Source organism: Nitrococcus mobilis Nb-231, assembly GCF_000153205.1.
GTDB lineage: Bacteria > Pseudomonadota > Gammaproteobacteria > Nitrococcales > Nitrococcaceae > Nitrococcus > Nitrococcus mobilis.
On sequence record NZ_CH672427.1, the window covers coordinates 871671 to 929341 of the forward strand.

The 57671-nt window shown below is 61.3% G+C and carries 53 protein-coding genes (1 of these 53 only partly in view); 30 read left to right on the forward strand and 23 right to left on the reverse strand.

What is annotated here, in order from left to right:
* The 6 genes from NB231_RS03960 to asnB form a co-directional block, all read left to right on the forward strand.
* The coding region (locus NB231_RS03960) for a DoxX family protein (RefSeq protein WP_004999961.1) at positions 1 to 360 on the forward strand (360 nt) is incomplete at its 5' end.
* Positions 361 to 517: 157 nt separating this feature from the next.
* A complete protein-coding gene (locus NB231_RS03965) occupies positions 518 to 1075 on the forward strand; it encodes an NUDIX hydrolase (RefSeq protein ID WP_004999970.1) in 558 nt (185 codons plus the stop codon).
* Positions 1076 to 1360: 285 nt separating this feature from the next.
* Positions 1361 to 2239, forward strand: coding sequence for an MBL fold metallo-hydrolase (locus tag NB231_RS03970; RefSeq protein ID WP_004999973.1), 879 nt, complete (start codon positions 1361 to 1363; stop codon positions 2237 to 2239).
* 140 nt (positions 2240 to 2379) lie between these two features.
* Entirely contained in the window at positions 2380 to 3162 is a 783-nt protein-coding gene (locus NB231_RS03975; protein ID WP_004999975.1) for a hypothetical protein, read from the forward strand.
* A 33-nt stretch (positions 3163 to 3195) separates the two neighbouring features.
* Positions 3196 to 3654, forward strand: a complete 459-nt coding sequence (locus NB231_RS03980; RefSeq protein WP_050756045.1) for a DUF302 domain-containing protein — start codon at positions 3196 to 3198, stop codon at positions 3652 to 3654.
* Between the two features lie 157 nt (positions 3655 to 3811).
* A complete protein-coding gene (gene asnB, locus NB231_RS03985) occupies positions 3812 to 5794 on the forward strand; it encodes an asparagine synthase (glutamine-hydrolyzing) (protein ID WP_156776889.1) in 1983 nt (660 codons plus the stop codon).
* Between the two features lie 417 nt (positions 5795 to 6211).
* Here the strand turns inward: asnB and NB231_RS03990 are convergent, their stop codons facing one another.
* From NB231_RS03990 to NB231_RS04010, 5 genes are all read right to left on the reverse strand, one after another.
* Entirely contained in the window at positions 6212 to 6985 is a 774-nt protein-coding gene (locus tag NB231_RS03990; RefSeq protein WP_004999984.1) for a methyltransferase domain-containing protein, read from the reverse strand.
* A gap of 303 nt (positions 6986 to 7288) precedes the next feature.
* Positions 7289 to 8299 (reverse strand): sulfotransferase family protein, encoded by a 1011-nt coding sequence (locus NB231_RS03995; RefSeq protein ID WP_156776890.1) that lies wholly within the window; start codon positions 8297 to 8299, stop codon positions 7289 to 7291.
* Positions 8289 to 9011: a 2OG-Fe(II) oxygenase gene (locus tag NB231_RS04000; protein WP_004999987.1), complete on the reverse strand. Its 723-nt coding sequence runs from the start codon at positions 9009 to 9011 to the stop codon at positions 8289 to 8291. The genes NB231_RS03995 and NB231_RS04000 overlap by 11 nt, the downstream gene beginning before the upstream one ends.
* An 80-nt stretch (positions 9012 to 9091) precedes the next feature.
* Complete coding sequence (locus NB231_RS04005; RefSeq protein WP_004999988.1) at positions 9092 to 10258, reverse strand: mitochondrial fission ELM1 family protein; 1167 nt, start codon at positions 10256 to 10258, stop codon at positions 9092 to 9094.
* The gene (locus NB231_RS04010; protein WP_004999995.1) at positions 10255 to 12810 is read right to left on the reverse strand and encodes an ELM1/GtrOC1 family putative glycosyltransferase; all 2556 of its coding nucleotides are present in this window, start codon (positions 12808 to 12810) and stop codon (positions 10255 to 10257) included. Before NB231_RS04010 ends, NB231_RS04005 begins: the two co-directional genes overlap by 4 nt.
* 224 nt (positions 12811 to 13034) lie before the next feature.
* Between NB231_RS04010 and NB231_RS04015 the strand changes: the two genes are divergently transcribed.
* Entirely contained in the window at positions 13035 to 13988 is a 954-nt protein-coding gene (locus tag NB231_RS04015; RefSeq protein WP_004999996.1) for a sulfotransferase domain-containing protein, read from the forward strand.
* A 90-nt stretch (positions 13989 to 14078) separates the two neighbouring features.
* Here the strand turns inward: NB231_RS04015 and vapC are convergent, their stop codons facing one another.
* Together vapC and NB231_RS04025 are read right to left on the reverse strand one after the other, a co-directional pair.
* Positions 14079 to 14492 (reverse strand): type II toxin-antitoxin system VapC family toxin, encoded by a 414-nt coding sequence (vapC, locus tag NB231_RS04020; RefSeq protein ID WP_004999998.1) that lies wholly within the window; start codon positions 14490 to 14492, stop codon positions 14079 to 14081.
* Entirely contained in the window at positions 14479 to 14700 is a 222-nt protein-coding gene (locus NB231_RS04025; RefSeq protein WP_004999999.1) for a type II toxin-antitoxin system VapB family antitoxin, read from the reverse strand. Before NB231_RS04025 ends, vapC begins: the two co-directional genes overlap by 14 nt.
* 125 nt (positions 14701 to 14825) lie before the next feature.
* Here NB231_RS04025 and NB231_RS04030 point away from each other — a divergent pair, with 125 nt between their 5' ends.
* Positions 14826 to 16124, forward strand: coding sequence for a glycosyltransferase (locus NB231_RS04030; RefSeq protein WP_084766226.1), 1299 nt, complete (start codon positions 14826 to 14828; stop codon positions 16122 to 16124).
* Between the two features lie 85 nt (positions 16125 to 16209).
* Here NB231_RS04030 and NB231_RS04035 read toward each other — a convergent pair whose 3' ends face one another.
* Together NB231_RS04035 and NB231_RS04040 are read right to left on the reverse strand one after the other, a co-directional pair.
* On the reverse strand, positions 16210 to 17439 hold the full coding sequence (locus NB231_RS04035) for a glycosyltransferase (RefSeq protein ID WP_156776891.1): 1230 nt from the start codon (positions 17437 to 17439) through the stop codon (positions 16210 to 16212).
* Entirely contained in the window at positions 17436 to 18482 is a 1047-nt protein-coding gene (locus NB231_RS04040) for a glycosyltransferase family 2 protein (RefSeq protein WP_005000004.1), read from the reverse strand. Before NB231_RS04040 ends, NB231_RS04035 begins: the two co-directional genes overlap by 4 nt.
* A 258-nt stretch (positions 18483 to 18740) precedes the next feature.
* Between NB231_RS04040 and NB231_RS04045 the strand changes: the two genes are divergently transcribed.
* Together NB231_RS04045 and NB231_RS04050 are read left to right on the forward strand one after the other, a co-directional pair.
* Positions 18741 to 19649, forward strand: a complete 909-nt coding sequence (locus NB231_RS04045) for a hypothetical protein (protein ID WP_005000006.1) — start codon at positions 18741 to 18743, stop codon at positions 19647 to 19649.
* 143 nt (positions 19650 to 19792) lie between these two features.
* Entirely contained in the window at positions 19793 to 20152 is a 360-nt protein-coding gene (locus NB231_RS04050) for a restriction endonuclease subunit S domain-containing protein (RefSeq protein ID WP_040661763.1), read from the forward strand.
* A gap of 279 nt (positions 20153 to 20431) precedes the next feature.
* On the opposite strand, the gene NB231_RS04055 is transcribed toward NB231_RS04050, so the two are convergent.
* On the reverse strand, positions 20432 to 20773 hold the full coding sequence (locus tag NB231_RS04055) for a hypothetical protein (RefSeq protein WP_040661766.1): 342 nt from the start codon (positions 20771 to 20773) through the stop codon (positions 20432 to 20434).
* Positions 20774 to 21125: 352 nt separating this feature from the next.
* On the opposite strand from NB231_RS04055, the gene NB231_RS04060 reads away from it, so the two are divergent.
* The 7 genes from NB231_RS04060 to NB231_RS04090 all read left to right on the forward strand — a co-directional run bounded on the left by NB231_RS04060 (position 21126) and on the right by NB231_RS04090 (position 29569).
* Entirely contained in the window at positions 21126 to 22199 is a 1074-nt protein-coding gene (locus tag NB231_RS04060) for a Leu/Phe/Val dehydrogenase (protein WP_005000010.1), read from the forward strand.
* Positions 22200 to 22353: 154 nt separating this feature from the next.
* On the forward strand, positions 22354 to 23595 hold the full coding sequence (locus NB231_RS04065) for a threonine ammonia-lyase (RefSeq protein ID WP_005000012.1): 1242 nt from the start codon (positions 22354 to 22356) through the stop codon (positions 23593 to 23595).
* 173 nt (positions 23596 to 23768) lie between these two features.
* Complete coding sequence (locus tag NB231_RS04070) at positions 23769 to 25607, forward strand: IS1634 family transposase (protein ID WP_004998877.1); 1839 nt, start codon at positions 23769 to 23771, stop codon at positions 25605 to 25607.
* 222 nt (positions 25608 to 25829) lie between these two features.
* Complete coding sequence (locus tag NB231_RS04075) at positions 25830 to 26132, forward strand: hypothetical protein (protein WP_005000015.1); 303 nt, start codon at positions 25830 to 25832, stop codon at positions 26130 to 26132.
* A 144-nt stretch (positions 26133 to 26276) separates the two neighbouring features.
* On the forward strand, positions 26277 to 26951 hold the full coding sequence (locus tag NB231_RS04080) for a DUF4126 domain-containing protein (protein ID WP_005000016.1): 675 nt from the start codon (positions 26277 to 26279) through the stop codon (positions 26949 to 26951).
* 12 nt (positions 26952 to 26963) lie between these two features.
* Entirely contained in the window at positions 26964 to 27467 is a 504-nt protein-coding gene (locus NB231_RS04085; protein ID WP_005000017.1) for an NUDIX domain-containing protein, read from the forward strand.
* 197 nt (positions 27468 to 27664) lie between these two features.
* Entirely contained in the window at positions 27665 to 29569 is a 1905-nt protein-coding gene (locus NB231_RS04090; RefSeq protein ID WP_005000018.1) for an FTR1 family protein, read from the forward strand.
* 117 nt (positions 29570 to 29686) lie between these two features.
* On the opposite strand, the gene NB231_RS04095 is transcribed toward NB231_RS04090, so the two are convergent.
* The 3 genes from NB231_RS04095 to NB231_RS04110 form a co-directional block, all read right to left on the reverse strand.
* Positions 29687 to 31387 (reverse strand): APC family permease, encoded by a 1701-nt coding sequence (locus NB231_RS04095; protein ID WP_005000021.1) that lies wholly within the window; start codon positions 31385 to 31387, stop codon positions 29687 to 29689.
* Between the two features lie 214 nt (positions 31388 to 31601).
* On the reverse strand, positions 31602 to 32549 hold the full coding sequence (corA, locus tag NB231_RS04100; RefSeq protein ID WP_005000023.1) for a magnesium/cobalt transporter CorA: 948 nt from the start codon (positions 32547 to 32549) through the stop codon (positions 31602 to 31604).
* A gap of 269 nt (positions 32550 to 32818) precedes the next feature.
* Positions 32819 to 33400, reverse strand: coding sequence for a cytochrome c oxidase subunit 3 (locus NB231_RS04110; RefSeq protein WP_156776892.1), 582 nt, complete (start codon positions 33398 to 33400; stop codon positions 32819 to 32821).
* Here NB231_RS04110 and NB231_RS04115 point away from each other — a divergent pair.
* Positions 33387 to 34022 (forward strand): AAA-type ATPase lid domain-containing protein, encoded by a 636-nt coding sequence (locus NB231_RS04115; protein ID WP_005000027.1) that lies wholly within the window; start codon positions 33387 to 33389, stop codon positions 34020 to 34022. The genes NB231_RS04110 and NB231_RS04115 overlap by 14 nt on opposite strands.
* 175 nt (positions 34023 to 34197) lie before the next feature.
* On the opposite strand, the gene NB231_RS04120 is transcribed toward NB231_RS04115, so the two are convergent.
* Positions 34198 to 36402: a TonB-dependent receptor gene (locus NB231_RS04120; protein ID WP_005000029.1), complete on the reverse strand. Its 2205-nt coding sequence runs from the start codon at positions 36400 to 36402 to the stop codon at positions 34198 to 34200.
* Positions 36403 to 36713: 311 nt separating this feature from the next.
* Between NB231_RS04120 and NB231_RS04125 the strand changes: the two genes are divergently transcribed.
* The gene (locus NB231_RS04125) at positions 36714 to 37319 is read left to right on the forward strand and encodes a DUF924 family protein (protein ID WP_040663111.1); all 606 of its coding nucleotides are present in this window, start codon (positions 36714 to 36716) and stop codon (positions 37317 to 37319) included.
* A gap of 78 nt (positions 37320 to 37397) precedes the next feature.
* On the opposite strand, the gene argS is transcribed toward NB231_RS04125, so the two are convergent.
* Positions 37398 to 39443 (reverse strand): arginine--tRNA ligase domain-containing protein, encoded by a 2046-nt coding sequence (gene argS, locus NB231_RS04130; RefSeq protein WP_005000031.1) that lies wholly within the window; start codon positions 39441 to 39443, stop codon positions 37398 to 37400.
* A 526-nt stretch (positions 39444 to 39969) separates the two neighbouring features.
* Here argS and NB231_RS04140 point away from each other — a divergent pair.
* Together NB231_RS04140 and NB231_RS04145 are read left to right on the forward strand one after the other, a co-directional pair.
* Entirely contained in the window at positions 39970 to 40455 is a 486-nt protein-coding gene (locus NB231_RS04140) for an Hsp20/alpha crystallin family protein (RefSeq protein ID WP_005000035.1), read from the forward strand.
* Positions 40448 to 40861, forward strand: coding sequence for an Hsp20/alpha crystallin family protein (locus NB231_RS04145; RefSeq protein ID WP_005000036.1), 414 nt, complete (start codon positions 40448 to 40450; stop codon positions 40859 to 40861). The genes NB231_RS04140 and NB231_RS04145 overlap by 8 nt, the downstream gene beginning before the upstream one ends.
* A gap of 75 nt (positions 40862 to 40936) precedes the next feature.
* Here the strand turns inward: NB231_RS04145 and NB231_RS17405 are convergent, their stop codons facing one another.
* From NB231_RS17405 to NB231_RS04160, 4 genes are all read right to left on the reverse strand, one after another.
* A complete protein-coding gene (locus NB231_RS17405) occupies positions 40937 to 41074 on the reverse strand; it encodes a DUF4160 domain-containing protein (protein WP_084766228.1) in 138 nt (45 codons plus the stop codon).
* Positions 41067 to 41333 (reverse strand): DUF2442 domain-containing protein, encoded by a 267-nt coding sequence (locus NB231_RS04150; RefSeq protein WP_005000037.1) that lies wholly within the window; start codon positions 41331 to 41333, stop codon positions 41067 to 41069. Before NB231_RS04150 ends, NB231_RS17405 begins: the two co-directional genes overlap by 8 nt.
* A 163-nt stretch (positions 41334 to 41496) precedes the next feature.
* Positions 41497 to 42033 carry a hypothetical protein gene (locus NB231_RS04155; RefSeq protein ID WP_040661772.1) on the reverse strand — a complete coding sequence of 179 codons (537 nt, stop codon included), beginning with the start codon at positions 42031 to 42033 and terminating at the stop codon, positions 41497 to 41499.
* A gap of 190 nt (positions 42034 to 42223) precedes the next feature.
* Positions 42224 to 42547, reverse strand: coding sequence for an REP-associated tyrosine transposase (locus tag NB231_RS04160; protein ID WP_084766229.1), 324 nt, complete (start codon positions 42545 to 42547; stop codon positions 42224 to 42226).
* 364 nt (positions 42548 to 42911) lie between these two features.
* Between NB231_RS04160 and NB231_RS04165 the strand changes: the two genes are divergently transcribed.
* From NB231_RS04165 to NB231_RS04175, 3 genes are all read left to right on the forward strand, one after another.
* Entirely contained in the window at positions 42912 to 44060 is a 1149-nt protein-coding gene (locus NB231_RS04165) for a baeRF3 domain-containing protein (RefSeq protein WP_005000040.1), read from the forward strand.
* Positions 44060 to 45376 (forward strand): hypothetical protein, encoded by a 1317-nt coding sequence (locus tag NB231_RS04170; RefSeq protein WP_005000041.1) that lies wholly within the window; start codon positions 44060 to 44062, stop codon positions 45374 to 45376. The genes NB231_RS04165 and NB231_RS04170 overlap by 1 nt, the downstream gene beginning before the upstream one ends.
* Positions 45377 to 45526: 150 nt before the next feature.
* Positions 45527 to 47092 carry a phospholipase D family protein gene (locus tag NB231_RS04175; RefSeq protein ID WP_040661775.1) on the forward strand — a complete coding sequence of 522 codons (1566 nt, stop codon included), beginning with the start codon at positions 45527 to 45529 and terminating at the stop codon, positions 47090 to 47092.
* 79 nt (positions 47093 to 47171) lie between these two features.
* Here the strand turns inward: NB231_RS04175 and NB231_RS18280 are convergent, their stop codons facing one another.
* On the reverse strand, positions 47172 to 47699 hold the full coding sequence (locus NB231_RS18280; RefSeq protein ID WP_005000043.1) for a transposase: 528 nt from the start codon (positions 47697 to 47699) through the stop codon (positions 47172 to 47174).
* Positions 47700 to 47753: 54 nt separating this feature from the next.
* Positions 47754 to 48053, reverse strand: a complete 300-nt coding sequence (locus tag NB231_RS04185; protein ID WP_005000044.1) for a Druantia anti-phage system protein DruA — start codon at positions 48051 to 48053, stop codon at positions 47754 to 47756.
* A gap of 470 nt (positions 48054 to 48523) precedes the next feature.
* Between NB231_RS04185 and NB231_RS04190 the strand changes: the two genes are divergently transcribed.
* Entirely contained in the window at positions 48524 to 49135 is a 612-nt protein-coding gene (locus NB231_RS04190) for a hypothetical protein (protein WP_005000045.1), read from the forward strand.
* A gap of 108 nt (positions 49136 to 49243) precedes the next feature.
* Positions 49244 to 51988, forward strand: coding sequence for a CARDB domain-containing protein (locus tag NB231_RS04195; RefSeq protein ID WP_005000046.1), 2745 nt, complete (start codon positions 49244 to 49246; stop codon positions 51986 to 51988).
* Here the strand turns inward: NB231_RS04195 and NB231_RS19385 are convergent.
* Both NB231_RS19385 and NB231_RS19390 read right to left on the reverse strand, forming a co-directional pair.
* Positions 51985 to 52143 carry a hypothetical protein gene (locus tag NB231_RS19385; RefSeq protein WP_005000047.1) on the reverse strand — a complete coding sequence of 53 codons (159 nt, stop codon included), beginning with the start codon at positions 52141 to 52143 and terminating at the stop codon, positions 51985 to 51987. The two genes, NB231_RS04195 and NB231_RS19385, sit on opposite strands and share 4 nt — an antisense overlap.
* A gap of 98 nt (positions 52144 to 52241) precedes the next feature.
* Positions 52242 to 52388 carry a hypothetical protein gene (locus tag NB231_RS19390; RefSeq protein WP_232210383.1) on the reverse strand — a complete coding sequence of 49 codons (147 nt, stop codon included), beginning with the start codon at positions 52386 to 52388 and terminating at the stop codon, positions 52242 to 52244.
* Positions 52389 to 52504: 116 nt separating this feature from the next.
* On the opposite strand from NB231_RS19390, the gene NB231_RS04200 reads away from it, so the two are divergent.
* The 4 genes from NB231_RS04200 to NB231_RS04215 form a co-directional block, all read left to right on the forward strand.
* The gene (locus NB231_RS04200; protein WP_040661781.1) at positions 52505 to 54850 is read left to right on the forward strand and encodes a site-specific integrase; all 2346 of its coding nucleotides are present in this window, start codon (positions 52505 to 52507) and stop codon (positions 54848 to 54850) included.
* Positions 54851 to 55227: 377 nt separating this feature from the next.
* Positions 55228 to 56757 carry a hypothetical protein gene (locus NB231_RS04205; RefSeq protein ID WP_005000048.1) on the forward strand — a complete coding sequence of 510 codons (1530 nt, stop codon included), beginning with the start codon at positions 55228 to 55230 and terminating at the stop codon, positions 56755 to 56757.
* Between the two features lie 81 nt (positions 56758 to 56838).
* Positions 56839 to 57144: a hypothetical protein gene (locus NB231_RS04210; RefSeq protein ID WP_005000050.1), complete on the forward strand. Its 306-nt coding sequence runs from the start codon at positions 56839 to 56841 to the stop codon at positions 57142 to 57144.
* Positions 57145 to 57306: 162 nt separating this feature from the next.
* Positions 57307 to 57671: the beginning of a hypothetical protein gene (locus NB231_RS04215; RefSeq protein WP_005000051.1), read on the forward strand. It continues 1021 nt past the right edge of the window; the window shows 365 of its 1386 coding nt (coding positions 1–365); its start codon is at positions 57307 to 57309; the stop codon falls past the right edge of the window.

Consider the following 57671-nt stretch of genomic DNA (forward strand, 5'->3'; position numbering starts at 1 on the left):
ATCCTGCGCGTGACACTTGGTCTGCTCGTGCTCTTGCACGGGATACATAAATTACTAAACGGGGTCGGTGGAGTCGAAGGCATGGTGGTGAATGCCGGCCTGCCCTGGATCTTGGCTTATGGCGTTTTCCTCGGCGAGATAGTCGGTCCCATTCTGCTGATCATCGGTTGGTATGCCCGGATTGGCGCATTGCTGATCGTTATGAATATGATTTTCGCGTTCGCCCTGGCCCACATGAACATGCTATTCCAATTGAACGCCCAGGGTGGCTGGGTGCTCGAGCTTCAAGGGATGTATCTTTTTACTGCGATAACGCTTGCGCTCATAGGCCCGGGACGACTCAGCATCAACGACCGGTGAGCAAATCCCGCAGCCAAGTATTCCAAGTCTACAGCGCCGATCTTTTACCATGGATGCCTTTGGAAAAACGCAGCGCGTCGAAACCGTTGCCGAAAGTGGCGCGAATTTCGCGTTTCCCGTGCATCGGAGTTAAGCATGATGCTAGGCTGCTAAGCAAATGAGCACGCATCACGTCAACGACGTTGGCCCAAGGGTGCAATGCATCCCCGAAGGGGACGATCGGCACCGCCTGACCTGCCCGGACTGCGGCTATATCGCTTATGAAAATCCAAAGATCGTAATCGGCGCGGTATGTCGCTGGGATGCCCGTATCCTACTCTGCCGCCGGGCGATCGAGCCGCGCCGCGGCTATTGGACCTTGCCGGCGGGCTATCTGGAGTTGAACGAATCGGTCGAGGACGGTGCGCGCCGTGAGGCTTGGGAGGAGGCCCGGGCCGAGCTTGCGTTAGGACCACTGCTCGCTGTCTACAGCATAACCCGAATCAATCTAGTCCAGATCATCTTTCGCGCCCGGCTGCTGCGCGCCAATGTAAGCCCAGGCCCCGAATCCAGCGAGGTTCACTTGTTCCGATGGGATGAAATCCCCTTCGCCGAGTTGGCCTTCCCCTCGGTGCAGTGGGCCCTTGAACACGATCGGCGCGCCGAGGAAGGGGTAACCCCAGTGGCCGCGTCCAACCCCGAACCGGAGGTGCCGCTCAAGTCTCCGCCACTCTAGCCCAGCGGCCAGCAAGCAAGAGATCGTACAACTCCGCTATGCACCGAGAGCGGCAGCTACCGAGACCTGTTCGAAGTTTTTCACCACTCACGATCCGATCCAATGCGAAAGCCCCTATCGCCAGCTGGTGGTTGGCCCGGAGGTGGTCAAGTTTCGAGAGCATTTCCGGAATCGGCTGTGCAGCTAGCCGCCTGCCGAACTTAAGAACTTAAGCCTCCCGGCACGTGCCAGATTTATTTACGTCCATTGTGCCCTAGGTAAGCGAGCCGGCAGAACGTCGATGAGATGCAGGAGAACGCAGTGAAACCCGATGTAAAAGCCTTCTTCGACAAAGTGACGAACACGGTAAGCTACGTCGTCACCGATCCCGAGACTCGAACCTGCGCTGTGGTCGATACGGTGCTTGATTTCGATCCGGCGGCCGCGCGCACCAAAACCGACTCCGCCGACGCCGTGATCGACCATGTGCGCCGGCAGGGGTCCACCTGCGCGTGGGTGCTCGAAACCCATGTCCACGCCGACCATCTCTCCGCCGCGCCCCACGTCCAGGAGGCACTCGGCGGCAAGCTCGGCATCGGCGCGGAGATCGTCACCGTGCAGGAGGTTTTTGGCAAAGTGTTCAACGCCGGCACCGAGTTCAAGCGCAACGGCAGTCAGTTCGACCATCTCTTCAGGGATGGCGAGACTTTCCGCATCGGCAATCTCGTAGCCCGCGCGATTCACACGCCGGGCCATACGCCAGCCTGCATGACCTATCTGATCGGTGATGCGGCGCTTGTCGGCGATACGCTGTTCATGCCGGACTACGGCACCGCTCGGGCCGACTTTCCCGGCGGCGATGCGCGCACGCTCTACCGCTCCATACAAAAGCTCTTCGCCCTACCCGACGATACGCGCTTGTTCATGTGCCACGATTACCTCCCCGAAAGCCGCAGCAAGTATCGTTGGGAAAGCACGGTCGGCGAGCAGAAGCGCTCGAATGTGCACGTCCATGAGGGCGTGAGTGAGGATGCCTTCGTGACCATGCGTGAGGCGCGCGACGCCACGCTCGGCATGCCTCGGCTCATCCTACCCTCGATCCAGATAAACATGCGTGCCGGATGCCTGCCGCCGCCCGCGGACAACGGCGCCCACTATCTGAAACTACCGATGAACATGTTTTAGCGTCAGGGCTTAGGCGGATGGGATTTGGGTCTTCGATGCAAATGCACTCTATTCCGTAGCCGTTTCTCAGTAACCCATGGGCCGGTGTAGGATTGTTCGGCCCGTCACGCGGGTTTTTTATTATATTGTGGGGATTATCGATGTTGCTCCAGATACTACTGATCGTACAAGTGGTTGCGATGGCGGGGTTGATCGTCATTGGCGGCTTGGTCGAGGGCTACGGTTACGGGCTGTCGCTCGGCACCCGCTGGCCGTATCACGAAAAGATGCTTACTCGCGCCATATGGCACGACCCCGAAATCTGGCACCGCATGCTCGCCACGATTTTGGGATTGAACGCGATTGTCATTCTGGCACTTGCTCCCACCGCCAACACAATTGCCGGTCTAGTGCTCATCGCCCTTACCGCACTTCTCGGCATAGCCACACTGCATGTGCTAGCCGGCAAGGCACCGGCCTTTCTGCACGGTTTGCACGGATTGCTGGCCTACACCACCTACATTACCTACCTACTGGCGTTGCATCCGGACTCGTTGAGCATTTGGGCCTATCTCGCTGGCATGGTGCCGCTGCACCCGTTTCTACTGATGATTTTCCTCGGCGGTATGACGACCGGACAACGGGGCTATCAACGCCCGATCGGTGCCTTCGTGCTGCCACGCACGAAAGGCCAGTGGGCCTTCGCACTGCACTATCTGGGCGGGCTGCTGTTTCTACTTGCATTGGGCTACTACGCGCAGTCCTACAGCGGTGCCCTGGTTCTCGCGCTAACTCAGTTTATTGTTGGTTTCATGCTCTTTCATGCAGTCAACGACAACCCGAAACGCCCCGGCATTTTGGTCGCCTTTCACCAGATAATGGCGCTGTTGATCCTGTTGGCGATCGTCTATACGTGGCAAGTGCATATTCCCGGTTTGGGTTAACCAGCCATCGGAGTTCGGGAAGGAAAGAAAGATATGCGAAGAATAGCTTGCATAATGGCGGCGGCAATCGTTGTTGCGGCACTGCCCATAGCGGCTATGACGGCTGAGCTTACTACGAAGCAAAGCCCCTATTCGGTCTCCGAGACGCTCGACCGTCTGGAAAATATCCTCGCCGAGAAAGGCATCGCAGTGATGGCGCGGGTCGATCATGCCAAGAATGCGGAAAAGGTCGATCTGGAGTTACGCCCAACCCAGCTGTTGATCTTCGGCAAGCCCGAGATCGGCACGAAGTTGCTGCAACAGGACCAAACCATCGGAATCGATCTACCGATGAAGGTGCTCGCCTGGCAGGACGCAGCCGCTCAGGTGTGGCTCGGCTATGAAGATCCGCGGGCGATCGCGGCTGAGCGGGGTCTCACTGGAGCAAAAGACACCCTTCAAAAAATGGCGGAAGGGCTCGACAACCTAACTGACGCGGCGCTCCGGCAATAAAGGACGACCTGTGACCCAGCTGGTCTGCCCTTACTATTTCAGGTGATGGCAGCCGGTAGAACCCGAGCGGGCTAGAAAAAGGCTCCGGCGAGCTGGAGCCGCTTGCTTTTTGCATGCGTCTCACAATTATTCACTACGATGCTTTTTGCAGGAGGCAATGAGGCTTGTGTGCGGGATCGCGGGCTTGTGGCGCTTAAACCCTGGCGCGAAGATTCGCGGGCCAATTGGGCCATGCGCCAAACGTATGGCGAGCGCACTCGCTCACCGCGGTCCCGACGACGCGGGGCTATGGGAGGATGCAACCGCCGATATGGCTCTGTCCCACCGGCGCTTGTCGATTATCGATCTCTCGCCTGCAGGCCATCAGCCGATGGTTTCGCCATGCGGGCGCTATGTAATCGTTTTCAATGGGGAAATCTACAATTTTCGGGCTCTTCGAAGGGAATTGGCCAAGCTGGGCTGTCTCTTTCGTGGCCATTCCGATACGGAAGTGCTGCTCGCGGCCATTGTCCAGTGGGGGCTGGACAACGTCTTGCCACGCCTCAACGGCATGTTCGCCTTCGCGCTGTGGGACCGGCGGGCACATCGTCTCCACCTGGCGCGTGACCGACTGGGTAAAAAACCGCTGTACTTCGGTTGGATCGGCGGGACATTCGTTTTCGCCTCGGAGCTCAAAGCCTTTCGGGTACTTGATGCATTCCCCGGCGATCTCAACCGCGACGCCATAAGCCTTTATTTGCGCTTCGGCTATATCCCGGCTCCATGGTGCATTTACCAGGGATTCTACAAACTCCGCCCAGGGAGCATCTTTAGCTTCGACCAGCAGCAGAGCCGAGCGCCATTCAATCCGGAGCAATGTGTTCGAGCTTATTGGTCCACACCGAAGGTCGCCCAGGCCGGGGTAGACAATCCGCTCGACAATAACGAACAGCACACCATCGACCTTCTCCAGCAGCTACTGGAAGACGCCACGGCCCAGCGCATGGTGGCGGATGTGCCGATCGGCGCATTTCTCTCGGGCGGCGTTGACTCGTCTTTAATCGTCTCTCTCATGCAGGCGCAAAGCGCCACCCCAGTTAAAACTTACGCGCTGGGGTTCGGTGACGGCCCGGTCAGTGAAACACCTTATGCAAGTGCCATTGCCAACTATTTGGGGACGGACCATACGGAGCTGCACGTCACGGGGAAAGACGCTATCGACATAGTGCCCAAACTGTCGGACATCGTCGACGAGCCCTTAGCGGATTTCGCCCAAGTACCCAATTATCTCATCGCTCGAATGGCACGTCCGCACACCAAGGTCGTACTCACAGGCGATGGCGGAGACGAGTTGTTCTGCGGTTACCCGCGTTTCAACGGTACTGCCAACCAATGGCGTAACTTGCAACGGGTACCGCTGCCCGTGCGCGAGCTCGCCGCACTTGTGCTCTCCTGCCGATCCTGGCCCGAAGGAGAGCAAAACAAGTGGATGAAATCTGCACTGCGCATCGGTGCACGGTCAGTGGACGCACTCTACTTCCAAAAAGTGTCGCAGTGGCTTTATCCGAGCGCGCTACTCATCGGTGTGCAAGAACCCTCAACCGCCTTTCCCGATGGCGGCAAATGGCCTGGTATAACCGACCCTTTGCTGCGCACCCAACTGCTCGACCTGATTCACTACCTGGCCGAGGTGATCCTGGTGAAAGTAGACCGGACCAGCATGGCCACGGGCTTGGAGGTCCGCACCCCACTGCTTGATTACCGGGTGGCGAAATGGTCCTGGCGCCTGCCGCGGCATATGAAAACCCGCGACCAACATGGCAAGTGGATTCTGCGTGAACTGCTTGCCCGGTACCTTCCGCGGCCGCTTTTCGAGCGGCCCAAGCAAGGCTTCGGCGCGCCCATAGGTCAATGGCTAGCCGGTCCGCTGCGCGGTTGGGCAGAAGACTTATTGGCTCCCGAGCGGCTGCGCCGCCAAGGTCTCTTTAATCCCGAGCCGGTGCGGCGAGTGTGGGCAACACGGTCCAGCGACAGCCGTCAGTGGCAGCACCGCATTTGGAATCTGCTTATGCTGCAAGCATGGCTGGATCGGGAGGCCTCGTCAGCGCCGCGTCGCTCAGCTAATACCAAGAATCGGGTGCGAAATGTCGTCTGGCAATGAAATTCACATCTATATCGACCGTACCGAGGCGCAGGAGTTGATCGCCAAAGTCTTGCCCTGGTCAGTTGTTCGCTGAGCACGGTCAATGTTTTTAATGGCGATTTCGCCTGTGGCGATCAAGTGACGCCGCGGCCACCGTCGTTGACGGCCCATCATCAATCGTGAAAATCAGTCCATCAAAGGTGGCGCAGATCAAGCCCGAGGGCATTACAGGACGCTACTACGTCAGTCTGCACAGTGCGATCGCCGAGGCGGCGCCACTCGATCAGTCTAGCGATGAACGGTTTCCGATCATTGGCAGCACCCCTCGAGCTGGATCAGCTGTTCGAGGGCGTCCCAATGATGATATCCGTCCCCGGGTAGAGGCGGAAAATTGCCGACATTAACAGCACGTGACCCGGGCAAGGGCGCATTCACTCAACTTATATCAACGCCCGACTTGGCCATCCAGCAAAGTGCCACGATTGTGTCCCGGCTCAGAGGAAAACGGTGATTACAAAAAGACTTCATCCAAGCACGCGGTTTGCGACGTTTTTTGAGACTGCGCGGATTGAGATTTACCAAGTGAAATTCTCTCATAACATATCCTGCACGGTGCAACACCTTGGCAACGGTATACGGCGTGAACCAATAACGGTGGTCGGTGTTGATACGCTCCACGCCATTCCATACTAACCGTAGGTTCCGGAACCGAAACGCATTGGGTACGGTGATCAGCAATTGGTCCACGCAGTGAGCGTAACGCTCACGGAGGCCTGACAGGAACGCCACGGGGTCGTCGACGTGCTCCACGATTTCGCCTAACAATAGTACGTCCCAGTGTGCCCCACGGATCTCCCGGGCCTCGTCATGCAGCAGGTCCATACAGTACACATCTTGATAGCCCATTTCCCGGCGCACAAACTCCACGCCGGCGACGTCAATGTCCACCCCAAGACAGCGTTGCGCCACTGCATCGATACGGGCATGCAACCAGTGACCCTGTTGCCATTTGCGCCGGATCTGCTCCTCGGAATGGTCTACACAGCCAACATGGATCACCCGCTTTCCTCGTAACATTTCTTCGAGAAGGCGGGTTCTGTCCCAGAGTTTGACATCGAAGGTAGAGTTGGTGTGCAGCAGGCGAATCTTCCGACTGTCGCAGAATGCATCACCCCTTAGATAGGCTTCCACATCATCGGTGAATCTCATCGTGCCGCCATTCTCCCTATGGCCCCATAACCCGCCGCGCTTCACCTAAGAGGGTGTTTAGGGGGTAAACCAAATACGAAGCCAACTTGTTGGAATTGATTGGTGTAAGATCTCGTATGGTTGCGAACCTGACATTTAAACACGGGAGCCCCAAATACCGCCGCGCCGTCAAATATTGTCCTGAAAGTCTCTTGATATCCTAACGGCCAAGTGGCTAGCGCATGCTTCTCTTATCGACATCAACCTGTGCCATGTAAGGTGTGTAGAACGAGATTTGAGAGGCAAACGCCGGCGCTGCATCCCCTACCGCCCCCGCATATAACGCAGCAACTGCGGCAGCGCCTGCATCGGTCCACGCGGATCGCGCTTTGCCCGGCGCAAATCGTCGAGCAAAGTATCGATGTATTCCAGCACTGGCGCCCGCGCTGCCAGTGCTTGCTCGATTCGCTGCCAGTCCTCCCACAGCGCCCCAGAGTCCGAGGCAATCTCATCATGCGCGAGCTGATGGAGCCAACGATAGGCATCACGCACCAGGGGATCGACTGCTTGATTGGCCTCGAGGTCCTCGATAGTAAACTGGCTGTGGCGCAGGCCGAGTACCAAAAAGTCGGTCGCAAAGGCTTTGATCGCAGCCTGGGTTTGCGCCGTCAGCGCAATTCGCAAGCATCGCGCCGCACGCTCAAGCTGAGCGACCGGGTCTGCGATCATGGCATCGTAGTCGACCACGACGAAGCTTCGCTGCGCCACGGTCCGAAAGTAGGGGACGACGTTTACCAGCCATTCCAGGTCGCTTTTGACCTGCACACCCCGCTGCGGATCCAGCTGGGCGCGCGATCTCGCCACGCTGAGCGGGTTGCGCAACGCCACGACATAGCGCACCTCGATATCGAGCTCGCGCAAGACCGCCTCCCAGAACGGCAGCATGCGCAGGGTCCGGGCGTACTTGAAGCCCCACAGCCGGCTCGCGCCGAAACGCCGCTCGATCGTCTGCATGGCGCGGCGCCGCAGCAGCCGAACCTTGGGATTATCCCATTGCGAAGGCGGTATGAGCCGCACGCTCTCGCCGGTGATCCCGAGCGCGCGCTTCAAACGCTTGTTGAGCGCCAGTAGATCGCGATCTTCGAAGAAACCGGTGGGGTTCTTACCACGCCCGCGGCGCAACCGGTTCCCCAGATCCACCCCCAACGCCTGCACCCCGCGGGTGAGTGCGCTGGTGCCACTGCGCCCGGCGCCGAGCACGACGATGGCGGTGTTGCGGGACAATACCCCATGGCCGGATCCATCATCTGCGCTTCCCGCAGGCTCAGTAGTCACGGATCGCCTCGCCCTTGAGACGCGCGCCGATCCGCCGCAGGCTTGCGCGCAGCCGATCGTTGATGACTACGATAAACACCTTACGGTAATACCCTTCTGGAGCACGGATCTCGCGCACCCCATGCCAAGAGTTGCCTTGGCGCTGAAACAACAGGCTGCGGTTACCGAGGCTCTCGCCGGCCAGCGCTTGGTCGAAATCGGCAAAATCCGGTGCCGAGCTGCGCTTGAACCGGCCCCCGTCATCGAGGATGAGGGTTTCACCGCCCCAAGCGGAGTCCCAATCATCCGCGGTGTTGAAGTAGAAAATATGCGAGCCCAGCTTGCGCATCGCATCGCAGTGGGGTGATACCGAGCAACCCCGAGGAGTGTAATGCCAGTGGAAGTTGAGCTGGATCCCGCCGCGGCCGAACAGACGCCGCAAAAACCGATTGTACTCGGTACCGCGCAGCTCCTCGACGAAAGCATGCCAGGGCTCGGCCACCGCGAGGTCCGTGCGGTATTCCAAAGCGAGGCGGTCGTGGGATTTCTGTCCATGCGAGCGCCGGATGCCGAACAGGGAGGTAAACAGCGATGCGTCGGGCAAAGACTCCAACAATCGGCGATAGCCCGCTTCCGTCAACAAACCTTGCGGGTTACACCAAGGGAAAGGTGCGCGTGTACGAAAGGCCTGCTCATCCAATGCCGCCAAGCGTTCGTAATCCAGGTAAGTCATAGGCTCCCATGAGATAGCTGTGCAAGATGATCGCAGCGCGTGGTCGAGCGGCACGATGGGTGCCGAGCGAACCGGTGATACTAGTTTTTGCCGGCCTCCGCCGCGATCGACCCGCGCGACATTAATTGGCGAATACGCGCCACGGCGCGCTCCATATCATCCAGTGGCTGCCCGGTTGCGCTCGCCGCTTGCTCGCCAAACGCCGTGATCAGCCCCCGCTCCTCGAGCACCCGATGATAGGCGGCAAAATCACGCGCCGGCTTGATCAGACCCCAATAAACGAGCCACTGGAAAGCAGACTCACCCAGCCGATTCCCCGCTGCCTGCACTCCTGCGTCGGCGCGATGATCCGCTCGGCGGCGTCCTCGCCGGCGCCCGGGCCAATAGTATACTGCCACTGGCTTGCCGGTGGCGCAGGCTTCGATCGCCAAAGAGGCACTGTCCGCCGTGACGATAAAGCGATCCGCCAGCCGCAAAAACCCTAGATACGGGTTGTCTGGATCCTCCGGGCACCAAGCATAACGATACGTCGGGCAATCCACGGCCTCGAACAGCGCCTTCACGGCGTCACGGCGCGTTCTGGGGCTGGTGGTAAGCAACAGCGCCCCACCCGTTGCCTGCACATAGCGGCTTACCTCCCGACCCAGCCGGTGCGCCGTCACCCGATCCAATATGTAGCTGGAACTATTGCCGCCGACCAGCAATGCGATCAGCGGTCGCGGCAGATGGCGCAAGCGCGGCGCCCAACGCGCCGCAGCCTGCTCCAGGCGATGGGGGTCGATCCGGTTGAGTGGCGCGGTCAGATGAAGCACGTTAGACCGGGCGGGCAGCCGATACTGCGGCAGGGTAATGATCAAATCGAAGCGATGCAGCGGGGCTTGCGCATGCAGCAAATGCACCAGTCGAGTGTGCCCACCGGAGCGCTTCTTGATCCACTGGGCGATCGGCGCACTGCGCCGCGACGCCGCGATCACCAAATCCGGCCACGGCGGGCGCAACGGACTGCAACGCTTTCGTCTAAGGCTGACCGCAGTGCTACCCAGAACGAGGTTGGGACATAGATTGAGGATGTTGTAAGCGAGGCGTTTAGCCTCGTACGGCCAGCCGAGCGCCTCGGCGAGCGCAAGCATCTGCGCGTTACCGCCGGCGCCTTTACCGAGCAAGACCCAGACGCGCGGCACCCGGGCCGTGGGTACTCCAGCCCTCGCCAACTCGACGTCGGCCGTCGGTTGCGAGGCGCCGCTCATGACACCGACTCCGTGCGTCCTTCGACGGCACAGTTCCGATCAGCGGGGCGCACCGGGCGCGGTTTTTCGGGCGTGCGCGAGGCATCATCGTGATCATAAAAGCCCAGTCGCTCGCGCACGCGAGCGGCGAGCTCCGCGCTCTCCCGAAACGGCACGCGGGATCGCAACTCCAATGGAGCGCCGAACATCTGTGCTACGCCGCGTTCGAGCAGGGCCTGATACAACGCGGCCGTATCGCGGGCCGGCAGTACCCATGCCCGGTCGATCAAGCGGGCGCAAAGGTATTGCAGACCGCGCTGGGGCCGTACGCTGCCGCGTTTGTTCCGTGGCTGGGCTTGGGCCTGGCGGGTCACCCAACGGGCGAAGCGGTCCCAGAGCCTGACGCGCTCCGCAATCGGGTAGATATAAAGCGGTTTATCGGTAGCGGCCGCCTCCGCCAGCATCGATTCGCTGTCCCCCGTCACCACGAGCACATCCGCGGCGCCCAAATAGGCGAAGTAAGGATTATCCGCCTCGTCTCTACGCCATTCATGCACGTATTCGGCGCCACCAATCCCGAGCTTGAGCGCCGCGCTCGCGCGGGTACCGGTGCGCCGGCTGGTAACGGCCAACGCCACTCCACCCGCCCCTTGGGCGAACGCCTGCAGGTCCTTGCCCAAACGATACGCGAGCGCCGTATCAAGTATGGAATGCTTGCTGTCACCACCCACCAGCGCCACCACGCGGGGACGAGGCAGCCCAGCGAAGCGCTCCGCTCGACGCTCGAGCGCGCCTCGAAGCCGCTCCCTGCTCACCGGATGCACGGGCAGCAGTGTCTCGATCCGGTTCGCCGCCAAAGGCAAGCCGAAGTGCACGCAGCCGATCAGCAAATCGGACGGCCCGCTCGGACCGTTTTTGCGACCCAACAGCACGGCGCGCAGAGCCGGATTCTCGCAGCGCAGCCAGCGCGCAACCCGGGTGGGAAACCAGCCAGCAGCGATCACCACATCGGGCCACGGTGGGCGCAGTTCACCGCCTCGGCCCGGCCTGGGCGACCAGGCCGGCCAACCAAGCCGCTGCACTATCCATTGCCACAAAAGTGCCCAAGGCAGCGTTTGCAGCAACTTGATCTCATAAGGCCAGGCAAGCGCCTCGGCCAGACCCACGGCTTGTGTGGTATGTCCGGGTTTGCGGTGCGCCAAAACCCAGACGCGTGGCGCACCGCCCACCAGCCGCCCGCCTACCCGCGTCGCCTGGGTCCGCCGCCCGGCGCCATCCCGGGTGTTCAACACCAGGTGGTAGTGTACGCCCGGGTGGCGGCGACTCGCCTGCTCGAAGCAGGAAAACCAGCGGGCCGGGCGACGCGGTGCGATCTCCAGCGTGCTGCCATCCGGTAACCGTTTAAGCACCGCGGCATCGTCCACCTCCACATGCAGCAAGCGATCGCTCAACGCGAACAGCTGCTCGATTAGCCACGGCAAATCCTCATCCGGAAAGTATTCCAAAGCACGTCGACAGAGTACGGCATCGAAGGACTGCGCAGCCCCCCCCTTCTCCCAGGGCGGATAGTCCGGCTCGCTGCGCTCAACCACCCAGTCGGCGGCCCGCTGTACGCGCTCATCAGACAGTGCCGTGCATCCCGAGACGAAGCCGAACTCCAAAATCGTGCGGGCGTGGGATTGCTGTAACAAGCGTTGGACCGCCGGCCAATCCGAAAACCCGGCGTCGACTGCGGTGCTTGACGAGTCGGCAACGGCTGCCGTCAGGCGGCGAAAATGCGCCTGTAAGGCACGATAACCGGCGCTGGGAGTGGATGCATCGAAGAGCTGATAACCCGCTTGATCGGCCGAGCGCTCCAACTCCGACCAAAGCGCACCGACCGGATTGTGCCAATAAACGTAATCATCGGGAAATGGCAGCCACGGCTGGGTCTGCAAGGTGGTGAAATGCACCAGTCGGGACCGGCCTGGGGTGTATTCGCTGTCACGCGCGTTCCAAGCGCCATCCAAGCGGCCCCATGTTCCCGAAACCGCCAACGCCTTGGCCTCGAGCTGCTTGCGGCGCCGCCAGCGCGCGCGCGCCAAGGTCCAAACACGGACCATGCGCGCGCAGTCGATCAACATCACCGAGGTATCCCGCGGCTGGATGGAGAGGAACCCATGCCCCTGCATCGGCGTATCGAACAGCTCAGCAGGATCAGCGAGATAGATTTGGTCAGTGTCATTATAGATTGCCCGCCCCACACCGCCTGCAAGCTCCGGTATGGCAAAGCGATAGGCGGTGAAGCCGGTCAACCACCAGCGCCGATCGAAGCCGGGCAGGTCCTTTAACAGATAAATCTCGTAGCGGCGCGCCGGATCTCTTACCTTAGCAATGGACCACACGAACACCCGCTCCGCGCGGAACTGAGCCCCCTCAGTGCCAAGAAAGATCCGCACCGGGGGTTTATGACTCTCCCCTGTCCCCGGCTCTGCCGGCAACACCACGCACTCCAGCTCGGGCCACCGCTTGCGGCTTCTGGCCGGATCCTTCTGTGCGAGGCCCGCGAACACGCGTTTGATCAGAAATGCCATGCGGTTGGCTCCAAACTGCAGCGAAATCCGAAAATCACGGCTCAGCCGTCACGGTTTGGTCATCGTATTGGGTTTGACCGGCACGTGCACTACGCGCACGGCCATTCCTACGCCAGTTTCGTCCGTTCGGCTTCGGAGGCGAGCCAGCGACCACCCGATCGCCCGGTAGGTACACGCGGCCGACGTAGCATATAATGGCCGCGGCGGACAATTAGAGGAATGACATGGTACAAATACCCGACCGGTACCAACGCGCCGCGGTGATCGGTGGCACGGCCTGGCTCCCCGAGACACTGCGCGTGCACGCCCGGCGCACCTTGCTCGGTACGCTGCAGCGCCGCCAGGCTCGCAGGGCCAACGTGGTGCTCATCGTCCACCCCAAAAGTGGCGGCACCTGGCTGCGGGTTATGCTCTTTCGGCTGTTTCAACGCAAATACGATCTCCCGGCACGGCGGGTGATGAAAACAGACGAACTCCAGCGCTACAACCAAGCCTTGCCTCGGTTCATCGTCAGCAACGGGCATTACAGCTACGAGGCAGCCGTTCGCGAGGTTTTGACCAACGAATCCGCTGACGACAAGCAGCTGATCTTCCTCGCCCGCCATCCTTGCGACATCGCCGTATCCTGGCATCTCCAGTTCACCCGCCGAATCTCGGCAGCCAAGCGTGAGCTCATTCTGCACGAGCTGCATCGGCCGATCGATTATAAAACCATCCCTCTGTGGGAGTTTGTGATGCACCCCGAACTCGGGCTGCCAGGGCTGATCGATTACCACAATCAATGGGCCGAGTTCTTCGCCGGCCGTAGCAACGGTCTCATCGTGCGCTACGAGGATCTGCGGGCCGATACCCGCGCTACGCTGCAACGCATCACGGCTCGCTTGGGCGAGGCATTCAGCAGCGCGGAACTCGATGAGGCGATCGAATTCGCCTCCTTCGACAACCTGCGCCGGCTCGAGGAGGCCAACTACTTCCACAATGCCAGCCTGCGGCTACAGGACCGCGGCGATCTCAGCCGCTACAAAGTGCGGCGGGGCAAGGTAGGCGGCTTCCGCGACGACTTCGAACCGGCGCAGGCAGACGAGATGGAAGCGCTCGTGCGCGCCCATCTGAGCCCGATTTTGGGCTATAGCGGGCCTGTCACCCCAGGCGCGCTAGCTGCCAGCCAACGGGCCTAGCGCGCCAGGCAATGGAGATGTACTCGACGTGTACAGTGCAGACTCTGTGACTGCGCTTGGAGATAGCGAACGCCCGTGGTTCGCCGATGATCATGGAGTGAGCCCCCTAGCTAGTTTCAGTTGCGGTTCGATCCTTGCGAGATGCAGATAGTCATTGTCGTTATGGAGCAGCAACAGCTTGTGCTCGATGGCGATACGCGCAATCAAACAATCTATCGTGGAGCGGACGGTGATGCCCTGATGGCGGCAACGAACGTATAAATGTGCGGCCTCGGCATGACTTCGTACGAAATCTGTTGGGTGATAAAACCGCTGGCTGCCGAGATAATTGCGTAAGTGCTTAAAATCGCGCTCGCTATTGGCGCCCTGGAGCACTTCCTGATAAATCACGCCGGTGATTCCGTAGGGCAAGCGTTGATCAAGCAATACGCGCAGCATTCTGGCGGGGCCGGTATCGCGTTGGCGGAAAAGATCGATCCATACTGAGGTATCAATCAGATACATCACCGCCCCGATCTTGGCGCAACCGCTTGTGGTCGTAGTCAGGATCGATTCGCACTTTGCCCACCAACTCCAGAACATCCTTACGCTGATGGTTTTCCACAAACTCCTTGAGCGCAAGGTGTACCAGTTCCCGCTTGCTCCGGACCTTGGCCAAACGCAACGCCTGCGTGATCAGCTCATCATCCAACTCGATATTGGTGCGCATCATTCAATGCTCCTTATTACACCATCAAAAGTGTACATCATGGTGTATTGACTTATGTAATCAAGCTGATTGTAATCCAGTAGAACTCGGCAAGTACAAGGCGCTGGTGGGAAGGGGGCTACCACGGCATGGCATCGATTGAAAAGGCGGCGGCAACAACCCCATTCACTCCCGCCGAATGCGGTGAGAGGGCGCCTAGCCGGAGCCTGGGTAAAGCCCACATCGCCTTGTTCATGCGGGACTTGGAGGGCGGCGGAATCCAGAAAAACCTGTTGCGGCTAGCAGAGAGTTTCAGCCAGCAGGGGCATACGGTCGATTTGGTGGTCTACAAGGCGAAAGGGCCGCACCTTGCGCATATTCCACCCGGCGTCAACCTCGTTGCCCTAGGATGCATGGCATTCAAACCGGCCGCCCGGGGATTGGCGTTTGGCTACCTGCTCGCAGCCGACCCGCCGAAATTACGCCCGTCGCTGCAACCGCTGCGGCTGGCGTGGGACGTATCGCCCTGGCTCAAATGCCTGCCGGCGCTGACGCGGTATCTGCGCCGAACACGGCCGCAGGCCCTACTCTCCGCGGGCAACACCCTGAACTGCACGGCTGCACTGGCCCGACGGCTGGCAAATACCGCAACCCGGCTGGTGGTGAGCGAGCGCAATCATCTCTCAGCCTATACCGAGGGGAAACGACAGCGGCGACGCTGGCGTTGTCTGCCCGGATTAATCGCGCGAACCTACCCCTGGGCCGATGCTACCGTCGCCGTCTCCAACGGCGTGGCGGACGACCTCGCGCTGACCGCAGGTCTGTCGCGCGAGCAAATTACCACCGTTTACAATCCGATCGTTTCGGCCGAGCTATTTGAACGGGCCAAGGCGCCGCTAAGCCATACTTGGTTCGACTCCGATTCTATCCCCGTGATACTGGGAGTAGGGTCTCTAAACGAGAAGAAAGATTTCCCGACCCTGTTGCGCGCCTTCGCGCGCGTCAGAGAGCAGCGGGCAGTTCGGCTTCTGATCCTGGGCGAAGGCGATGGACACGCACAGCTGGGGATGCTAGCCGAGGAACTCGGGGTCGCCGACGACGTCGCCCTGCCCGGCTTTACGGCCAATCCGTTCGCCTATATGGCACGGGCCGCCGTGTTCGTGCTGTCTTCGGTCTATGAAGGCTTGCCGACTGTGCTCATCGAGGCACTTGCTTGTGGTTGCCCGGTCGTATCGACCAACTGCCCAAGTGGTCCGGCCGAAATTCTACAGGGCGGTCGCTATGGACCATTGGTGGCAGTGGGCGATGATCGCGCCCTGGCTCGAGCCATCCTCGGCGTGCTGGATAACCCACCGGACCGGGAACAGCTGCGGCGACGCGCGGCCGAGTTTTCGGTCGAACGTGGCAGCGAGCGGTATTTGGAGATACTTTTGGGAACCTCGAAATAACTCCAAATTTCGTCATTACGACTAGCACCGGGATGACAGACGGAGCGAGCTGATTCAAAACTCCCGTATAGCGTCATACCGAATTTTACGGCGACCCCAACAAAACCTCCTGGTAGCGCTGCACGGCGCGCTCGACGGAAAAATCATCGGCGCGCGCCTTGAGCCGCGCACCATCGGGCGGCGAATCGAGCGTAGCCAAGATGGCCGCCGCCATGGCCGACACATCGCCTATCGGCACCAGCCGGCCGAAAGCGCCATTGCCCAAAATTTCCGCGCCACCGCCGGGGGAATCGGTTGCCACAATCGGGCAACCGCTCGCCAGGGCCTCGATCAACACGCCGGGCAAGCCCTCCCAATGCGAGGCCAGCACCAAAACCCCCGCATTGGCCATATAGGCAACGGGATTATCCACCCAGCCGGGCATGGCCACGGCATCGGCCACGCCCAGCTCGCCGGCCAGCCGCTGCAGCGCTGCGCGCTCCGGCCCGTCGCCTAAGATCATCAAGCGCGCTGGCCGTGCCTCCCGCACCTGGGCGAAGGCTCGCAGGAGCGTGGCGAAGTCTTTGTGCGCCACAAGACGACCGACACCGAGCACCACAGGCGGCGCATCGGTAGCAAACCACGGATGGTCCGGCCGCGCGCGTGCCTGCGTCAGCAAGGCCGGGGTGACAACCGGATTGGGTATGGGGAAGATGCGTGTACTGGGAAAATCGGCTACGGTGACCAAATCGTCGGCCACGGCCTGCGAAACCGTTACCACTGCATCCGCGAACGCATAGGTGCGCCGAATCAGCGGCGGAAGATAGCGCCAGCGCCACTGGTGCCGGTAATGATCGACGTAGCTCGACAGCATGTTGCGCTCGCTCACGACGACTCGCGTGGGAACGCCCGCTAGGCGTCGCGCCCATAGAGCGACCAGATTCGGCTGCGTCATGGCCGAAAGCAGGGCCTGAGGCCGCTCCCGGCGCAGGTAACGCGTCAAACCAGGCAGATAGCGCAACTTATTGGAAGATTTCAGGGGCATTAACACCGGCCTGAGCAGATCTCCAATCCCATCCGGATCAGCTCTCAATGCCAGCACTCGCCCCAACACCGACGGAGCGGGCTGCAGCGGAATCAGCCGTACACCCGCCGGCACCACCTCCTCCGGCTCCCGGGCATTCACACGACACACGAGCAAATCTACCCGATGCCCACGGCTGGCGAGCGCGCCAGCCAGCTTGAGCATGGAGCGCTGGACTCCGCCACCGATTAGTAAGGACATGAACAGAGCAATATGCGCCACGTCGCGCCCGACTTCAGGCATCCCCCTCATGGGCGGGACAGGCCAGGCAGTTGCGCGGCGAAACGCGTTCGCGCGAGCCGGGCCAGCCCCGGCCAAGCCTGCGTATGCAGCGGCGAAGCCCAAAAACACCGCCAAGCGTGCCGGCCCATCACCGGGGCCGCATACCAGCAAGCCTTCAGCCAAAAGGTTCCCAGAAGGTAGGAGAAGGCCGGTTCCGGATAGCGGAGGGTGTGGACGTTCGCGGCCCGTAAGCGCTGCAGCCACTCCTGCGCCCATTCCAGATAAGCGCGGTCCGGGCGGATGGGCAACTTTTGCATGCGCCGCAACTCATAATGACGTTCCAAGTCATCCGCGCTGTATGGCAAACCGAGCGCACCCAGCTGCTCGGCAAAGATCTGCAGCCGCCAAGCCTTGATCTCCTCGCTGCGCCCATGGGTGCTCCGCCCCCCGTGCTGCCTGCGGTAGGTTAGCACGTGCGGCAGCGCCGCCAACTTGTGGTCCGCCGCAATACGCGCCCATAGGTCGTAGTCCGAACCAAGCTTGATGCGTTCGCGGTGACGGTAGCGGCGTAAAATAGCGGTGCGCGCCGTAGCCGCCGAGTTCTCCAGGCAGGAGCGAAACAAGCGCTCGGCGGCGATTTGCTCCGCCGCCACGGCTTTGCGCTTGATCCGTCCCAGCGGTTTGCCATTTTGGCTCATCCATTCGATCCAGCTGCCCACCGCAGCATGATCCGGATGATCGCGTAAAAAAGCCACCTGACGCGCTAATCGCTCAGGTCGGGCGCGATCGTCGCTGTCGAGAAAGGCCAAATACTCGCCGCGCGCCTCGTCGATGCCCCGATTGCGGCTACCGGGGATACCGAGATTGGTCTCATTGCGGAGCAGCCGCAACCGCGGATCCCGATAGGAGGCGACCGCATCGGCGCTGCCATCGCTCGAGGCATCATCGATGATCAGCAACTCGAAATCCGCAAAGGTCTGCGCCAGGACGCTATCAATCGCATCACGGATATAGCCCACCCGATTGTGGACCGGAATCAAAACGGTAACCGTCGGTGTGCTGTACGCTGTCATTGGCAATAGGGTTGGAGAATCGCCTTCGATAGACACGTTATGTCACGCCGGCCTGACCCGCCCCGAGCGTTCGGCCAAGTTGTCCGCCGCGCCATGAATTTAATATTATGAATTTAATATAAGGTAGAATATCGGATTTTATCCGGACACGATGCGGGTACAACCCATCGCACCGCACCGTCGGCGATCGACTTCGGGTCCGTCGCAATAGGCGCGTCCTGCGCAGCCGCGGCAAGCTCAGCGCATAAAGCAAACGCAATGTTCGGAAACAAGTCGATGACCTATAAAGAAAAACCCGCTTACGGCGCAATGAAGCGGCTGCGGCGTAAACTGTTGTCCATTTTCAAGCGATGGCACCGTAAAGGCTACGATGTTCGCTATGTTCACATCAACCAAAAACAATACAAAAAAGTAATTTTTCGTACTGAAAGTTTGGCACGGCGCGTACACGCGGACCTGACGGCGTTTGGATCCAGCCCGCATTTTCCCACCGTAATCGGTCAGCACCGAAACACGGTCTGGGTGAAATTCGTCCAGGGTCAGGCTATTCGCCGTGTCGACACGAGCAACTTAGCGCGATTAGCCGACTTCTACGCCGCCGTCTATAGGCGCCAGTACCAACTGGTAGCGTTTCGCGAGACAACCGAATGGCACGATTTTTACCGGGATTTAGCGTTCCTGCACGATACAGAGCTTTTAAGCGATCGCCTCTATCGAGAATTGATTGCTCAAAGCGATGAGATCGTGCCGGCCATGGTGTGGCGAGGTTTCGACTACACGGATCCCATTACCGCGAATCTCCTTTTCCGAGAGGCTGACGGCGTCGTCTGCGCCATTGATATCAAAAACCTCTATTCGGAGACCCTAATCGGCCGGGGTGTTGCCAAGGCGCGTTCCCGCTGGCTTTCCGACACTCTCACCGAGTCCTTTTTCGAGCAACTGCTGGCAAAAGGCGCACCGGATTTTCGAGGCTACCTGCCCTTTCTCGAAATACTGCATCAGGTCACTCGTGCCAAAGGCATGATATTGCGAGGACAGATCAGGCCCTTGCAACCGACCGCGCTCAACCAACGCCTCGAAAGCTTGATCCGGCAAGCAAAAGCGGGTTCCCACCCGCAGCGGATACGGTCCTTGGCCGAATCCCAGCGCGGAGAGGTGCGCTCATAGTCTCACATAAGCCCGCCAGCCGGGGCGCATTGCGCGCAAGTTCAACTCAGCTCCGCCCAGCCGGCCCCAAGGCGAATTTGTTCTCATGGCCCAGTTGTGGCTGCTCCGGCTGAATGAGCGGTTAGCCTCAAGTAGTCGAGCACTTGGCGTGGCCGACGTGCGAGTTGGCGCATCATTTCAGGGATGTATTGCCCGGGTTTTGGGAAGTGCTTGAGCACGCCGATGGCGAAGCGGCGCAGCCGTGTCACGTTGGCTGGTCCATGGCCGGTGCGGATCTGACCGCGATCCTCGTTATAGTTCCAGTCGCTGATGTAGTGCAGGCTTTTAATGCTCTAGTGACCCCGATTGATAGCCAGTACTTGTTGCGGTGTCATCTGTTGGAGCGTTCGACTGGTGAGGCCGACGACAGTCTCGCAGCTGTGTTTAGCGGTTTTCTTTTCGGTGCGTTCGCGCTCGATCAACCAGACTTGACCGACGTGTGGGAAGTCGAGGTAAGTATTTAGTACTAATCACCGAGATGGGATACGGGTTGCGCTTATTGCCCTAGATCGAGGCCACTCGGCGCGGGTTATTCACAGCCTCGCTCAGCCGGCTCACTGGGTATCCAACTCGAACCTGGTACGGCGCCAAGTGCGAGGGCCTTGTATGTTATTGTTTTTTATATTGTGTGAACACTGTCACGCAGCGCATAGCTTGACAACGACAACCCCATCAGAACACACGCTCACGGCCGCAGGAAATTATCCACAAACTTATCCACAACCTATAGCTGTTGTTTCGTCTCAACCCCCTACCCCGATTAGCAGCAACGCAAGCCCGACCAATGCGGCGCCACCGTGTAAAATGACCATGAACACGGGCGGCGGCTCACGCTGCAATCGAAATAACAAGTTGAACGCCCCGCCAACCACCGCCAAGCTGAACAACAGCAAGGCCGAGTTGACGGGCATTCCCTGCGAGTGAGCAAACACGGCAATCGCCAGCAAAACAACGCCAGCCAAGCCCACCGCGCCATGGATATAGCCCACAGAGGCGGGGAAGGGTCGCTGCCTGACAAGGGCAACAGCCAACGTCACACCACCGATAGCGGCTACCGCCAAAACAGCAAGAGCGATCCAAAGCATTCTCTTGGTACCTTCCAAGCAGTGGATTTGACACTTGCATCGACACGGCTGAAAAACGCCCGGCTATCGACATTCAGCCGTGCCGCGATACACTGGACCATAGGCAAGGTCCTCAAAAGGGACCACCGGTAACCGAAGCGGCAATCCTGCGACGGAGACCCTCACGACACTGAAAGGCCAAAACCCGGCCCGGTATTGTACTCTCTCCCGCCGCAGTACCTCCAGGTTATCGATAGTTGCTTCCCTAGGGTCGGTTGTCGAATGATCCGCGCGTGCATTGCTTCGAGAAGCCAGCAAGACAGGCGCGCCTTCGCGATCGGTCCACTTTTCGAGGCATGGAGGGAAATTCATCATGAGCGTGTTCAATAACGTCCATTTGCACGGTCATGAAGCCGTCGTCTACGGCTTCGATCCTGATGCGGGCTTACGGGCGATCATTGCGCTGCACAACACCAGCTGCGGCCCGGCACTCGGCGGTTGCCGCATGTGGGCGTACGAAAATGAGGAACAAGCCCTTGCCGATGTGCTCCGCCTCTCCCGCAGCATGACCTACAAGTCGGCCCTGGCCGGACTGCGGTTCGGCGGCGGTAAAGCCGTGGTCATCGGCGATCCGCGGCGCGACAAGACAGAAGCCTTGTTGCGTGCCATGGGTCGCTTTATCGACAGCCTCGGTGGGCGCTATATCACGGCCGAAGACGCCGGTACCAGTGTCGAAGATCTTAAAATCATGGCCAAGGAAACGGACCATGTGGCCGGAATTGCCGACCGGCGGGATATAGACGGCAACTGGCGCAGCGGCGATCCGTCGCCGGCCACGGCCTACGGGGTGCTGATGGGTATTCAGGCTAGCGTGCAGGAGCGCTTGGACCGCAGTGATCTCGAAGATATCCGTGTCGCGCTTCAGGGTCTCGGGCATGTGGGCTGGTGCTTGGCGCAGTATTTGCTGCGTGCTGGTGCCCGCCTATGGGTCACGGACATCCGCCCCGAAGTGCGCGAGCGCGCGGCCGCCGAACTCGACGTCACAGTGGTCGAGCCTAACGCCATCTACGCTCAACCGGTAGACGTATTCGCCCCCTGCGCGCTCGGAGCCGTGCTCAACGATCAGAGCATTCCCCAGCTACAGGCACGGGTCGTGGCCGGCTCGGCCAATAATCAGCTGGCGGAGGAGCGTCACGGCGAAATGCTGCGGCGACGGGGAATCTTGTATGCGCCCGATTACGTAATCAACGCCGGGGGCGTCATCGACGTGGCCCATGGATTTGACGGTTACGATCCCCGTCAAGCGCGGCTCCATATCGAGCGCATCGCCGAGACATTGGCCGAAATTTATTGCCGTGCCCGACGCAGCGCCAGTCCGACCAGTCGGGAGGCGGATCGCATCGCCGAAGAACGGTTTCAGCTGCGCCGCACGGTCGCAGCCGCCTGAGGTCGGCCGCCGGTCGCGTGCCAGTATGGCGGTTCGACGTGGCTCAAGGATCGACCCACCCTCGGTGAGGGCCAATCTGACCACAGACATGCCGTTTCATAAACGATCGACAGGCTCCCAAGGGCCATCACAGACATCGGGAGGATCGCACGGCGTGACAGTCGGCATCGATGACATCCGGCGCGCGGCGCAGGCCATCGAGCCGAGCATCGTGCGTACGCCTTGTGCGCACTCACGTACGCTATCTGCTATCAGCGGTGCGCAGCTTTACTTGAAATTCGAGAATCAGCAGTTTACCGCCGCTTTCAAGGAGCGCGGCGCTCTGAACAAACTGCTCAACCTCACGCCGGAGGAGCGCCGGCGCGGGGTAATTTCCATGTCGGCCGGCAATCATGCGCAAGCGCTCGCCTATCATGCCCAGCGTTTGGGCATCGCGGCGACGATCGTCATGCCGATCCACACGCCGAACGTGAAAATCTGCAACACGCGGGCTTTCGGCGCGAATGTGCGCCTGGAGGGCGAAGGCATAGCCGAGGCGGGAGAGGTCGCCACCCGGCTGGCCAAGGACAACCATTACGTTTTCGTTCACCCCTATGACGACGCCGCCGTCATCGCAGGCCAAGGGACCATAGCTCTGGAAATGCTCGATGACTATCCGGATCTCGAAGTCCTGGTCGTACCCATCGGTGGTGGCGGATTGATCGCGGGCAATGCCATTGCCGCCAAGGCCCTCAATCCGTCCATCGAGATCGTCGGTGTCCAATGCCGCCGCTTCCCTTCGATGCAGCGCGCCCTGCTCGGCGAACCCGCCTCGTTTGGGCTGGCGAGCGTCGCCGAAGGCATTGCCGTCAAACAGCCGGGACGCATCACCCTGCCGCTGGTCCGGCAACACGTCGGCCGAATCGTTCTCGTCGATGAACCGGAGATCGAGGAAGCCATCCTGATGCTGCTCGAGATCGAGAAAACCGTTGCAGAAGGCGCCGGCGCGGCCGGCCTGGCCGCGATACTAACCGAACCCGAGCGGTACCGTGGCCGCAAGGTCGGACTGATCATCAGCGGCGGCAATATCGATCTGCTGCCCTTGTCCTCGGTTATCCAGCGCGGCTTAGTGCGCTCGGATCGAATCGTGCGCCTACGGGTCGGCATCCCCGATGTTCCCGGTGCGCTTGCGGATCTGACCCGGCTGCTCGCTGCGCACAGCACCAACATTATTCAAATCGCCCACCAACGGGCCTTTACCGACCTATCGCTGCGCGCGGTGGAGGTGGAGGTAACCATCGAGACCCGCGGTCGCGAACACACGAGCGAAGTGCTCGCGGCGCTACGCGTAGAGGGCTACGATCCCGTGTTGCCAAATACCGAGCCACATCCCGACGAGCGGCGCACCAATCGGTAGACCCAACGTAGCCCATCTTTAACGCTCTCTGCCTGATTTCGGGCTGATTTGGGCGTGTATGCGAAGAGAAGTTATTGATTCGTATAGTGGCGAGGGTGGCGCGCTGGATGTAGTGCCATAATATTTGTTGTTATCCCTTGTGCGGAGCGCCCGCCCACGCTAGCCTCGCGGGCATGTTCATCCGCCGCACCCAGACCCGCAGCACGGCCACCGGCGAGTCGTATGTCACGTATCGTCTGGTGCGCTCCGAGCGGCGCGCCGGTAAGGTCCGCCAGCGCACCCTGTTGAACCTGGGGCGGCACTTCCCAGTGGCGCAGGCACACTGGTCGGCGTTGTGTGCGCGCATCGAGCAACGGCTCAGCGGCCAGGCGGCGCTGTTCGACGAGGAGGGGAAGGGCCTCCCGCTCGCCGTCGAGCGCCAGGCCGAGCGTATTGCGGCGCGGCTGCTCGCCGAGCAGGGCGGTACGCCGGCACCGGCCGATGCTGGCGGTGTACCCGGCGGTGGGGGTGACGTGCAGTCGGTGGACGTGGACTCGCTCTCACTGGTGCGCCCGCGCTCGGTGGGCGTCGAGCAGCTCGCCCTGTGGGCGCTGCGCCAGGCGGGCTTGGAGGAGCAGCTCCAAGCGCTGGGGCTGACCGGCCCGCAACGTGCGGCGGCGCTGGGGCTGATCGTTGCCCGCATGGCCGCCCCGGGCTCGGAGCGGGCGACGTATCAGTGGCTCGCCCGGCGCAGCGGCCTCGGCGAGCTGCTGGAGGTGGACTTCGAGGCGATGAGCCCGATGCAGCTCTACCGTACCTCCGATATCCTGCTGCGCCACCGCGCGGCCCTCGAAGGGCATCTGTTCGCCCGGGTGAGCGATCTGTTCGCGCTCGCCCCGACAATCACGCTCTACGATCTGACCAACACTTACTTCGAGGGCGAGGCACCGGTCAATCCGGCCGCGCGCCACGGCCACTCCAAGGAGCGGCGCAGCGACTGCCCGCTGCTCACCCTGGCGCTGGTGCTCGATGCCTGCGGCTTTGTGCGCCGCTCGCGGGTCTTCGCTGGCAATGCGGCCGAGGCGCAGACCCTCCAGGGGATGCTCACCGGCCTCGCGGCGCCCGCCGGCGCGCTTGTGGTCATGGACCGCGGGGTGGCCACCGAGGCCAACCTCGCCTGGCTGGCCGAGCAGGGCTACCGCTATCTGGTGGTCAGCCGCGAGCGCCGCCGCGCGGTCGATTTTAAAGAGGCCATCACCCTCGACAACGCCGGCGGGCAGGCCGTGGAGCTACTCAAAGTGCCCTCGGCTGATGGCCAGGAGGTGCGCCTGTATTGTCGCTCCGAGGGCCGCGTGCGCAAGGAGCAAGCGATCGCCGGGCGCCTGATGGACCGCTTCGAGGCTGGGCTCGACAAGCTTGCGACCGGACTCAGCCGGCGGGGCACCACCAAGCGCATCGACAAGCTCTGGGAGCGCATCGGGCGGCTCAAGGAGAAAAGCCGCGGCCTCGGCCAGCACTACCACATTGAAGTGATCGCCGGTGACAGCGGCGAGCGCGCCCGTGCGATCCACTGGCAGCGCCTGCCCGTGAAAGGCTCTCTGGTCACCGAGCCGGGCGTCTATTGCCTGCGCAGCAACGAGACCGGCTGGGACGAGAAGACAATGTGGCGCACCTACATCATGCTCACCGACCTTGAGGCGGTCTTCCGAAGCCTGAAATCGGAGCTCGGCCTGCGCCCGATCTTCCATCACAAGGAAGAGCGCGCCGAGGGGCACCTGTTCATCACCGTGCTCGCCTATCAGTTCGTCCAGCTCATCCGCCACTGCCTCGCCGCCCACGGCATCTGCGAGCGTTGGAGCACGCTACGCGATACCCTCGCCGGCCAGTGCCGGGTCACCGCCACGTTCAACCGCGGCGATGGCCGCACCCTGCACGTGCGCAAGGCCACCCGCGCCGAGCCCGATCAGGCGCGAATCTATCAGGCCCTCGGGGCCGATCCCGCCCCGGGCGGCGTGCAGAAAACAATCGTGTGAGCCCGCTGATTTATAAAATGAACGTAATGTAGTGCCACTCGCCGCCGCGGCCGATCTTAACTCTCTGAGTATCGCGAAGTTATTTTTGGGGACGTTAAACTTGGGGTAGCGTTATGGCGCGAAGCAACCGACTCTCCAAACTGACCGCACTGTCCGGCCAGCGAACCCGAATCTCGGACGACCGTCGAGTTCGCCGCGCAACCTCCGAACCTGGTCACCTGGTTGAACCTGCGCACTTTTAGTGGCGTTTTTATCTGGCCGCTGGGCGAGAACGCTTACCGATTGCAGCTCACCGCCGCCAATCACGGCTATCTGCCCAGCTACATCCTCGCTTCGGCACGCCGTCTGCACTGGAATGAGCCACCGTTTGCCGAGCTCGCCACCAGTAACGGCTGCGCGTTGATCGACCATCACGAATGGCGCCAACAGGTGGGCCATCTCGACGGTTGGGGCGGGGGCTTTTCGGCACCGCCACCGTGGTACCCTACCCTCACGGCCAAGGCGATGCGCCGCAACGCAACCTAAGTTGGACATTGTAGGGTCAGGGCCGCGCTACGGTGCAGGTCGGATCTTGCCGCGCGGGTTGGCCGACCGCGTCGGTGCATGTCGGCTAGCACAAGCTCATACGGCGAGTTTGCCTATGGTCGCGGGTAGGAGGGAGGTCATCTATTGGAGCCATTGAGTGCACTGGTATCGACCATCGCCCTGACCCTCGGTGTCGGCTGGGCCAGTGGCATCAATCTATATGCCACCATCCTGACCTTGGGATTTCTACACAATGCCGGCTACATGAGCTTGCCAACGGGCCTCGCGATCTGCGCCGACCCACTGGTCATGGCCGCCGCCGGCGCCATGTACTGTATCGAATTCTTTGCCGATAAGATCCCGGGGGTCGATAGCGGTTGGGATACGCTACACACCTTCATTCGCATCCCGGCCGGCGCTGCACTCGCAGCCGGTGCCGCGGGTGATGTGGCGCCGGCCGTTCAGGTGGCCGCCGGCCTCGCGGGAGGCACTCTGGCCGCCGGCACCCATACCCTCAAAGCCGGTGGACGCGTGTTGATCAACACCTCGCCGGAGCCGTTTACCAATTGGACCGCCTCCGTGTTAGAGGACGTGGCCGTCGTTACAGGGCTGTGGACGGCGCTGCAACATCCCTGGTTTTTCCTGCTCGCCTTGGCGGCCTTCCTGCTGCTCATGGTCTGGCTGTTGCCCAGAATCTGGCGCGGCATACGCGGGCTCTTGCGCGCGCTCGCCGAGCTTTTCCGGCGTACCCACCATCGGGAGTCGAACGACACCACACCGAGCCTACCGCCACCACGGCGCAAGCGCCTGCCGCCCTGACGGAACAGCCGCATGACGATCGGACGCTTTCAATGCGGCATTGCCGCGCTGATCCGCTCAGCCGTGGATGGACGCTATCTGTTGTTGCAACGCGCGGATAGCAAAGATTATGCGGCCGGCGTATGGGAATGCGTTACGGGACGGCTTGAACAGGGCGAAGGTTTCGAGCAGGCCCTGCACCGCGAGGTAGCCGAGGAGATCGGCGCGCCGGTGCGGTTGCACTGCGTGCTCGGCACGACTCACTTCCATCGCGGCTCGCCGGACGATCCGACCAACGAATCGGTGGGCGTGGTTTACGGCTGCGTTCTGGACAACCCCGATGCCGTCGCGCGCAGCAGCGAGCACAAAGAGCACCGTTGGGTCACCGCGCCAGAGGCTCTCGCGCTGCTGACGGCCGACGACCCGAGCACCGGCTGGATGCGCGGCATCATCGCGCGCTCCGAGGCGCTCTGGGATTATCTGCCCCCGCCTTGGGCGGCGTTTGCCGAGCGCCTCGGGCTGGAAACCGACGCCTGATACGCTCCATGTACCTACACTAATAGACCCCGCTTCTATACCACCAAGGCCCGCTCGGTTTTTGCTGGAGGCCTACGTAGCCGGTAACCTTGGGCCCCTTCGCCCTCTCAGAGGGCACAGTTCAAAGTCTTTGACTTTGCTGTTTGATGGCGCGATTATTAATGATAACTATTCATCATTATGATAACTGAACTCCTATGGCGAATTCACTGCTGCGCGCTTTGAGCGCCCTGCTTTTGCTCTCCTTATTGAGTCTGAGTGCTCGGGCCAATCAAGCTGCCTTAGTGCAAATGGTGGAATACATTGGCGCTGACTACATCAACGCCGTAACCGAGGGCGAGATCGTCAGCCCGGCGGAATACGCGGAGATGAGCGAATTCGCCGGTCTGCTGGCGCAAGGAGTGGCCGCCTTGCCGGCGGCCGATGGCAAGCAGGGGCTGGTAGATCAAACCGAAGCGCTGCAACAGGCGGTGGCCGACAAAGCCGGCGAGCTGCGCATCAAGGAGCTGGCTCGATCCATTCGTACCACTTTGGTGAATGTCTACGGCGTGCCGGTATCGCCGAAAAAGACGCCAGATTTAGCGCATGCCGCCCAGCTCTACCAGACCCAATGCGCCGCCTGTCACGGCGCGGAAGGTCGTGGCGATGGCGCAGCGGGCGCGGGGCTCGACCCGGCGCCGACGAACTTCCATGAGGCGGAGCGCTATAACGGCCGCTCCCTGTTGGGCCTGTACACCGCCATCACCCAAGGCGTGAACGGTACCGACATGGCCGGCTATAGCGGCATCTTGAGTCAGGCCGATCGTTGGGCGCTGGCGTTTTACGTAGGTAGTAAAGCCGTTACCGACAAGGTGGCCAAAGAGGGTAAAACGGCCTTCAACACCCTCCCCGGCCTGAAGACTCAGCTTCCTCTGAGCGCTGTAGTAGCCAAGGCCCCAGCCGATGTGCTCAAGGAACAAGGCCCGAAAGCCTATGCGGCGCTCGGGTACCTGCGCACCGAACCCGGCGCGCTGTTCAACAAAAACCGCTTCATCGAGCTAAGCGCCAATAAGCTCACGCAAGCGGAGCAAGCTTACCAGGCCGGAGATGTGGCGACGGCCCGAGCGGCGGCCCTAGCGGCCTACCTGGATGGCTTCGAAATGATCGAGCGGCAACTGGCCGCCGTGGACAAGGGCCTGATGCGCGCGGCCGAGCGGCGCTTCATGGCCGTACGCGAAGCCATTGAGCATGACCGAGGCCAGGCCAAGGTAAGCGATGCGATTGCCGCCGCCCAAGCCCAGCTGGATCGCGCCAGTGCCGCCTTGGACACGAGCGGCCTGGGTCCGGTGGCCGCCTTCTCGGCCAGCTTCTTTATTCTGTTCCGCGAAGGCCTGGAAGCGCTGCTGATCGTCACCGTGCTGCTCGCCTTCACCCGCAAAGCCAATGCCGCAACGGCCACCCGCCAAATCCACCTTGGCTGGCTCACCGCACTGGCCGCCGGAGGGGCCACTTGGTATGCGGCCTCCAATCTGATCAACCTCAGCGGCGCCACCCGCGAGTTCACCGAGGGGCTGGCCGGCATCCTGGCGGCGCTGATCCTATTCTACGTGGGTTTTTGGATGCACAATCACAGCCAAAGCCAAAAATGGCTGGGTTACATAAAAAATAAAGTTGATAACGCCTTGGACGGCGGAACCGTTTGGACGCTTGCCTTGGTGGCCTTCATTTCCGTCTACCGGGAAATTTTTGAAACCATCCTGTTCTACCAGGCCTTGTGGGCCCAGGTAACCGAAGCCACCTACCTACTCTACGGTATTGCAGCCGCCGTGATCGCCTTAGCCATTGTCTCTACGCTGTTCTTCCGCATCGGCATGAAGTTGCCATTGAGCCTGTTCTTCCGCGCCACCAGCATTGTGCTACTGGTACTGTCGGTAATTCTACTCGGCAAGGGCATTGCCGCCCTGCAGGAAGGCGGCACTATCGGTGCGTTCTACCTGAGTGTACCGACGATCGACTGGCTGGGCATTTACCCGACCATTCAAGGCCTAGCGGCTCAACTACTGACCGTGGCACTGGCCTTGTTCCTGTGGTGGAAAGGGAATAGGAGACTGCCGGCTACTTAACGGAGTTTCTAAAAAACTCCCTTCATGCTTCGAGAAGGTTCTCCAGAGCCCTTCGGCAAGCTCAGCAGAGTCTTGCCGAAGGGCTCTGGGCGAAAGAATCAATTAATCCGGTGTCCTTTAACTACCGACCGTCGACTCAGGCGCGTTTTGCTCGCCGCTGGGCCCTCGCAGGTGCTCTTCGACCTGTGCGCTGGACAGGCGCGCTGCGATCGCCAACCACATGATCAGACCGGAGAACAAAGTGAGCGCCAGAACAGACCAGCCAGAATCGAGCACACCCAAGTTACCGGCACCTTGGGACGGATCCGGATATGTCCCCAGCCAACTGATCGCGGTCAGACCTGTAAGCCATACAAGCATCCACGAGCCGGAACGCCATTCGAGGCGGGGCGTGCTCGCGTGGTAACGGATTTCATGGATCGCCAACACGATGTAGCCGATCATGACGGCGAGCATGAGCTTCCATATCGTGGTCCAACCGGACCAGTACACAATCAGGTTGGACGATAGAAAAGCAAGGTAAGCCACCAGGTGGACTGCCGGCAATCGAAACGGCCGTGAATGGCGCGGCAGCTGCCGGCGCATCGCCAGCAGCGTTGGCGGGCCGGAGCCAAACGAAAGCACGGCCGCCGAGGTAACAAAGCCCACCAATTTCTGCCAACCGGGAAACGGCAACAAGAAGATGGCGCCGGCGATGAAGGTGACAATCAGGCTGACCCAGGGCACGCCGTGCTGGTTCACTTTGGCGAGTGAACGCGGGGCGTTGCCGTTGCGACCCATCGCATAGGAAATACGCGTCGTAACCGTAGCGTAGATCAACCCGGTATCGGCTGGTGAGATAACCGCGTCGATGTAAAGCAGCACCGCCAACCAGGTCAGCCCCATCACGCTGGCCAGCACGGCCAGCGGGCCATAGGTGGCTGCGATCTGGCTGAGGCCCCCGGTGAAGCTGGTGCCGATGCTGGCCCAACCGTTGGCCAGTGCTTGCGGCGGCAATGCACCGATGAAAGCCAGTTGCAGGGCGACGTAAATCACGCTGGTAATCAATACAGAACCGATGATGGCGATCGGCACATTACGCTGCGGATTGTGGGTCTCGCCGGCCAGCTCGACCCCCTGGCGAAAGCCGAGGAAGGAGAAGACGATACCAGCGGTGGCGATAGACGAGAACACGCCCGACCAACCAAACGGCATGAACCCGCCCTCGACCGTGTGAGTGAGATTGGCGCCATGAAAGGTGGTGACCATAAACATGACGATCACCAGAACGATGATGATGAGCTTCCACCATACCAACGCATTGTTCAGCCGCGCGAACCAACGGATACCGATCGCGTTGATCAAGCTGAACAGCGCCAGCAGCCCCACCGCAACGGCAAATCCGGCACCGGTCAACACCGGTACGCCCTCATCCAGGCGCTGCAGCCACGGCAGGTAATTGGTCGAATACTGCAGCGCCGCCAGCACCTCGATCGAGGTGGTGGAAGCCAATGCCAGCCAGGTGATCCAACCCAGCGTATAGCTGGCGAACGAGCCGAACGCGTAATGCGGGAAACGCACTACACCGCCGGATACGGGAAACATCGTGCCAAGCTCGGCATAGCAAAGACCAATCAACAAAATCATCAACCCGCCGATGCCCCAGGCCAGAACCGCTGCAGGCCCGGCAATCTGGGCGGCGCTGAGTGCACCGAACAGCCAGCCCGAACCGATAATCGAACCCACCGCGGTGAACAACAAGCCGACGACTCCTACGTCGCGCCGCAAACGGCCATCGTCGGCCGCCGAGCGGGATTTGGCGGTGGTGGGATTTTGCATGGCCCCTCCCCTAATCAACTCGTGATACGGCAATCCAATGCCCAAAAGGCCACCGCGCGCCACCGTTAGGACACGGTAAATGAACTCGCTCACACGTCTCCCGTATAACGCCCGCAAGAGACTGGTCTTGAGAGGCGGCCTTCAAAGGCGCTTGCAATATGAAACGTGAGAGACCTTATGCATTCCTGCGGGCGGGGCGCCTCAAGAGTGCACCTCAGAGCCAACCTTTGTGCTTGAAGTAAACGTATGGCGCCAGCCCCGAGAGAAGCATCAGGAGGATGGCAAGCGGATAGCCCCACTTCCAATCGATCTCAGGCATGAAATGAAAGTTCATGCCATAAATACTCGCCACCAGGGTTGGTGGCAGGAACACCACGGCTGCAATGGAGAAAATCTTGATGATTTGGGCCTGCTCGATGTTGCTGAAGCCCATCGCCGCATCCATCAGAAAGTTCACCTTCTCGAACAAAAAGGTATTGTGCGGCAACAGTGAGTCCAGGTCGCGCAGCTGCTCGCGGACCCATTCCCGCTTATCGGCATCCAGACGCCCCCTGCGGAGCAAAAAAGTAAGCGCCCGCTGAGAATCCATGAGACAGAGCCGAATCTTACCGTTGATATCCTCCTGCCGAGTCAGCTCGTCCATGGCCTCCTCGAGGTTGACATTGGAGTCGGCGAGCACCATCGTGCTGACGTGCTCGAGATCGGTGTGCACCCGCTCCAGGCGGTCGGCCAAATTCTCCACCTTGGTCTCGAACAGGCCCAACAGCAATGAGACCTCGTCCTCGGCCAGCTCCGGTTCCCGCCGGGCTCGCAAGCGCAGCAGGCGAAAGACCGACAGATTATGCTCGTGCAAGGTGATCAGCCGCCCGCCACTGAGGATAAAGGCCACAGTGGTGCTTACCGGCCGGCCTTCGATATCCTGCAGAAACAGCGAATGCACGTGCAACCCGTCCTGATCCTCGTAATAGCGCGCACTGGCTTCGATCTCCGAGACATCTTCCGCATCGGGGAGATCCTGCCGGTAAAGTGCTTCGACCTGCTCGCGTTCATCGTCGCTGGGATCGGTCAGATCAATCCAGATCGCCTGGCGCAGGCTCTGTGAGTCAGCCCCCACATGCAACGACTTGAGCATTCCATTATCTAAGGCGAACGCGTTGAGCATGAGTACCTCTCGCGGTCAGCTTCGCGACTTATAGACCAGGCCATCCGGGTCCGGTTCGATGCCCGGCCAAGTATACTGCCCCTCAGGGCTGAGAAGCGATTGGCGCACGCTGTTCGCGGTGTTTGCGATCATTATGGGAATGAGCTTGTTCTGGTTCGGCTCAAAACCAGAATCCACCACCACGGAACTCTCGTATTCTCAGTTCAAGCAGACGTTAGAGGCCGAAGGTCTAGCGTATTTTGGAGGAAATCGACCAGCGCACTCGATGCCTAGTGGAGGAGCATCGGCAGCGGTTGCGGGTGCCGACTGATTTGCTTCTGGAGCAGAAAACCGTCGAAGGCGAAAAGCTGCACCGCTTGCTCGAGAAGAGCCCGCCTGAGCACGGCCGCCTGACCGAGCTGACGGATTCTCAGCGGAGGCTTCATCATGTACCAGTAGCTGGCGCCGCTTTCTACGGCGCCGACGCCGCGAGCGGTATCGCCGAGATAGTGGCCGCGGCGGCAACGTGAGGCCACGACGATGAGCACGATCATCCCCAGCACGACATGCATTAGATGGAAAAAGGTCATGAAGAAATAGAAAAAATAAAAGGTCGAACTGCGCAGCGTATAGCCAGCCATGAACAGATGTACGTACTCGGTCATCTTAATGACGACATAGGCTGCACCCGTACCAGCACCAGCCAGCAACCAGCGGCCACACGCTGCTGTCGCGCCGGCTTTGATGGCCGTGACGGCGCGCACCGCGCAATAGCTGCCCGTCAGCAGTGCCACGGTGTTGGCTAGCCCCATACCGATGGTGAGCGTACGAACACCGGCAGCAAAGACCTCGGGCTGATTGGCACACGCCACGGCGAGGCTCACCAGCAACAAGCCCGATCACCGCCTGCGCGATGGCGTACGGGACGGCCACTTTCGAGCCGATCTCTATCATCGTTTGTCGGTGTATCCGGTACGCATCCCGCCACTGCGTGAACGCGGCGACGATATTCTGGTGCTCGCCGGGCATTTCCTGGAGCTCAATCGATCGCGCCTGGGGGTACGCAGTCTTCGGCTCTCCGAACCGGCTGAACAGGCGTTGTGCGACTACAGTTGGCCCGGCAATGTACGCGAGCTGGAGCACGTGGTCAGTCGAGCCGCGATCAAGGCGCTAAGCCGCGGTGCAGCCCGCAATGAGATTATCACCCTGGCGACGGAACTGCTCGACTTGTGCTACCTGCGCCCGGCGCCGGCAACGCCACCTCTCGCCGACGCAGCCGATACGTCACCGGCGATCGGCAGGCCACCGCCTCGGCTCTCCCTGCAAGGCCAGGTGGCCCGCGCACAGCGCCGCGCCATCCAGCAGGCACTGGAAGCAACGCACGGCAACTGGGCCGCAGCGGTGCGGTTACTGGAGGTCGACCCCAGCCACTTACACAAGCTGGCCAGCCGGCTGGGCCTCAAAAGCAGTAAGCCGTCGTGCGAGCCAATTTGAGCCACCGCCGACCCGCTTCGCTGCGTAACCCGGCCGAATCGACGCTATTCGGCCTCAAGGAGCAGCGTACTGTCGGGGCAACCACCGATGCTCTCGGTTTTCCGCACGCAGTCGCATTTGCCCTTCGACCGACTCGGCGCATCGCCCCGCTCCAGACCGCCTCTGCCGACGCCGCCTACCACTTGAACGTATAGCTCGCCCGCAGCATCGCGCCCCGCGCGGCGACGTGGCTGGTGTTGGAGCCGTTACGTAGGAGCTGGCCATACACAGTGTAGTATTGATTGTTCAACAGGTTCTCGATACCGAGGCGCAGCGTCCCGGGACCGACTGCGAACCGATTGTACAGATCGACCACGGTGTAATCGTGCACCTTGCGCGTGGCGAAGGCCCCGGGGTTGTCTTTGAAGGCGTCATTTCGATTACCCGAATACAGGGCCTGGAGGCGTATGCCCCACCAATGGTAGGGGCTGTATTCCACGAAACCGGTCAGCTTGATCGGGGGAATACGCGTGCCGTTGAGGGCGATATCCGAGCCGGGATTGTTCGGGTCCTCACGCTCACCCTTAATCCAAGTGAATGTGCCGCCGAGCTTGGCGGCCGGTGTAAAAGTGTAATCCAGGCTCGCCTCCGTACCGTAGATCTTCTCTTGGGTGCGCTCCTGGACGAGGGAGAAATTTTGCACCGTCACTCGACCTTTGTCCGATTCACTGTAGAAGGCGGCAACACTCGCGTGGAAGCCACCCCAGCGACCGCGCACACCGACCTCATAGTTATCGGTGATCCTTGGGCTTAAGTTGGAATCATTGACGTTGAAACCCGGCTGGGCAAAACGCAACTGCAGGCCGATATCCGGCAGTTCGAAGGACTGCGAGTAGTTCGCATAAAGCTCCATGGCATCGCTCGGCATAAAAACAGCCCCGGCGTTGAAAGTGGTCTCCGAGTAGTCGATGCTTCCCCCATCAATCGGGTTGCCACCGAGCGTGGTGAAATCGTCGAAGCTGACATCGACCCATTCGTGACGCACACCGCCGCGCAGAATCAGCCAATCGGTCGGAGTGAGCTCCGCCTGACCGAACACGCCAACCGACCCGGTGGTGGTTAGTGGCACGAACGTACGCTTAGCGTCGGTCTCCACGAATCGCCGCCCCCCGGAGGCATCGAAGGCCGCGCCATCGTAGATACTTACCGGCTGCTCGGTTTTCTCGCGGTTCACATCAGCTCCCCAGAGCAGCCGAGCCCCGAGCGAGTCGAGCGGCGTAATCGGTGTATCGACGGTCAGTCGCCCACCCCACACCTCGGAGTCGAGGAAGCTCTGCGCGAGGTTGTTCCCCCAACCACTGAACGCTCGGGCATCGAACGGAAAAAAACGGGTCTGATAATTACGATAGTAGACCTGCGAGCGCACCTTGCTACCGAACAGGTTCTGCTTGCTGTAGTCGAGGTTGACGATCAGGTTCTCTCGGCTGGTCTGATCGTCGAGCTGCAGCCCTTTGAGGGCTCGCGCCTTCACGGTGCCATCGGGGAACGCATCCACCGCCGGGTCGGAGATGAAATCGGAATCCTGCTCGGCCCGCAGGTAGCTCGCCATAAGCTGAAGGCGTTGGTCGCCGAAGTCGTAGCCGACCTTGCCGAGCAGGTCGATGGTTCCAGTATCGGACAAACCGCCCTGGCTCGGCTCCGGCGGGATGCGATCGCCGTGGGCGTCAAAGAACCCCCCGGTTTGCTCGCCCAAGGCCGAGATCAAGTAATCCACACCGGCTGCTTTGCCGCTTAGCTTTTGCTGGATACGGCCACCCAGGGCGTCGTCGTCGAACTCGGTCAGGCTGCTGGAGGCCCCGAACGTGGTCTCGAAGACCGGCGCACCGGCCTTGCCCTTCAGCGTATTGATATAGATGATGCCGCCCGCCGCACCACCCCCGTATGTGGAACTGCCGCCGTGGACCACCTCGATGCTCTCGATGTTGGACGCCGAGATGTTGAACAGATCGCGTGAGACGTTACGATTCGTTTGCGTCGGCACACCGTCGATCAGCACCAGCACGTCCCGACCGCGCAGCTTCTGCGCTGAATTGGTCAGCGTCTGACTCGACGGCGCCATCCCCGGCACCATCTTGCCTAGAAGGTCGCCAAGGCTCCCCGCCGTCGCCTGTTGCTCCAAAATCTCCTTGCGGGAGATGACGGTTACGTTGCGCGACAGCGTATCCAGCGCCCCACCCTCGCGGCTGGCGGATACGCTGATCTCGGGCATAACGCGAACGGCACCCCCTGCTTCCTCAAAATCTTGGGCGGAGGCCGGCAGGGTAAGCGTGGCTACAACGGTTGCTGCACAGCCGCGCAGCGCATAACGCACGCGCCAGCGCAGCGCATAGAAATTACGCATGCTACCCCCTACCCCCAAGGCAGTCGAAACAGGGCCGCCTTTTTAACTTATCAATAACGCGAATGTCAAACACAATGAGATTTATTGTCATTAATTATTTTGATGTATGAGCCTGAACGGTACCGGGGCAGTCCACCCGTCGCAGCGCTCACCTGCATTGTTGGGGTTTACCCCTGTTAGGATTGCGGCGCTGTGCTCATGGAATCACGCGCCGCCGCCAGAGTATTCGAATGTTGGGCACGCATCTGTGCCAGAAATGGTGGAACGCGGGGCTCGGGGCATACGCCCCAACCACACGGTTCAAAAAGATAATGGATGAAACAGCCTGCGCACTCCTTGAATTCTGGTTCGGTCCCATGGCTGACGGCGATGCCTCGATTGCCGAGCGGCAAGCCGGCCTCTGGTGGGACAAATCGGAACGGGTCGACCATGAAATCACTACCCGCTTCGGCGCCTTATTTCAGCAAGCCGCCGCCGGCCGGTTCGAGCATTGGCCGCGCCACCCCCGCACCCGCCTCGCCTTAATCCTCGTGCTCGATCAGCTCCCCCGCCATCTCTTCCGTGCTCGACCCGAGGCCTATGCCTATGATCCCCGCGCCCTGGAGCTCTCGCTGCAAGGTCAGGCCCTTGGCCAAGACCGGACGTTGCGTCCGGTAGAACGGGCTTTTTTCTATCTGCCCATGGAGCATGCCGAATCCCTGCCGATCCAGCATCAGTGCGTGCGTTGCTTCGAGCTGCTCTTGATCGAGCTTCCCGCAGAGCACCAGCCGCCCTTCCAAAATCTCCTGCAATACGCCCGCCGCCATCGCGACATCATCCGGCGCTTTGGCCGCTTCCCTCACCGCAACGCCATTCTGGGACGCACGTCCACCGCAGCCGAGGAGGCCTTCCTGAATGAGCCCGGCTCACGATTTTGATCCCATCGACAGCCAGGGATCCAAGCGCGTTTATCGAGCCGGCCGCAGCCGGCTCGACGCGCCACAGCGTGCCGCCGCTTAGATCGCCGCAGGGCACTCCACGTGACAGAGCCTGAGGCCGTTCACCAACGCCTGCTGGACCGCTTGCGTAATCAGCAGCCGCGCCGGATTGGCCACCCCCGCACTGATCACCGGTGCCCGCATATAGTAAGAGTTGTAAATCGCCGCCGTATCCAGCAGGTGGCGCACGAGCACTGCGGGATTGGATTGATCCGCCGCCGCCACGATCTTCTCGGGGATCTGCTGGAGCTTCAACAGCAGCACCGCCTCTTGATCGTCAATCTCGAAATCGTCGATCTGCTCGGCCGGCACCGGCTTGCGGCCGTACTTGCGCAGAATGCTGCGGGCGCGGCACGCGGAGTAAACCATATAGGCGCCGCCCGACTTCTCGAATGCCGCGATCGTTGCCGTTAGCTCCGTAGCGTCGATTTCGACAGCCGTTTTCATATCTTGCTTGAGATCGTTGAAAACCAGCGAGCCCACCGCGAGCTCGTGCGCCGCCCGGTCGAACTCGTCCTCGGTCTGCTCGGCGCGCTCGCTGAGCCGCGCGCGAAAGTGCTCGAACGAAGCGGCAAGCAAGTGGTTGACGTTGGCGACCGTATCACGGCTCGAGAGCTTCTTGCCCGTCTTCGCATTGACGTAAAAGCCGAAGTAGAGGTGTTGGAAACGCAGCCGCTCGGGCGTTGCCAGCGCGACGGCGTAGGCCGCCCTGAACAAACGGTCGAAGTGAACCTGCTGTTCCTGGCCGACTACGTAGATGCTGTCGGTTGGCGCGAAAATCTCACCGCGCAGCTCGATCGCGCCCAAATCCCGCGTCGCATAGATGCTGCGGCCGTCGGCGCGCCGCACCACATAGCGCTCGCCGTTTTCCAGTGGCACGACCACGGCACCGACATCCTTCCTGATCAGTCGGGCCAGACTGTCGCGTTCGGCCTCGGTGATCTCCCCGGCCAAGCACTTGTCCTCGAGCGCGCCCAGATCCTCGTCCGCCAGCGCCTGCGTGTAGATGACAGCCGTACCGGCTGCAAGGCAGGCGTCTACCAGCGCCTGGCCCGCCTCGGCATAGAAGCTCTCGCCAATGATCAAATCGAAGCGGATGTTGAGCGCGTTGTAAAACTGCTCGAAGTCAGCAAGGCTCCAGCCGACCATCCGCCGCCACAGCTCGACTTCGTGCGCATCACCGGCCTCGAGCGCAGCGAAACGCGCGTCGGAGGCCGCAACGAACTCCCGGTAGCACGCCGTAAGCTCCGCGGTGCTCCCGACCTCCGGGAAATACCGTGCCAGAAGCGCGCGTTCGTCCGCACTAAGCGCCTCGAAGGGAGTTGAGTCGTCGACGATCCGCTCCGCAGTGCGGCGGATACGGTAAATTTCGAGAAGCCGTTCGTTGGCGCTCACATGCTCGGGGAATTGCTCCTCGAAGCGGCGATAGCCTTCCAGGGTAAAACCGAACCCGCCAAAGTCGTTGATGTGATTGACCCTGTAGACGAGCGCGCCGCAGGCTTCGTAGAGGTTCGACAGCACATGGCCGATGATGGTCGAGCGAATGTGCCCGGCATGCAGCACCTTGGCCACGTTGGGCGAGGAGTAGTCGACGACGAAGGTGCGCTCGGAATGGGAATCGTTGCCCCCGAAGGCATCGCCGAACTCAGCCACCGCTTGGGCGCTATCGAGCAGCCAGCGATCGGAGAGCGTGAGGTTGATGTACATGCCTTTGGTTTCGATGCGGGCGATGACATCGGCCAGCGCCGAACCGGAGAGCACTTCGACGATCCAAGGCAAATGTTTCTGGATGAAGACCTTGGGGCCGCCCTCACGCAGCAGTTGCGGGAACTTCAGCGCTATGTCGCCGCCGTATCGGTCGCGCTCGATCAGATCGAATTGCGGTATCAGCCACCCCTCGCCCCAGCGCTCGGAGAGCGCCTCGGTGATCCGCCGCTTCACCGTCGGCAACGGGTAATCAACCAATTTCGGGACAAATGCGTCCTGATGCGCGGCCACCTGCCGGTCACGAAAGGCTTCGATTTCACGCCGGCGGCGTTGATTTATCTCTGCAAGCTCATTCATCGTTTTCGATACCCATACCTTGATCACTGCGTACTAACTATCGTAATCGACGATGCCGTCACGAACGAGACACCCAAGTCCATGGGCACCAAATACCAAGGAGCGGGCAGGAGAACTCGGACAACGTCCGCTCGTGCAGCTCACGCGCCGGGAGCGGACCAAACGCGTTACAAAGGCAAGCTCAAATGGGAAGGCGGCCTCGACGAGATGAGGGCTCCAATGAGCCCATTGGACAACGGCATTTGGATCGACTATTTCAACGGCCAAGAATCTCCCACCGCCGCCAAACTCGAGGGTCTGCTCTCTTCCGCCATAGGGCGCGGGTAACCTGATTCTTGGCCGAGGCGCCTCCAGAGCCTTAAAAATAACGCCAATGACGCCACAGCAAATCGCACCCTCGCTTGCCCCTTGAATTCTCCATCGTAGGCCCTATACGAGCCTATGTGCAGTCCGCCGGCAATACGCTGCCGGGGGCGCTGCGGATCAACGCGAAAGCTGTGTTCGGTGCAAAAGGAGGTGTTCGATCATGTTCGGGGATCTCTGGCGATTCGATGTTCCGCAATTCCGTGAGCTGGACTGGATGCGTCAGATGATGGACGAGCTGTTCCAGGACGTTGCGGCTTCGGACATCCGCTCCGTGCCTCACGGAACGTTTCCCATGGTGAATGTGGGCACGACTGCGGATGCCGTGCGCGTTTACGTATTCGCACCCGGCATCGATCCCAAAGACTTGGATGTGTCCATTCAGGATAATGTGCTCATCCTCAGCGGCAAGCGCGAGCTTCCGGTGAAGAGCGCGGAGGGCGATCAGTGGCCGGCGTTTTATCGCCGGGAGCGAGTGGGCGGTGAGTTCTCGCGTGCTATCGCTTTGCCCGATGGACTCAACAGCGAAGCCGTGGAGGCGCGAGCCCGCAACGGTGTGCTCGAGATCAATCTACCCAAGCGCGAAGAGCTGCAGCCGCGCAAGATCAAGATCAAAGCCACTAAAAGGGAGGTGAACAGTCATGGGTAAGGAGCACAATGGCACGGGTCATGAGGTCTCAACCCGCAAGGGCTCACGCGATGTGGCAACGCAGGATCGGCGTGAGCGGAGCTTGCGGCCGGCGGTGGACATTTATGAGGAGGACGATGCGATTCGCATCTTGGCGGACATGCCCGGGGTCAGCAAAGAGGCGTTGAGCATCGAGGTGGACGGCACGGTGCTCACGATCTCCGGCGATATACAGATCGATATACCGGAAGGCATCTCGGCTACCTATGCCGAGGTGCGCGGTTCCCAGTACTACCGTCGTTTCATGCTCGGCCAGGAGATCGAGACCGAGGGGATCAGCGCCGAGATGAACAACGGAGTGCTGAGCCTCGTGCTGCCGAAGAAGGCATCCCACCGCCGGCGACGAATCGAAGTCAAAGCCGCTTGACAGCGGGCCCGTTGTAAAAATAAAGGCGCCCACTTGGGCGCCTTTATTTTGCACATGACGACCCCGATTGCTCAATCAACAGGAGCACGGCCAACATATCGATAGCGCGATAATAACCTCGTCCCCGTCATATGAGGCGTGGGAATGAAGTGGTGCATGGTCATCGAAGCACATACGAATGATGATTCCGTAGAATCGGCAGAGCTCAGGCATCCGCGCTCAACGTCCACGCACCTGGCAGCACCTCTTCGACGGATTTGCCAGTGAGCTGTACATAGTGCGCATCCGGGCAAAGGTCCAGATCTTCACCCCATGCGATCGCTCCAGCTTCCGACACGTACACCGTTTCAAAAAATGCCCGTTCGTTCCAACCCCTGAACACCCCGCGGCCGTCCAGATGAGATAAGTCGATCTCTCCCGCCGTGCCGTCAGAGTACCGTAGCCAGATTCGGTAGCCGTCCCGAGCTTCCACTTCGGTCGGCTAGATCATGTTGCTCTCCGTTACACGCTCACCCTTTTGAATATTTTGCCTCCTTTAGACCGCCTCACAAGCCCACCGGTTTTTGCTAAGTCGTCCCCTGAAGCACACCAAGCTTCTACCCTCTCGGGTTCGACACCTTACTGAACTCACGCGCTCACGCCATCCAGATACCGAACGAAGGCGTGCCGGAACACTTCTTCGGCAAGCGCCTCCACGTCCTCGTCGTACACCAGGCCGGCGGCAACCCCATGCGCTCGTCATAGAGTAAGTCGTGGATCGCCATGCGCAGGGTATCGCGCGTCGCCTGCTTGTCCCGCCGGCAGTCGACCCGCCGCTTCTCCGCCTTCAGCGCCTCGAACTGCTCCCGAACCACGGCTTTGATCCGGGCGACCTCTCTCGGCTCCAGGCCCGGCTTGCGCAGCAGGTCGTAGACGGCCAGCGACTCTTCGTCGAAACCTTCGCGCACCGCCCGCCGTGCTTCCTGGGCCACCCCCCACGAAACGCAACAGCTTCTCGAAAGTCTGCACCACCGTCTGTCGATCCTTGCCCGCGCGTGGCGGGCGTGCTCGTTGTCGATGTAGTCGTTGAAATGGAAAGACGGACGTCCCGCGTAACCGAATGCGCGGTTCGTTTCTTTAACATCAGTAGGGTAGATAAGCGCAGCGCATCTACCATCCAAAAGTACAATCATTCGCAATCCATGTAATCCATATGCCGGCGCCAATCGCCCTCATCACGAATCGCATGCTCCCAGAAACGCCGTTGCCATACGTCAGCAATTCTCATTTTGCCCTACCGGCGAGCAGATGACGGGCACTGCGGTGCAGCGGATACACGAAGATGCGCTTCACGGTAGTGGTGGGCAAAATGAGAATTGCTGGTCATACAGGACGCTCGTTTCGGGTATTGACTTGGCGTGTCACGGCACGCGAGAACCCTTTCTTAATCACCCGCCACCGGCCGGAGTAATCGCCAACGCCTTCCGGTAGGCGCCAAATGCAATGCAGGTGATCGGACAACACCACCAACGCATCGATTTCGAAGGGCCGGAATTGGTGCGCCCTGCGAAACGCGGCGCGTAACAGATCGACCTGTGCCTCTGCGGAAAAGATCGGAGCGCGGTTGTGGGTGACCACGGTGAAGAAATACACTCCACCGGGAATGATGGCGCGCCGGTAGGTTGAAGGTGGATGCGCTGCGCTTATCCACCCTACCGGTGCTGCACCGACGCGGGGGCAGGGGCTCTTTCAAAACCATGCCCAGCGAAAGCCGCATTGGCACCGCGGCGAGAGGCGCGGCGCAAAGGACCATCTCATCAAATGAGCCAAGCCGCCCTGCTAGCAGTACTAGCAGGCGTTAGAGGTTAACCCTTATTGATTTGGATCATTCACCATCAACGATCTGGCGGACGGCATCGAGCCGCGTCAAAATGCCATCGTGACAGCGACGTTCGAGACGACGGTGAGGATCGATGCAGCGAAGGTGATGCATGACACGCGGCTATGAAGCGTCCGCTATGTCCAACGAAGCCCGCAGCTGCTGCCCGGCTGACAACCTCTGGAGAAACCCATGCATTCACTGGCCCACGACTACCCCGCCACATTGCTGGACGAGCGCGAAGCACCGTGCCTGTCGCTCTATCAGCCCACCCACAGGCAGCACCCGAACAACGCGCAGGATCCGGTTCGCTTCCGCAACCTCGTCAAGCAGCTGGCCGCATCGCTGCGTACAAAGTACCCAGCGCGCGACATACCGGCGCTGCTGCGCCCCTTCGAGGCGCTCGCCGAAGATCGCGAGTTCTGGAATCACGCTGGCGACGGACTCGCCGTTCTGGGCGCGCCGGATTTCTTTCGGGTCTACCGGCTGCAACGCCCGGTTGCCGAGCTGGCGATCGTCGCTGAAAGCTTTCATGTCAAGCCGCTGATGCGCATCGTGCAGTCGGCGGATCGCTACCAGATCCTCGGCTTGAACCGACACGCATTCAAGGTATTCGAGGGCAACCGCGACGCGCTGGATGAACTGCCGCCGATCGCCGACGTGCCGCAGACCGCCGTTGAGTTGCTGGGCAAGGCCAGCGACGACCGGGAGGGCGCCCACCGCGCCCACGGACCGGACGGCTCCACCAATGTAGCCCGCCACGGCACCGACGTCATGCAGGACGCCGAGGACCGCGACACCGAGCAGTTCTTCCGCGCCGTTGACGCGGCGGTGCTGAAGCACTGTTCGCAACCGTCGGGGAAGCGTTTGATCCTGGCGGCGCTACCGCAGCACCATCACTTGTTTCGAACCGTCAGCAACAATCCGTCGCTAATGGACGAAGCGATCGATGTCCATCCGGATGATCTGTCACTGGACGCACTGCGCGAACGCGCCTGGCAGGTCGTGCTGCCGCACTACCTGCAGCGACTGGCCGGGTTCGTCGAATCGTTCGGCGCCGCCGCCTCGAACGGCCGCGGCTCCGACGACCTGCCTGGCATCGCCGAAGCGGCGGTCGCCGGACGAGTGGAGACGCTCCTGATCGAGGCCGACCGACTGCTTCCCGGTCGCATCGATGCCAGCAGCGGAAAGATCACGACCGCTGATCTGACCCACCCGGAAATCGATGACGTGTTCGACGATCTGGGCGAGATCGTCCTGAAAAGAGGTGGCGAAGTCATCGTCGTCCCTAGCGACCGCATGCCGACTGACTCCGGCGCCGCCGCAATCTATCGCTTCTGATGACCGGTTTCGCCCGCCTGCACGCACTGCTCGTCGACGACGACGAGTCGGCGCAGGTCTGCCGCGACCTACCCGAATCCGCGTGCCGCGCGCAGCCGCATAACTACGGCGTGCACGTCGTGTCGCTGAGTCTGGCGAGAGTCGGCGAAGGCCTGGCCGATACCAAGCTCGTGCTCGCCTGGTTGCTCGACGCCATCGGTGCGCCGACCTGGGCGCTCGGCCTGCTGGTGCCGGTGCGCGAATCGCTGGCGATGCTGCCGCAGCTGGTGATCTCGGCGCGCATTCGGCGGCTCGCCATGCGCAAAACCGTCTACGTGTTCGGCTGTGTCGTTCAGGGAGCGACGGTCGTCGGCTTCGGCCTGATGGGATGGTTTGCACAGATGTTTTCCTGCGCCCTCGTCGGCATCATCGCGGTCGCACTGATCGCGATCTTCGCTCTCGGCCGCAGCCTGTGCTCGATCAGCCACAAAGACTTGCTTGGCAAGACCGTGGACATGGGCTGGCGCGGCTCGGTCAGCGGCACGGCGGGCACTATCGCTGCCTTGGCGACGCTGCTGTTGGCGATTGCCTATTCAGTCGGCTGGATCCCACTTACGGTGCCGATCGTCGCCGGCATGGTCGCACTCGGCGGGGCCTGTTGGCTGTTGGCGGCGTTCGTCTTCGGATTGCTTCGAGAAGAGCCCGGCGCGACCACAGGCGACATCGACGGTCTGGCTGCAGTCATCGCGCAACTCGGCTTGCTGCGTAGCGACGCACAGCTACGCCGCCTCATCGTGGCGCGTACACTACTGCTGTCGTCGGCGTTGGCGCCGCCGTTCTACATCGCACTTAGCGGTGATCGTGCAGCCAGCGGACTCGGTACGCTGGGTCCCTTCATGGTCGCAGCCGCGGCGGCGAGTCTGACCAGCACCTACGTTTGGGGACGGTTCTCCGACAAGTCGAGTCGTCTGGTGCTGATGCTCGCGGCGACGCTCGCCACGCTGGCGAACGCGGTTGCTGCCTTCGTTGCACTGACAATGCCGACCGTACTGGAGGAGGCGTCATTGCTGCCGGTGCTGTTGTTCGTACTCATGATCGCGCATCAGGGTGTGCGGCTCGGGCGCTCAGTGCACGTCGTCGACATGGCCGACCGCGACAACCGCGCAACGTACACTGCGCTCAGCAATTCGGTGGTCGGTCTGATCCTGCTCGCCGGCGGCGTCTTCGGCGTCATCGCGCAGTGGCTCGGCATTGGCGCTGTGCTGGCGGTCTTCACATCGATGGCAGCCCTGGCGATACTCGTCGCGGCTGGATTGGACGACGTTCAGGCCGTTTAGCCCACACTTCTCGACTCGCGACCCTAAGAGGAGTGTAGCCGTTCATCTCGTTCTACCGAATGCCCGGGCGTCTTCACTGCATGACTGGGCCTTCCCCGGGATCCTGGGCACCTCGGGGCGATAGGATCGAGCGGCCGGAGGAGCTGACGAATGGGTTGCCTGGTCCGAATCTTGAAGTGCGTCGCCGCCTGCATTGTTGCGACGCTCCTACTCCTTCTTATGATCGGCTGGTGCAGCAAGTTGCCTTCGCTCGAGGGCCGCACCACTTCCACCGCTCTACTGGATACCGCTGATACACGGCTCGGAAAATCCATCACGCCGCTGGTTGAAGCGCATCCCAGGCTCTGTGGAATTTATCCGCTGGCGGATTCGCGCGATGCCTTTGCCGTGCGTGCGCGCTTGGCCGAAGTCGCGGAGCGGACGCTGGATGTTCAATATTACATCTGGCAGAACGACATGACAGGCACGCTGTTGTTCGAGGCTCTGCACGCGGCGGCGGATCGCGGCGTTCGTGTCCGCTTTCTCTTGGACGATAATACAACCCAGGGTCTCGACCCGATCCTCGCCGCGCTGGATTCGCACCCGAATATCGAAGTGAGGTTATTCAATCCGTTTGTCATTCGCAAGCCGCGGATCGGTTATCTGGCCGACTTTTCGCGCGCGAACAGGCGCATGCACAACAAGTCATTCACCGTCGATAATCAGGTCACCGTTATCGGCGGCCGCAACATCGGCGACGAATATTTTGGCGCGGCGGAGGAGGGTTTGCTGTTCGTCGATCTCGATGTCGTGGCGGTAGGACCGGTTGTGACGGAGGTATCGAAAGATTTCGATCGGTATTGGGCGTCTGCTTCCTCTTATCCGCTCGATCGCATCGTCCAGTCTGTTGAGTCAGCGCGAATCGCGGACGTCGCTGAGGCGGCGGCTCGCGTCGAGAACGACCCGGCGGCGCTGGCTTACACCGCCGCCATTCGCGATTCTCCTTTCATCCGTGCAGTAATGGAGAGGCGACTCGATTTCGAATGGGCGGTCACGCGCATGATCAGTGATGATCCAGCCAAGGGCCTAGGGCGTGCTCCCTCGCAAGAGCTGTTTCATCACCAGCTGACGAGAATCATTGGCCACCCGGTCTCTGATCTGGAACTGGTCGCCCCATATCTTGTTCCCGGGGAGATTGGCACCGACTCATTTGCCTCGATGGCCAGGCGCGGCGTCAAAATCAAGATGCTAACCAACTCACTGCAAGCTTCCGATGTGCCGGCGGTCTACTCCGGCTTTGCGAAACGGCGCAAGCCTCTACTCAAAGCCGGTATCACCCTTTACGAAATGCGGCGCTTATCGCCGGATGCCGGCGAGCGCGAACTCACCGGGCCGTTCGGTAGCTCCGGTTCCAGCCTGCACGCGAAGACGTTCTCGGTGGATCGCTCGCGTTTTTTCGTCGGCTCGTTCAATTTCGATCCGCGGTCGCGGAAGCTGAACACGGAACTCGGATTCGTCATCGACAGTCCGGTGCTGGCCCGAATAATTGAAGCCGCATTTCACGACAGCATCCCGGCAAATTCCTACCAAGTGCATCTATCGAGCACCGGACAACTGTATTGGACCGAGCATCGCGATGACCGGGTGCTGCGATACAATCGCGAGCCGGGCACGAGTTGGTGGTTGCGAGCAGCCATTTGGTTTCTGTCGCTCTTACCGATCGAGTGGCTCTTGTGATTACGGCACAGTCACCGCTGCTCGGCCCGTGCGTTTACCCAACGAAAGAACTGCCGCCAGGGTTGCTGGCCAGCAGTAGTTATGGGATGCGAAATTGTTCTGTGGCCGGAAGCGATTCGCCTTCTTCGCGAGCACCGACTCCAAGAGCCGGATCAACTTCCTCGAGTTGCTGCGCGCCGGCGAGAAGCGCTACGTCCTCAACCACCAAGGGCTCGCCTACCTGCGTGCCCAGGGTTGGCGCAGGCGGTGCTGGCGCAACTACGCGCGCGGTGTCCAGGTAAGCGCACGCCGCGCCGCCACAGATCGGTCTGTAGGCGAGCAGCTCCGCCGCCGGGTTGCTGGGGATAGTGGCGCGTTCGAGCTCGTGCTCGTTCATGGCCGCCGTCTCCAGCACCGCCGCAAACTTGTCTCTCGCCGTCCAGCCCTCGGGGCCATCGGCATGAACATCGGGCGGGCGCTGGCCGCGATTACGAGCCTGTTTGCGCCAGTTATAGATCATCGCCGTAGACACGCCTTCCTCGGCAGCAACCTCGGAGACCGTGCGGTTACTCGGTGGCATCAGCTTGACCAGTGCCGCCGCCCTGCGCTCGTCAGGATACTTGGACATCGTTTCCCCTATCGCCCCCCATCTTTATTAGAAGGATAACTCGGTGACACACATCTATCCTGATAGGGAGAGGGATAGACCAAGGGCTACGCGATCGGGATGGTTCAACAGCCTCGGAGCATTGCACTGTAGCGGATAGACAAACACCCGCTTGGGGCGCTCGGGGGTGTTGCTGTAGCCACCCCGGATGCGGCCAAAGCCGCGGGTCAGGCCCAATTCGAGCCAGTTCGCGGCGCGGTAGACGCCGCCGTGGAAACGACAGGGATCGACAAAAGTCTCCAACAACAACAGCCGATGCCCGAAGCGCTGTTGCCAATCCGCGGCCGCGCGGCGGGCCAGGTCGCGACGTACCACCGCGTCTCGCCAATCTTGGGCAGCGCGCCGAGGTAATGATGCGCCGCCATCTGAGCCTGATAGCGAGACTCCTCATGGCGTTCGACCGGGCGGACGATGAGATCGGATAAGATGGGTGCGACAACTGGAAAAGGCTGTGTGATGCGGTCTTTGTAGCCGCCTGCGATCCAGAAGTTCAGCAACTGGCCTTAACTCTTTGCTAGGACTGGCCTGTCTGTGTAGAACAAATTAGTCCTGGCCTGAAATGGGTCCGAGGGCGACAATCTCGACGCGTCGCTGTATCTTGTAAGTAATTCGTTTGTCTCGGACCCCCGCGCCGACGGCGCCGTGTGATTCCACGTCATATAACCAGGTATCGCACGCCCCTCCGCGAGGCAATGGAAGTGACCAGATCGTCTCTGCAGCCGCTACGGACGTTCGATTCACCATGCGCTCACCACCTCTCTCTGGCGGCTTTCCTTCTTATACTCGTGGGCATCAATGCACCAGCGGACTATCAGCCCATCGCCCTAGCGAAGTTATTCGGGGGTTCGGAGCTTATCGTTCTCGGCACAATCGAGGGTGTCGGTGACGACAGCTTCACCTTGCGAGCGACTGAAGTGTACGCCGGCAGCATCGAAGATGCGCCCGTGGAGGTGAGAAAGTACGCGGACTGGACCGGCGGGCGTCGCTGGAGCGCGTATCGCGTCGGCCAGACCGTTCTATTGTTCCTCAGGAAGCCCGCGGCAGACGAGAAGGCCGCCGGCGATTACTGGCAGATCAGGGGCTTTGGCGGCGAGGGCGAGATGCCGATAGACGGCGGTGCCGTCTTCCCGCACGGCCTCAACCTCGATGGGTTCCGGCGGCAGATATTCAAGGTCGATAGCGGTGAACTTTACGGCTATCGCTTCGATCTGGATACGTTCACATCGGCGCTGAAGGGTTACCTGAGTTGCTTCGGTTCGCCGCAGCAAGCAGCTGCCGAAGGCATCGAAGAGCCGGCACGCGAATGCGCCGACAGTGAGCTTGCATCCTATCGGGCGACATCTGCGTTGCATCGCTATCTGGCGTCATCAAGATCACGTGATAACCAAGTGAGGTGAGTAGACGGCCCCGCCGTTCGCGCGAGAGCGTGGGGGATACAAGGAGAGTCGAGCAGAAATACCGGGGCAAGAAGCATGGACCACCATGTTCTTATCGGGAGTACTGCCATGCAAGAACAAAATTACCAGGAATGTCCCGTCACCGCGCGATCTGCGGCCGATGACGGCCGGCGCAAGCACGAAATCGCGCCTCCGAGGTTCGGTCCTCTGCCAACCATCTTGGCAGGTCTATTGATCAGCTTGTCGATCGTATCGTCCCCGCGGGCTGCAGTCGTGGACTGCCAGGCGAATCGTCCCGGTGCGGGCAGTGTGCTGTACCTCTACTTCCCCACCGCGACAGACAGCGACTTTCCGGACGATCCCGGCGGGTGGGGTATCTCCACTTCACCGCTGGAGCCCTTCGATATCAATGACCTCGATCCGGGGGTCGGCAGCACCACGCAATTGCGCAACGCCATCACCGAGCGGGTGAAGACCGACTACTGTGAGTTCGACGTCCGCGTGGTGCAGACGATAAGCGCCAATGGCACCACGGATCCCCCACCGAGCGATCCGCGCTGGCAGGTCATCGGCATCGGGTCCGACACCAACCCGGACCTGTTCGGCATCGCCCAGGCCTTCGACGACTTCGACGACAACGAGATGGACTACGCGAGGGTTTGGGCGGGGAGTTTCGAGAGCTCATTCGGTGGCTCCGGTGGAGCACTGAACGGCGCCAACTCCACCCTCGCACGCTGGGCCAACGCCATCGGCGGCACGATCAGCCATGAGGGCGGCCACAATTACGGCCCCGATCACCCGGACGCCGCCCCGGTGGGATCCGAAGACGAGGAATCCAATCACCTGATGTCCACACCCTCGGGTGAGGACCGGGCTCAGGACAGGCACTTCAGCAACACCAGTTTTGAAATCCTAGCGCGAAATCTCGGCCTCTACGAGCAAACCGTCAGCAACTGGGATTTCATCAACCCGAACGACAGCACGGCGGATGGCTTCCGGATCACCGTGCTGGTGAGGCCGGCCGACGGTACGCCGACCAAAGGATCGATGTATACGGGCGGTCTCAGCCCCTGGGGAGACGTAAGCATCAGCGGGGATGGTTCCGAGACCTTCAAAGGTGACAACTACGATCGTTTCATCATCACTTTCACCGCTGCGAAGTCCTGGGACAACGGCGCCGATGGTCAGATCCCCGCCGGCGAGGAATTCCACGTCGGCGTGGGACTGACGACGGACTATATCGTCCGCGACGTCGAGTTCACCGCGGGTGGATCGCCCATGGAACTCAAGCCGCGAGTGGTTGGGTACACGACCGGAGGATCCTTCGATCCGGCAACGGGCGGCTTCCACGTCACCTTCTCCAACCCGGATCCGGAGAACGGACCGCTGATTCTGTCCGACTTCGTGGTGCGTTACCTGCCACGAACCGTAGACATCAATGAGATGGTGCCCGGCGGTGAGCTGAAGGGCTTTGATGGTCGGCCGGTAGAGCCGTGGGCCGTCCGCGGAACAGACCAGGACACGTTCACGGTCGTCGACACGACGGATGTGACCGTCGGTAGCCTGGCAGAGAAACGTGCCGTGGACTTCATCGCCAAGCCCCCGGCCGAATGCGGTCTGATCACGCCGCCGCCCATTCCCGATGCGATTGCACCCAATCGCATGGAATACTGCCGGAAAGGGCACGTTCTAGGGCTGTTTCCGGCAGCCCGCATCTACCTCGAAGCGACGCTGACCGATCCCCATGCCAGATATTTCGACCGCGATCTGCAGCGGTTCGTCGTCGGACCTCTGAAGTCGCGGATCTTCGCACAGCTCTCTGGGGTGACTCCGGACCTCAACGGGAACGGTGTCGACGATGCGATCGACATCTCGAGCGGTGCCTGCACGGACCAGAATCGGAACGGCGTGTGTGACGAGGTCGAACCAAGGTATCGGTATTCAGCCAAGGTGGTATGCGGCCTGCAGAAGGATGCGGCCGGGATGCGACTGGCTCCGGGACGTTACGCCACCGCGATCAACGTCCTCAACGCGAACAACGGCACGGCAAGGTTCAGCAAGACATTGTCCCTGACGTTCCCGCCGGATGGCGATGAACCAGGCGAGGTGCTGTCGCTGGGCAAGGATGCGCTGGCCCCAGGCGAGGCGATGGAAGTGGACTGTATCGATATCCGTCGGCGACTGTTCCCGACCGGGTTACCGTCCTCCTACCTCAAGGGGTTCGTCGTCCTGCGCAGTGACAAGAGCCTGGATGTCACCGCCGTCTATACTGCCAGCGGCCTGGTGCATGAGAGCAGGCGCTGTAAGGCTGACGTGGAGTGCTGCGATCACTCCGGCAAGAAGCGCCACTGCCGGCGGAAGCACGGCTGCTGTGACCAGACTCGCGGGCAGTGCTCGAAGGCGTCCCAGTGCTATCGTTGCGAGACTACCCAGCATGGCACAATCAGTATCGATGTGGAGGACATCCGCGAGCGTTCGATCAAGCGTCAGCCGCCCACGTCCAGCTGCCCCGACCTGGTCGTGAGTGAGATAGGCACACCGAAGGTGAGCTGCCCCACCGGGGCAGGAAGCTGCAAAACCTCGGTTCGTGTCGGGATTGCCAACATAGGTAATGCCGACGCCGGACCCTTCGAGCTGCGTACGGTTTTCGATCCCAGGCAGTCGGTGGCAGTCACCTCACCCGTCCCTAGCGGGCTGGGGGCCGGGGACAATGCGTCGCTGACGGTGGTGACCCCACCCGGCGGCAATTGCTTCGACCCCAACTGCACGATTCGCGCGGACGTAGACAGCAACCAGTCCGTCAGCGAATGTGCGGAAGACAACAACAGCCGGGACGAGACAACGCAGGGCTAAGCGGTGACCGGGTCAAACTGAACCACAGCTATATTCTGCTGCGGGCGGGAGCCCCGATCGACAGGTCGGGGCTTCTTCTTGAGCTGCGCGGAGTCGAATTCGAGCCTGACGCGATACGCGAGCATCAGCGCAGCGGCGATCTGACCCGCTTTCACGGGGTATTTGCGCCGAATAGCAAACACCGCGCACTGGTGGCATCGGCGGGCCTGTAGTCGAGGTGAATTTGAGTGGCGCAATGCCGGCCCGAGGCACTTCACGGGTCAGACCAACGGCCGACCGACGAAAGCGAAGATGGGGTGCTGTCGAAGGAAAGGCCATCTATACTGCTTATATCAATCGGCTGCAAGTTCATAATACGCTCTAGATCTTCTGCCATCATCAGCACCAGCCGCAGCGCCATCCTGGGCGTGGTGCCATTGCGACGCACCGCTTGCGCCAGATCGCTGCCGGCCGCCGCCCTAGCGATATCGCCGGATACCTCGGCCGGACGCTGACGAAGAGGGAAAGGAGGACGAGATGATCTCCTCGGACTTCGAGTACCGGCTCTACAGCGGCTCCGTAGCCGGGGTACCCATCGACCTGGCCCTCGCCACCGAGCTGAACGAGTTCATCGGCGGCCTCCGGCTCGCCACCGGGCGATCGATCCGCGACCAACTCGCCGACTTCTTCGCCGATCAGAACCTCACCTGGAGCTTCTTCGGAAACGAGTTCGACCTTCGCCCCACCATCGACGACGCCATCGCCAACGTCGATGCCGCTCTCACCTTCGACCCCATCGAGCTCTTCTTGGGCCAAGGGCGCTGGCCGCTGATCGGCCCCGTTTACGCTCGGCTGCGCTTCTACTTCGTGAGCGGGTTCGAGCTGCGGCTGCCCGAGGAGAAGGCCCTCGCCAACTGGCCCGACCTGCCGGCCCTGTTGGATCCGGACGCCGACCAGCTCCGGATCCAACTCAACGTGGAGCAGATCAGCTTGCTCGACGCGGGGCTCCGGGTCCATATATACAACCCCTTCAAAAACGAATGGCCTGAGCTGTTCACGGTGCCGCTGCTCTCGGGCACCGGGCTCTACGACGTCGCCACGCGAGTGGCACTCGGGCTCAGCGTCGAGCCGGATGCGTATGTGATCGGCGCGGGCACGGGCCAACGGTTTCGGCCCGTCGTCCCGACGATTCTCCAGCGCGACTCCACCATCGACCGTGCCGAGTTCCGCTTCGGCCAGGTAGACGAGTGGGTGATCCTGGCGCTGGGATTCCTCTTCGGGCTGATGGGCACCCTCACCGCCGTGTTCCTGAGTCAGCTGCAGGTGGCGCTGGGCGAGCGGGTGCTCCAGAAAATCGAGGACGATCTCGAGGCCAAGCTGGCGGAGATCGACACCCCCACGATCTTCGATTTCCCCTCCATCGCGAAGTACGGGGCGGCCTTCGAGCGCCCGGTGACGGAGCAGGTGACCTTCGAGTACCGGCCGGGGATAGACGTCGTGGGCGGGCCGCAGAACCAGCGTGCGATCCACTTCCGGCACGAGGAGCCGGAGGATCCGCCGGACGGCGGCGGGTTCGACCCTCGCGATCTCTTCGACCCGGACAGCTTCACCAACCCGTTCGACCGGATCCACGACTACGTGGACGTAGGCGACCTAATCGTGGACCTGTTCGACGTTTACGTCCCGATCCCGGACTACACGACGGCCATCGTGCCCCGCCAGGAAGTGGACGCCGCGGTGAGGCAGCTCGCGACCCCCCGCTTCCGCCTCCGCGACCGCGCCCTCCTGCACCTCCTGGCAGACGGGCTCCCTGCGCCGCTCCTGAGCGGGCTCCGCTGGTCCCAAGTGGACGTCCGCCGGCGGATCGTCGAGATCGGACCGCAAGGACGTACCCGGAGCCTCAAGATCAGCGCAGAGAGCGCAACGACGCTCCGGCTCTGGCGCGAGGGCCAAGCCCGATACCTGGCGCTGCCTGCCCTCCGGAATAGCCCGACGCGAGTCTTTCCCACTCCACAGGGCCTGCCCTTGGGTGACCGCGGCATCGTCGCGGTGCTGCTCGCCTATGACCGATGGAAGGACATCCTGGACGGCTGGGAGGATCCGTGGGCCGAGCGGTACCGTACGGCCCCGCCCCTGCCGGACACGCTCGACACGCTCCTCGCCCTAGGCTATGCCGTCAACTTCGTCGTCCCCAACGTGCAATATGCCTTCCTCCACGCCGCGGACGGCTTCGCCCTCGTGTCGCCGGAGCTCGCGACCACCGATTACACCGGGGTCTACCCCCTGCCCCCGGACCAGGAGTTCGTCGTCCGCGCTCTCACGCCGCCGGACCCGCCACCGGTCGAGTTCTTCGACCCGACCGATCGCCCTCGGCTACGGCTCGCCACCCTGCCGCTGGAGCTGGAGCTGGCCGGCGCTGTGCAGGCACCCCTCCGGGCCACCGCGCGGGTCCGCGCCGATCTCGCGATTCGATTCCATCGCTGCCCAAGCTGCGTGGCCGGAAAGGAGGACCTGTTCCAGGACCTGCTCCGGAACCTGCTCTGTCTCCAGGACGTGGGTCTGGTCGAGCTCCAGGGCAACCCGGCCGAGTTGCTCCAGTGCCTGATCCACCGGCACGCGATCGCGCTGATCCCGAGCGCCGAGGAAGGGGCAGCGACGGTCGAGAGCGTCGCCATCGACGACCCCGGGGGCTTCCCTCCAGGGTCGGCGGCGGAGTTGGCGGCGCTGCTCACGGCGACCCTGCCGCTCGTGCTCAGCCGAGCCATCCCGGTGCCCGTCCTCTTCGACTTCTTCCACCGGATTCCACTCGGCTCGCGCAACCGCGAGGCCGAGACCCTGGCGGCGAAGAGCGGCTGGTTAACGCTGGTGCAGCCGCTGGTGTAGAGGATATGGCCACTCGGATGACGGGGTGGGAAAGGGGGGGCGGATTCGGGCCATGGAAAACCGGTCCGAGCCACTTCGCGGATCAGATCGACGATCGGGCGCAGGCGAGGAGATGATTCTGTCGGACGAGAAGGGGTCTATACTGCCTATACGTTTCGAGGTTGAGCGCCGGTGGCCCAACGGAGCGAACGTATGGTGGTGGAATCCGAGGACAGGGCTCATGACCAAGCACGGCGCCGGAACGCTTGGGTCGAAAACACAGCAGCGTGCCGCGCGGCAATTCAACGAACAAGATAGTTTTTCAGATCGTTCAGACAAACGTCAGTTCGCCGTTGGGCACACTGCTTTTGCTCAGAAAGAGGCCGTCTCGCGAACCTGTGACCCACTGGGCCGCCAATCGCTACAAGCCGGGAGACGTGGAGCATGCCACCGCCCGCGACCCGCTTCTCCGCATCACGCCCAAAGAATCCGACGAGCCAGTGGCGCTTCACCGTGCCCGCGTATCTGTCGCAACGGAGGGAATCAGCGTGACGCAACAACAAACCGCCATCGCAACTCGGATCGCCGATCTCCGCCTCACCGGATTCCCCGGATTAAGCTCCACCGCTTCCTTGCTCCGTGAGCTGCTGGACACGCCGGCCGCACTGCGCGAAGCGGTCAATGCCTCGGATTGGCCACGCACCGAGTTGTTGGGAATTCGCAGCATGGGAGTGGGATACGCAGCGCTACGCGTCTTTCAGGGCACCGAGAGAATGGCGACCCGCCGGCTGCGAACTGCCAGAGAGATCGATGGCGATCTCGCCGTATACCTGGATCAACCGGCCGGGGCTGACGGCCGCGGGTTGGCAGCAGGGCTCGGACGGGGTAACCATCTTCCTCCGCACGGTCACGACGTGGCGATCGTGAGTCTGTCCCGAGGTCTGCTCGGTGTCGTACACGCAGCGTTCAACCTCACACTTCGCTCGGTACAGTCGGAGTCTTCAGCGCACTTCCACACCGAAACCACAAACGCGTTTCAGCGTATCGTCGAGGAGGTGGAGGCGCTGATCCGCGCCGGCCAGCTCCGGATTTACCACCGGATGACGTCTCGGGCCCCAACGGACGACGTGGTAGAGGAGGCCTGCGCGTTAGCCGGCATCATCGAGCAGAGCCTCCCGCGCCTCGCGCGCCCTCAGGCCAAGGTTTTCGTGGCGATGCAACGGCTCCGCGAAGAGGGAAAAGGCGGCGCCGCCGAAAATCTGGGCCGCCTGGCAATGCGTGCGGGGGCCCTGACCCGGGAAGCGACCGCTGCCCACGCGGCGAGTTACCGCATTGCCCTGAACCTGCTCAGGGATGAACCAGACGTCGACGTACTCGAGCTATACGACAAGGCGGCCGACCTCGCGTTCGACACGAAGCTCCCCAACGGCAAGGACACTCAACTCGCCCATATGGGCCGGCTCGAGGGGGGCGAGTTCGTCGAGGTGGAAGGCTTTGCAACGCGGGTGGAAGCGATTCAGCCAGGGGGCAGCGGGCTGGTCAGCCGCATCGAACTGCTCGACCCTTCGAGCCAAACCCGCGCGAGGGCGGCGGCGCTATTCATGCACCTGCCCCACCTGGGCGTGACTGACGGGGCCTTTTGCCGTCTGAGCGGGATTTTCCGCAAGAACTCTGCGCTGCTGGATGATTCGCCAGGCATCGAAGTGGATAGACTTTCGTTGGCAGATCTCAGTGACAAGAGTTGGCGAATCGCTTTTCTTAGATCCGCGAGGCGCTGGTATCAGCCGTGGCGAAACGGGCTCAATATGCACTGGTCGCTTGGTCCGCACCAGAGCGCGGCAGAGCCCCGCCGTCAGGCGAGCGTCGAAGGAGCCGGCGAGTTGATTTATCTTGATTTCATGAAGGATCTAATCGATCAGGGCGAGTAACCCTCCACCGCCCTGGCCAGCGAGCCAGCTGCGCGGGCGGTCTCTTTTCGATTCCAGTCCACGGGGGTAAGGAGGTAGGCAATGTCCGGTCCGTGCGAAGAACTGTACGACACTTTCGAGCAAGACTATGCCGCGTTCCAAAATGCCCGTGATCAGCTTGCCGCGGCGGAGGAAAGTGTCTGGCTCATAGAAAGCGGTATCCCTTTGCATTGCAAGGGGAGCATACCGAGCGAAGACCCCGAATGCACCGGCCTGTCACAGCAGCTCGGCGAAGCGCGGGCCGAGCTGGAGGCAGCCCAGCAGGCCGCCGACGAGGCTGCAAAGAAATCCGGCCAGTCGTTCTTCGTCTATTTGGCATGCAAGATCAAACATTTCTTCGAGGATTAGGCGTGCGCATCGTCGCAGACGAATATCCGCTTACAAGAATGTCACCCGCCCATGCCGGTGACATTCTTGTACTGAAACCGGTGCCACGCCACAGTCCTAGAAGGAGCGGATGGGCTGCGTATGCCGTACGCGCCCGTTCCGTGAACGGATTCAGAGTGCATCATGCGATTCGTTGCAAATCTGCGCAATGAGACCATCGAAGCATTTGCAACGGAATCGATTCAGCCGCGCGCTTACCTGCTTTCATCCCACCGACTAACCCCGGCCACACTAAAAGCCGCGGAAAAGATACGGGCGCTGGGGCTACCGCTGTTCGCGGACAACGGCACCAAGCCCATGATCGACGCTACGATCGACCATTTCGCCGAACCGGCAAAACGATTACGGACGGAGGTCAAGCAGCTGCGCAAGGCGCTCGGCCATGTGCCCCGCGGCGCGGGCGTTCCGGCCGTATTGAGGGACCGGGCTTCACGACTCGCCCAGGCGGTGCTGGACCATACCCTCGAAACCTCGGAGGCCATCGACGC

Coding starts and splice junctions, on each gene's coding strand:
- NB231_RS04045 (WP_005000006.1), top strand. CDS start 18,741: ATGTTCGGAAACAAGTCGATGACCTATAAAGAAAAACCCGCTTACGGC.
- NB231_RS03980 (WP_050756045.1), top strand. CDS start 3,196: ATGCGAAGAATAGCTTGCATAATGGCGGCGGCAATCGTTGTTGCGGCA.
- NB231_RS03990 (WP_004999984.1), bottom strand. CDS start 6,985: ATGAGATTCACCGATGATGTGGAAGCCTATCTAAGGGGTGATGCATTC.
- NB231_RS04060 (WP_005000010.1), top strand. CDS start 21,126: ATGAGCGTGTTCAATAACGTCCATTTGCACGGTCATGAAGCCGTCGTC.
- NB231_RS04140 (WP_005000035.1), top strand. CDS start 39,970: ATGTTCGGGGATCTCTGGCGATTCGATGTTCCGCAATTCCGTGAGCTG.
- NB231_RS04005 (WP_004999988.1), bottom strand. CDS start 10,258: ATGAGCGGCGCCTCGCAACCGACGGCCGACGTCGAGTTGGCGAGGGCT.
- NB231_RS19390 (WP_232210383.1), bottom strand. CDS start 52,388: ATGGCGCTGCGGCTGGTGCTGATGATGGCAGAAGATCTAGAGCGTATT.
- NB231_RS04125 (WP_040663111.1), top strand. CDS start 36,714: ATGGATGAAACAGCCTGCGCACTCCTTGAATTCTGGTTCGGTCCCATG.
- NB231_RS04025 (WP_004999999.1), bottom strand. CDS start 14,700: ATGATGCGCACCAATATCGAGTTGGATGATGAGCTGATCACGCAGGCG.
- NB231_RS04200 (WP_040661781.1), top strand. CDS start 52,505: ATGATCTCCTCGGACTTCGAGTACCGGCTCTACAGCGGCTCCGTAGCC.
- NB231_RS04015 (WP_004999996.1), top strand. CDS start 13,035: ATGGTACAAATACCCGACCGGTACCAACGCGCCGCGGTGATCGGTGGC.
- NB231_RS04165 (WP_005000040.1), top strand. CDS start 42,912: ATGCATTCACTGGCCCACGACTACCCCGCCACATTGCTGGACGAGCGC.
- NB231_RS04195 (WP_005000046.1), top strand. CDS start 49,244: ATGCAAGAACAAAATTACCAGGAATGTCCCGTCACCGCGCGATCTGCG.
- NB231_RS04095 (WP_005000021.1), bottom strand. CDS start 31,387: ATGCAAAATCCCACCACCGCCAAATCCCGCTCGGCGGCCGACGATGGC.
- NB231_RS04030 (WP_084766226.1), top strand. CDS start 14,826: ATGGCATCGATTGAAAAGGCGGCGGCAACAACCCCATTCACTCCCGCC.
- NB231_RS04090 (WP_005000018.1), top strand. CDS start 27,665: ATGGCGAATTCACTGCTGCGCGCTTTGAGCGCCCTGCTTTTGCTCTCC.
- NB231_RS04085 (WP_005000017.1), top strand. CDS start 26,964: ATGACGATCGGACGCTTTCAATGCGGCATTGCCGCGCTGATCCGCTCA.
- NB231_RS03975 (WP_004999975.1), top strand. CDS start 2,380: ATGTTGCTCCAGATACTACTGATCGTACAAGTGGTTGCGATGGCGGGG.
- NB231_RS04035 (WP_156776891.1), bottom strand. CDS start 17,439: ATGAGGGGGATGCCTGAAGTCGGGCGCGACGTGGCGCATATTGCTCTG.
- asnB (WP_156776889.1), top strand. CDS start 3,812: ATGAGGCTTGTGTGCGGGATCGCGGGCTTGTGGCGCTTAAACCCTGGC.
- NB231_RS04210 (WP_005000050.1), top strand. CDS start 56,839: ATGTCCGGTCCGTGCGAAGAACTGTACGACACTTTCGAGCAAGACTAT.
- NB231_RS04055 (WP_040661766.1), bottom strand. CDS start 20,773: ATGCTTTGGATCGCTCTTGCTGTTTTGGCGGTAGCCGCTATCGGTGGT.
- NB231_RS03970 (WP_004999973.1), top strand. CDS start 1,361: ATGCAGGAGAACGCAGTGAAACCCGATGTAAAAGCCTTCTTCGACAAA.
- corA (WP_005000023.1), bottom strand. CDS start 32,549: ATGCTCAACGCGTTCGCCTTAGATAATGGAATGCTCAAGTCGTTGCAT.
- NB231_RS04170 (WP_005000041.1), top strand. CDS start 44,060: ATGACCGGTTTCGCCCGCCTGCACGCACTGCTCGTCGACGACGACGAG.
- NB231_RS04010 (WP_004999995.1), bottom strand. CDS start 12,810: ATGGCATTTCTGATCAAACGCGTGTTCGCGGGCCTCGCACAGAAGGAT.
- NB231_RS18280 (WP_005000043.1), bottom strand. CDS start 47,699: ATGTCCAAGTATCCTGACGAGCGCAGGGCGGCGGCACTGGTCAAGCTG.
- NB231_RS04145 (WP_005000036.1), top strand. CDS start 40,448: ATGGGTAAGGAGCACAATGGCACGGGTCATGAGGTCTCAACCCGCAAG.
- NB231_RS04175 (WP_040661775.1), top strand. CDS start 45,527: ATGGGTTGCCTGGTCCGAATCTTGAAGTGCGTCGCCGCCTGCATTGTT.
- vapC (WP_004999998.1), bottom strand. CDS start 14,492: ATGTATCTGATTGATACCTCAGTATGGATCGATCTTTTCCGCCAACGC.
- NB231_RS04070 (WP_004998877.1), top strand. CDS start 23,769: ATGTTCATCCGCCGCACCCAGACCCGCAGCACGGCCACCGGCGAGTCG.
- NB231_RS17405 (WP_084766228.1), bottom strand. CDS start 41,074: ATGCCTGAGCTCTGCCGATTCTACGGAATCATCATTCGTATGTGCTTC.
- NB231_RS04155 (WP_040661772.1), bottom strand. CDS start 42,033: ATGATTGTACTTTTGGATGGTAGATGCGCTGCGCTTATCTACCCTACT.
- argS (WP_005000031.1), bottom strand. CDS start 39,443: ATGAATGAGCTTGCAGAGATAAATCAACGCCGCCGGCGTGAAATCGAA.
- NB231_RS04120 (WP_005000029.1), bottom strand. CDS start 36,402: ATGCGTAATTTCTATGCGCTGCGCTGGCGCGTGCGTTATGCGCTGCGC.
- NB231_RS03965 (WP_004999970.1), top strand. CDS start 518: ATGAGCACGCATCACGTCAACGACGTTGGCCCAAGGGTGCAATGCATC.
- NB231_RS04000 (WP_004999987.1), bottom strand. CDS start 9,011: ATGACTTACCTGGATTACGAACGCTTGGCGGCATTGGATGAGCAGGCC.
- NB231_RS04040 (WP_005000004.1), bottom strand. CDS start 18,482: ATGACAGCGTACAGCACACCGACGGTTACCGTTTTGATTCCGGTCCAC.